At 73.2% G+C, this 57,671-nt stretch carries 42 protein-coding genes, 6 tRNA genes and 1 riboswitch (1 of these 49 running past the window's edge); of the genes, 28 read left to right on the top strand and 20 right to left on the bottom strand.

Annotated elements, in window-relative coordinates:
* Positions 1-883, bottom strand: partial view of a sulfatase-like hydrolase/transferase gene (locus ACIPXM_RS33775; RefSeq protein WP_401663504.1) — the 5' portion only. 563 nt of this gene lie to the left of the window's left edge; only the first 883 of its 1,446 coding nucleotides appear in the window; it begins with the start codon at positions 881-883; the stop codon falls past the left edge of the window.
* A 193-nt stretch (positions 884-1,076) separates the two neighbouring features.
* Positions 1,077-1,178, bottom strand: coding sequence for a putative leader peptide (locus tag ACIPXM_RS33770; RefSeq protein ID WP_401663502.1), 102 nt, complete (start codon positions 1,176-1,178; stop codon positions 1,077-1,079).
* Positions 1,179-1,476: 298 nt separating this feature from the next.
* Between ACIPXM_RS33770 and purF the strand changes: the two genes are divergently transcribed.
* Together purF and purM are read left to right on the top strand one after the other, a co-directional pair.
* Positions 1,477-3,003 carry an amidophosphoribosyltransferase gene (gene purF, locus ACIPXM_RS33765; protein WP_401663500.1) on the top strand — a complete coding sequence of 509 codons (1,527 nt, stop codon included), beginning with the start codon at positions 1,477-1,479 and terminating at the stop codon, positions 3,001-3,003.
* Positions 3,004-3,072: 69 nt separating this feature from the next.
* Positions 3,073-4,143 (top strand): phosphoribosylformylglycinamidine cyclo-ligase, encoded by a 1,071-nt coding sequence (purM, locus tag ACIPXM_RS33760; RefSeq protein ID WP_401663497.1) that lies wholly within the window; start codon positions 3,073-3,075, stop codon positions 4,141-4,143.
* 141 nt (positions 4,144-4,284) lie between these two features.
* On the opposite strand, the gene ACIPXM_RS33755 is transcribed toward purM, so the two are convergent.
* Both ACIPXM_RS33755 and ACIPXM_RS33750 read right to left on the bottom strand, forming a co-directional pair.
* Positions 4,285-4,542, bottom strand: a complete 258-nt coding sequence (locus ACIPXM_RS33755) for a DUF3073 domain-containing protein (RefSeq protein WP_401663495.1) — start codon at positions 4,540-4,542, stop codon at positions 4,285-4,287.
* 277 nt (positions 4,543-4,819) lie between these two features.
* The gene (locus tag ACIPXM_RS33750) at positions 4,820-5,908 is read right to left on the bottom strand and encodes a Leu/Phe/Val dehydrogenase (protein WP_401663493.1); all 1,089 of its coding nucleotides are present in this window, start codon (positions 5,906-5,908) and stop codon (positions 4,820-4,822) included.
* 157 nt (positions 5,909-6,065) lie between these two features.
* Here ACIPXM_RS33750 and ACIPXM_RS33745 point away from each other — a divergent pair, with 157 nt between their 5' ends.
* Both ACIPXM_RS33745 and bldC read left to right on the top strand, forming a co-directional pair.
* Positions 6,066-6,959 (top strand): hypothetical protein, encoded by an 894-nt coding sequence (locus ACIPXM_RS33745; RefSeq protein ID WP_401663491.1) that lies wholly within the window; start codon positions 6,066-6,068, stop codon positions 6,957-6,959.
* Between the two features lie 544 nt (positions 6,960-7,503).
* Entirely contained in the window at positions 7,504-7,710 is a 207-nt protein-coding gene (gene bldC / locus ACIPXM_RS33740) for a developmental transcriptional regulator BldC (protein WP_003949541.1), read from the top strand.
* Between the two features lie 567 nt (positions 7,711-8,277).
* Here bldC and ACIPXM_RS33735 read toward each other — a convergent pair.
* A tRNA-Asp gene (locus ACIPXM_RS33735) sits at positions 8,278-8,351 on the bottom strand.
* A 94-nt stretch (positions 8,352-8,445) separates the two neighbouring features.
* Positions 8,446-12,444, bottom strand: coding sequence for an ATP-dependent RNA helicase HrpA (hrpA, locus tag ACIPXM_RS33730; RefSeq protein WP_401663489.1), 3,999 nt, complete (start codon positions 12,442-12,444; stop codon positions 8,446-8,448).
* A 118-nt stretch (positions 12,445-12,562) separates the two neighbouring features.
* Between hrpA and ACIPXM_RS33725 the strand changes: the two genes are divergently transcribed.
* The 3 genes from ACIPXM_RS33725 to ACIPXM_RS33715 all read left to right on the top strand — a co-directional run bounded on the left by ACIPXM_RS33725 (position 12,563) and on the right by ACIPXM_RS33715 (position 14,797).
* The gene (locus ACIPXM_RS33725) at positions 12,563-12,988 is read left to right on the top strand and encodes a hypothetical protein (protein WP_401663487.1); all 426 of its coding nucleotides are present in this window, start codon (positions 12,563-12,565) and stop codon (positions 12,986-12,988) included.
* A gap of 61 nt (positions 12,989-13,049) precedes the next feature.
* Positions 13,050-13,916, top strand: a complete 867-nt coding sequence (locus ACIPXM_RS33720; protein ID WP_401663485.1) for a DsbA family protein — start codon at positions 13,050-13,052, stop codon at positions 13,914-13,916.
* Positions 13,913-14,797 carry a cytochrome c biogenesis CcdA family protein gene (locus ACIPXM_RS33715; RefSeq protein WP_401663483.1) on the top strand — a complete coding sequence of 295 codons (885 nt, stop codon included), beginning with the start codon at positions 13,913-13,915 and terminating at the stop codon, positions 14,795-14,797. Before ACIPXM_RS33720 ends, ACIPXM_RS33715 begins: the two co-directional genes overlap by 4 nt.
* 121 nt (positions 14,798-14,918) lie before the next feature.
* On the opposite strand, the gene ACIPXM_RS33710 is transcribed toward ACIPXM_RS33715, so the two are convergent.
* The 3 genes from ACIPXM_RS33710 to ACIPXM_RS33700 all read right to left on the bottom strand — a co-directional run bounded on the left by ACIPXM_RS33710 (position 14,919) and on the right by ACIPXM_RS33700 (position 15,200).
* Positions 14,919-14,992, bottom strand: a tRNA-Phe gene (locus tag ACIPXM_RS33710).
* A gap of 22 nt (positions 14,993-15,014) precedes the next feature.
* Positions 15,015-15,088 (bottom strand) — tRNA-Asp (locus ACIPXM_RS33705).
* 39 nt (positions 15,089-15,127) lie between these two features.
* Positions 15,128-15,200, bottom strand: a tRNA-Glu gene (locus tag ACIPXM_RS33700).
* Between the two features lie 105 nt (positions 15,201-15,305).
* Between ACIPXM_RS33700 and ACIPXM_RS33695 the strand changes: the two genes are divergently transcribed.
* The 5 genes from ACIPXM_RS33695 to ACIPXM_RS33675 all read left to right on the top strand — a co-directional run bounded on the left by ACIPXM_RS33695 (position 15,306) and on the right by ACIPXM_RS33675 (position 22,729).
* Entirely contained in the window at positions 15,306-15,656 is a 351-nt protein-coding gene (locus ACIPXM_RS33695; RefSeq protein WP_401663480.1) for a metallopeptidase family protein, read from the top strand.
* Between the two features lie 241 nt (positions 15,657-15,897).
* Positions 15,898-16,449: a hypothetical protein gene (locus ACIPXM_RS33690; RefSeq protein WP_401663478.1), complete on the top strand. Its 552-nt coding sequence runs from the start codon at positions 15,898-15,900 to the stop codon at positions 16,447-16,449.
* A 200-nt stretch (positions 16,450-16,649) separates the two neighbouring features.
* Complete coding sequence (locus ACIPXM_RS33685) at positions 16,650-18,926, top strand: DEAD/DEAH box helicase (RefSeq protein ID WP_401663476.1); 2,277 nt, start codon at positions 16,650-16,652, stop codon at positions 18,924-18,926.
* Between the two features lie 243 nt (positions 18,927-19,169).
* Positions 19,170-22,478, top strand: coding sequence for a FlgD immunoglobulin-like domain containing protein (locus ACIPXM_RS33680; RefSeq protein ID WP_401663473.1), 3,309 nt, complete (start codon positions 19,170-19,172; stop codon positions 22,476-22,478).
* Positions 22,479-22,656: 178 nt separating this feature from the next.
* Positions 22,657-22,729: transfer RNA gene (locus ACIPXM_RS33675), tRNA-Lys, on the top strand.
* Between the two features lie 52 nt (positions 22,730-22,781).
* On the opposite strand, the gene ACIPXM_RS33670 is transcribed toward ACIPXM_RS33675, so the two are convergent.
* The 4 genes from ACIPXM_RS33670 to ACIPXM_RS33655 form a co-directional block, all read right to left on the bottom strand.
* Positions 22,782-23,891: a sensor histidine kinase gene (locus tag ACIPXM_RS33670; RefSeq protein ID WP_401663471.1), complete on the bottom strand. Its 1,110-nt coding sequence runs from the start codon at positions 23,889-23,891 to the stop codon at positions 22,782-22,784.
* The gene (locus ACIPXM_RS33665) at positions 23,888-24,607 is read right to left on the bottom strand and encodes a response regulator transcription factor (RefSeq protein ID WP_401663469.1); all 720 of its coding nucleotides are present in this window, start codon (positions 24,605-24,607) and stop codon (positions 23,888-23,890) included. The genes ACIPXM_RS33670 and ACIPXM_RS33665 overlap by 4 nt, the downstream gene beginning before the upstream one ends.
* 9 nt (positions 24,608-24,616) lie before the next feature.
* Entirely contained in the window at positions 24,617-25,366 is a 750-nt protein-coding gene (locus ACIPXM_RS33660) for a VanZ family protein (protein WP_401663466.1), read from the bottom strand.
* A gap of 126 nt (positions 25,367-25,492) precedes the next feature.
* Positions 25,493-26,392 (bottom strand): sigma-70 family RNA polymerase sigma factor, encoded by a 900-nt coding sequence (locus tag ACIPXM_RS33655; protein ID WP_401663464.1) that lies wholly within the window; start codon positions 26,390-26,392, stop codon positions 25,493-25,495.
* A 268-nt stretch (positions 26,393-26,660) separates the two neighbouring features.
* Here ACIPXM_RS33655 and ACIPXM_RS33650 point away from each other — a divergent pair, with 268 nt between their 5' ends.
* The 9 genes from ACIPXM_RS33650 (at position 26,661) to ACIPXM_RS33610 (ending at position 34,889) form a co-directional block, all read left to right on the top strand.
* Positions 26,661-27,179, top strand: a complete 519-nt coding sequence (locus ACIPXM_RS33650) for a rhodanese-like domain-containing protein (protein ID WP_401663462.1) — start codon at positions 26,661-26,663, stop codon at positions 27,177-27,179.
* Positions 27,180-27,299: 120 nt separating this feature from the next.
* Positions 27,300-27,373 (top strand) — tRNA-Met (locus ACIPXM_RS33645).
* A gap of 128 nt (positions 27,374-27,501) precedes the next feature.
* Positions 27,502-27,861 (top strand): TipAS antibiotic-recognition domain-containing protein, encoded by a 360-nt coding sequence (locus ACIPXM_RS33640; protein ID WP_401663459.1) that lies wholly within the window; start codon positions 27,502-27,504, stop codon positions 27,859-27,861.
* 196 nt (positions 27,862-28,057) lie between these two features.
* Positions 28,058-28,456 carry a hypothetical protein gene (locus ACIPXM_RS33635; RefSeq protein ID WP_401663456.1) on the top strand — a complete coding sequence of 133 codons (399 nt, stop codon included), beginning with the start codon at positions 28,058-28,060 and terminating at the stop codon, positions 28,454-28,456.
* A 64-nt stretch (positions 28,457-28,520) separates the two neighbouring features.
* Positions 28,521-29,690 carry a PLP-dependent cysteine synthase family protein gene (locus tag ACIPXM_RS33630; RefSeq protein ID WP_401663454.1) on the top strand — a complete coding sequence of 390 codons (1,170 nt, stop codon included), beginning with the start codon at positions 28,521-28,523 and terminating at the stop codon, positions 29,688-29,690.
* Positions 29,687-31,045: an MFS transporter gene (locus ACIPXM_RS33625; protein ID WP_401663452.1), complete on the top strand. Its 1,359-nt coding sequence runs from the start codon at positions 29,687-29,689 to the stop codon at positions 31,043-31,045. Before ACIPXM_RS33630 ends, ACIPXM_RS33625 begins: the two co-directional genes overlap by 4 nt.
* Positions 31,046-31,158: 113 nt before the next feature.
* The gene (locus ACIPXM_RS33620; RefSeq protein ID WP_401663450.1) at positions 31,159-32,325 is read left to right on the top strand and encodes a PP2C family protein-serine/threonine phosphatase; all 1,167 of its coding nucleotides are present in this window, start codon (positions 31,159-31,161) and stop codon (positions 32,323-32,325) included.
* Positions 32,326-32,537: 212 nt separating this feature from the next.
* A riboswitch (cyclic di-AMP (ydaO/yuaA leader) is annotated at positions 32,538-32,685 on the top strand.
* An 11-nt stretch (positions 32,686-32,696) separates the two neighbouring features.
* Entirely contained in the window at positions 32,697-33,866 is a 1,170-nt protein-coding gene (locus ACIPXM_RS33615; protein ID WP_401663447.1) for a M23 family metallopeptidase, read from the top strand.
* Positions 33,867-33,941: 75 nt separating this feature from the next.
* Positions 33,942-34,889 (top strand): aldo/keto reductase, encoded by a 948-nt coding sequence (locus tag ACIPXM_RS33610; protein ID WP_401663445.1) that lies wholly within the window; start codon positions 33,942-33,944, stop codon positions 34,887-34,889.
* Between the two features lie 22 nt (positions 34,890-34,911).
* Here ACIPXM_RS33610 and ACIPXM_RS33605 read toward each other — a convergent pair whose 3' ends face one another.
* The 4 genes from ACIPXM_RS33605 to ACIPXM_RS33590 form a co-directional block, all read right to left on the bottom strand.
* Positions 34,912-36,327, bottom strand: coding sequence for a PrsW family intramembrane metalloprotease (locus ACIPXM_RS33605; RefSeq protein ID WP_401663442.1), 1,416 nt, complete (start codon positions 36,325-36,327; stop codon positions 34,912-34,914).
* A gap of 106 nt (positions 36,328-36,433) precedes the next feature.
* The gene (gene trmB / locus ACIPXM_RS33600; protein ID WP_401663439.1) at positions 36,434-37,261 is read right to left on the bottom strand and encodes a tRNA (guanosine(46)-N7)-methyltransferase TrmB; all 828 of its coding nucleotides are present in this window, start codon (positions 37,259-37,261) and stop codon (positions 36,434-36,436) included.
* A gap of 108 nt (positions 37,262-37,369) precedes the next feature.
* On the bottom strand, positions 37,370-38,569 hold the full coding sequence (lhgO, locus tag ACIPXM_RS33595; RefSeq protein ID WP_401663437.1) for an L-2-hydroxyglutarate oxidase: 1,200 nt from the start codon (positions 38,567-38,569) through the stop codon (positions 37,370-37,372).
* A 195-nt stretch (positions 38,570-38,764) separates the two neighbouring features.
* On the bottom strand, positions 38,765-40,279 hold the full coding sequence (locus ACIPXM_RS33590; protein ID WP_401663435.1) for an MFS transporter: 1,515 nt from the start codon (positions 40,277-40,279) through the stop codon (positions 38,765-38,767).
* A 638-nt stretch (positions 40,280-40,917) separates the two neighbouring features.
* Between ACIPXM_RS33590 and ACIPXM_RS33585 the strand changes: the two genes are divergently transcribed.
* The 3 genes from ACIPXM_RS33585 to ACIPXM_RS33575 all read left to right on the top strand — a co-directional run bounded on the left by ACIPXM_RS33585 (position 40,918) and on the right by ACIPXM_RS33575 (position 47,186).
* Positions 40,918-43,074: an asparagine synthase-related protein gene (locus tag ACIPXM_RS33585; protein WP_401663432.1), complete on the top strand. Its 2,157-nt coding sequence runs from the start codon at positions 40,918-40,920 to the stop codon at positions 43,072-43,074.
* Positions 43,075-43,247: 173 nt separating this feature from the next.
* Positions 43,248-43,805: a Uma2 family endonuclease gene (locus tag ACIPXM_RS33580; RefSeq protein ID WP_401663430.1), complete on the top strand. Its 558-nt coding sequence runs from the start codon at positions 43,248-43,250 to the stop codon at positions 43,803-43,805.
* Between the two features lie 78 nt (positions 43,806-43,883).
* A complete protein-coding gene (locus tag ACIPXM_RS33575) occupies positions 43,884-47,186 on the top strand; it encodes an ATP-binding protein (protein ID WP_401663427.1) in 3,303 nt (1,100 codons plus the stop codon).
* On the opposite strand, the gene ACIPXM_RS33570 is transcribed toward ACIPXM_RS33575, so the two are convergent.
* Both ACIPXM_RS33570 and ACIPXM_RS33565 read right to left on the bottom strand, forming a co-directional pair.
* Positions 47,173-49,140, bottom strand: coding sequence for a sigma-70 family RNA polymerase sigma factor (locus ACIPXM_RS33570; protein WP_401663425.1), 1,968 nt, complete (start codon positions 49,138-49,140; stop codon positions 47,173-47,175). The two genes, ACIPXM_RS33575 and ACIPXM_RS33570, sit on opposite strands and share 14 nt — an antisense overlap.
* A 198-nt stretch (positions 49,141-49,338) precedes the next feature.
* On the bottom strand, positions 49,339-50,208 hold the full coding sequence (locus tag ACIPXM_RS33565; RefSeq protein WP_401663423.1) for a TetR/AcrR family transcriptional regulator: 870 nt from the start codon (positions 50,206-50,208) through the stop codon (positions 49,339-49,341).
* 353 nt (positions 50,209-50,561) lie between these two features.
* Between ACIPXM_RS33565 and ACIPXM_RS33560 the strand changes: the two genes are divergently transcribed.
* The 3 genes from ACIPXM_RS33560 to ACIPXM_RS33550 all read left to right on the top strand — a co-directional run bounded on the left by ACIPXM_RS33560 (position 50,562) and on the right by ACIPXM_RS33550 (position 54,929).
* Positions 50,562-51,938 carry an NAD(P)/FAD-dependent oxidoreductase gene (locus ACIPXM_RS33560; protein ID WP_401663420.1) on the top strand — a complete coding sequence of 459 codons (1,377 nt, stop codon included), beginning with the start codon at positions 50,562-50,564 and terminating at the stop codon, positions 51,936-51,938.
* Between the two features lie 106 nt (positions 51,939-52,044).
* Positions 52,045-53,679, top strand: a complete 1,635-nt coding sequence (locus ACIPXM_RS33555; protein WP_401663418.1) for a SpoIIE family protein phosphatase — start codon at positions 52,045-52,047, stop codon at positions 53,677-53,679.
* A gap of 104 nt (positions 53,680-53,783) precedes the next feature.
* Positions 53,784-54,929 carry a hypothetical protein gene (locus ACIPXM_RS33550; RefSeq protein WP_401663415.1) on the top strand — a complete coding sequence of 382 codons (1,146 nt, stop codon included), beginning with the start codon at positions 53,784-53,786 and terminating at the stop codon, positions 54,927-54,929.
* Positions 54,930-55,198: 269 nt separating this feature from the next.
* Here the strand turns inward: ACIPXM_RS33550 and ACIPXM_RS33545 are convergent, their stop codons facing one another.
* Complete coding sequence (locus tag ACIPXM_RS33545; protein ID WP_401663583.1) at positions 55,199-56,470, bottom strand: MFS transporter; 1,272 nt, start codon at positions 56,468-56,470, stop codon at positions 55,199-55,201.
* A 142-nt stretch (positions 56,471-56,612) separates the two neighbouring features.
* On the opposite strand from ACIPXM_RS33545, the gene ACIPXM_RS33540 reads away from it, so the two are divergent.
* Positions 56,613-57,179 carry a MarR family winged helix-turn-helix transcriptional regulator gene (locus ACIPXM_RS33540; RefSeq protein ID WP_401663412.1) on the top strand — a complete coding sequence of 189 codons (567 nt, stop codon included), beginning with the start codon at positions 56,613-56,615 and terminating at the stop codon, positions 57,177-57,179.
* The last annotated feature ends 492 nt before the right edge of the window (positions 57,180-57,671 follow it).

Raw genomic sequence — 57,671 nt, 5'->3', positions numbered from 1 at the left:
CCATCTCCTTGTAGACGGCGAGGGAGCCGCCGTCCTGGTGCCAGAGGGCGGAGCGGTCCCCGGCCTTGATGCGGCGGACGATCTCGGCGCTGGTCTCGGTGTCGCCGTCGGTGATCCAGGGCCAGTGCGGGGTGGTGAAGTTGAGGTTGAGCAGGAACGGCCGGTCGTGGTCGCGGCTGACGTACTCGGCGGCCCGCTCGGTGAGGATCCGGGTGTAGTAGCGCAGGTCCTTGTGTTCGGCGTCGCCCTCGTAGAGGTCGTACTCGCCGCCGAGGCCGAGCTTGGAGTAGTACTCCAGGGCGCCGCCGAAGTTGCCGAAGAACTCGTCCCAGCCGGACCGGGTGGGCGAGTAGTCGGGCAGGTAGCCGCAGTGCCACTTGCCGATGAGGGCGGTGGCGTATCCGGCGCCCTTGAGCAGTGAGGCGAGCGTGGGGTGGCTGGGTTCGAGGCCGACGGACCTGTCCGCGATGGGTTCGGCGAGGCCGCCCTTGGTCCGGCCGGGGTAGCGCCCGGTGTAGAGGCTGAAGCGGGTGGGGGAGCAGGTCGCGGAGCCGGAGTAGGCGTCGGTGAAGCGGACGCCCTGGCGGGCGAGCCGGTCGAGGTGCGGGGTGCGGATGTCGGGGGAGCCGTAGCTGGAGAGGTCGGCCCAGCCGAGGTCGTCGCCGAGGACGAAGAGGATGTTGGGGCGCCGGGAGTGGCGGCCGGGGGCGGCCCGGAACGGCCGCTCGGCCGGGGCGGGCGCGGCGGTCCCCGCTCCGGCGGGCGCGGCCTCGGCGGGGGTGGCTCCGAGGGCGAGCGCGGCGGCCGTTCCGGCGGCGGCGCCGCCGAGGGCGCGCCGGGTGAGCGGCGTGGGCGTGGCGGGGTTCGGGGTGTTCGGGGACATGCGGGACTCCTGGAAGGTCGTACGCGAAGCGCACGGAACGCACGGGAACGCACGGGAACGCACGGATCACGCGAGGCGCGCCCGCGGGCACGGGTGCGCGCGGGCGCACCGGCGGGCGGCGGTTCCGGTGCCGGGCTCCGGTGACGTGGGGTGAAGGATGAAGCGGGCCTGAGGAGGCGGACGGCGCGGTTGCTCAGGCGCAGCGACAGATGGCGCTCGCGACACGGGCCAGGTCCACGTGTCGGCGCTCGGTGAGGGTGACCGAACGGTCACGCACGGGCTGCCTGATCTGCATGGTGAGGAAGCCTGGCGGAGGGTCCTGGCAGGTGTCAACGGCCCATCCGCACCGTGGACTTTCCGTGCCCTCCGTCACATCCCGACCGTCCGGCACGTGGACTCCGGGTGGCCGTGCGGGGACGCCTGCGAGGAAGTGACCGGCCGGTAACCCTTGGGGGCGCTGCTTTGTGGGCTCCGACAAGGATCGAAAGATCAGTTCGTGGGAATCTACGAGAAGATCACCTTGGACTCGAAGGCCCTACCACGACCCGTTCCCCAATTCGGACCAGTGGTCGATCTCGCCTACACTCGGTGCCGTGCCACGTGGTGACGGTCGACTCAATCACGATCTGCTCCCCGGCGAGAAAGGCCCCCAGGACGCTTGTGGCGTCTTCGGTGTCTGGGCTCCGGGTGAAGAGGTCGCAAAGCTCACGTACTTCGGGCTCTACGCCCTCCAGCATCGGGGCCAGGAATCCGCGGGAATCGCGGTCAGCAACGGCTCCCAGATCCTCGTCTTCAAGGACATGGGACTTGTCTCCCAGGTCTTCGACGAGACCTCGCTCGGTTCCCTCCAGGGTCATATCGCGGTCGGTCACGCCCGCTACTCGACCACCGGGGCCTCCGTGTGGGAGAACGCGCAGCCGACGTTCCGGGCGACCGCCCACGGCTCGATCGCGCTCGGCCACAACGGCAACCTGGTGAACACGGCGCAGCTGGCCGAGATGGTCGCCGACCTCCCCAAGAAGGAGGGCCGGGCCACCCAGGTCGCCGCCACCAACGACACCGACCTGGTCACCGCGCTCCTCGCGGGCCAGGTGGCCGAGGACGGCACGCCGCTCACCATCGAGCAGGCGGCCATGAAGGTCCTCCCCGACGTCCGGGGCGCCTTCTCCCTCGTCTTCATGAACGAGCACACGCTCTACGCGGCCCGTGACCCGCAGGGCATCCGCCCGCTGGTGCTCGGCCGTCTGGAGCGCGGCTGGGTGGTCGCGTCCGAGACCGCCGCCCTCGACATCTGCGGCGCGACCTTCGTCCGCGAGGTCGAGCCGGGCGAGCTGATCGCCGTCGACGAGAACGGCATGCGCACCTCGCGATTCGCGGAAGCGAAGCCCAAGGGCTGCGTTTTCGAGTATGTGTACCTGGCGCGTCCCGACACCCAGATCGCCGGCCGGAACGTGTACCTCTCCCGGGTGGAGATGGGCCGCAGGCTGGCCAAGGAGTCGCCGGTCGACGCCGACCTGGTGATAGCGACGCCGGAGTCCGGCACCCCGGCCGCCATCGGTTACGCGGAGGCGTCCGGCATCCCGTTCGGCGCCGGCCTGGTCAAGAACGCCTACGTGGGCCGGACCTTCATCCAGCCCTCGCAGACCATCCGCCAGCTGGGCATCCGGCTGAAGCTGAACCCGCTCAAGGAAGTCATCAAGGGCAAGCGCCTGGTGGTCGTGGACGACTCGATCGTCCGCGGCAACACCCAGCGCGCGCTGGTCCGGATGCTCCGCGAGGCCGGGGCCGCCGAGGTCCACATCCGGATCTCGTCGCCGCCGGTGAAGTGGCCCTGCTTCTTCGGCATCGACTTCGCCACCCGCGCGGAGCTGATCGCCAACGGCATGACGGTCGAGGAGATCGGCGCGTCGCTGGGGGCGGACTCGCTCACGTACATCTCGCTGGACGGGATGATCGAGGCGACCACCATCCAGAAGCCCAACCTGTGCCGCGCCTGCTTCGACGGCGAGTACCCGATGGAGCTTCCGGACCCCGAGCTGCTCGGCAAGCAGCTCCTGGAGACGGAGCTGGCCGCCGGTCCCGCCGCCACCGCGGCGGCCGACGCCCTGCGCCGCCCGTAGCCGCCGGGTCGCGGCCCGCAAAGCCCCGCTGCAGCCGCAGCAACGAGTTCGACACGAAAGTGCTCCAGCATGTCTGCTGATTCTTCCGGTGCCAGCTACGCGAGCGCGGGCGTCGACATCGAGGCGGGCGACCGCGCCGTCGAGCTCATGAAGGAGTGGGTCAAGAAGACCCGGCGCCCCGAGGTCCTCGGCGGCCTCGGCGGCTTCGCCGGGCTCTTCGACGCCTCCGCCCTCAAGCGCTACGAGCGTCCGCTGCTCGCCTCCGCCACCGACGGGGTGGGCACCAAGGTCGACATCGCCCGCCAGCTCGGCGTCTACGACACCATCGGCCACGACCTGGTCGCCATGGTCATGGACGACATCGTGGTGTGCGGCGCCGAACCGCTGTTCATGACCGACTACATCTGCGTCGGCAAGGTGCACCCCGAGCGGGTCGCCGCCATCGTCAAGGGCATCGCCGAGGGCTGCGTCCTGGCCGGCTGCGCCCTGGTCGGCGGCGAGACCGCGGAGCACCCGGGCCTGCTCGGCCCGGACGACTTCGACGTGGCGGGCGCGGGCACCGGTGTCGTCGAGCACGATCTGCTGCTCGGCCCCGATCGCATCCGTACGGGTGACGCGGTCATCGCGATGGCGTCCTCCGGTCTTCACTCCAACGGGTACTCGCTGGTCCGGCACGTGGTGTTCGACCGGGCCGGGATGACCCTGGACCAGCGGGTCGAGGAGTTCGGCCGGACGCTCGGCGAGGAGCTCCTGGAGCCCACCAAGATCTACTCCCTCGACTGCCTGGCGCTCACCAGGACCACCGAGGTGCACGCCTTCAGCCACATCACCGGCGGCGGTCTCGCGGCCAACCTGGCCCGGGTGATCCCGGACGGGATGCACGCCGTGGTCGACCGCTCGACCTGGACCCCCGGCGCCGTGTTCGACCTGGTCGGCACCGCCGGGCAGGTGGAGCGTCTGGAGCTGGAGAAGACCCTCAACATGGGCGTCGGCATGATGGCGGTCGTGCCCGCCGAGTCGGTCGAGGCGGCCCTGACCACGCTCGCCGACCGCGGGGTCGAGGCGTGGGTGGCCGGTGAGATCACCGAGCGCGGCGAGCGGACCACCGGCGCGGAGCTGGTCGGCGACTACGCCAAGTAACGAGGAACGGAACCTACGAAGGGGCGCCTCCCCAGGAGGCGCCCCTTCGTAGGTTCCGCCGAAGTGCCGCGCGCGATCCGTCTCCGGACAGCGCAGAAACCCGGTCCAGGTACCCCGGACCGGGTTTCGTTGTTCAGAAGGTCAAGCGCGACGCTGAGCGGACGCCGGACCGGACTCGTCGTCCTCGTCCTCGTCGTCCGTGTTGTAGAGATCCGCGTACTGCGCGTACGGGTCCTCTTCTTCCTCGTCGTCGTCCTCGAACGGCTCGCCATTCGGCGGCTGGCTCGAAGTCGAAGCGCCCAGCTCATTGGCCAGACGCGTCAGGTCCGTCCCGCCGCTGCTGTACTTCAGCTGGCGGGCGACCTTGGTCTGCTTGGCCTTTGCCCGGCCGCGCCCCATGGCTCGACCCCCTCGGTGACGGGGCTCGTCGGCCCCAGAGTCTTGACACGCGTTCATGATTCGGAACGGACTCTCGATGGAGAGACCGGTCCGTAGGGGTTCAACGGTACCTGTTTCCTCGGGTCTACGGTACGCCGCGCGCATCACATACCCCGGTACAGAACCGAAGAGGTGCCCAGTCCTTGCTGGTCAGTCGCGATTTTAACCTCTTCTTGAGGTCCGACCCGCCGATTGGCGTGAGCGATGTCTCGCGATCGCCGGGCCGGACCTGTCAAGCTCAGCCCTGGCGCGCCTCGGCCATGCGCTGCTCGGCGATCCGGTCGGCCGCGGCGGCCGGCGGAATTCCATCGGACTTCGCACGTGCGAAGATCTCTAGGGTGGTGTCGAAGATCTTCGCGGCCTTGGCCTTGCAGCGGTCGAAGTCGAAGCCGTGCAGCTCGTCGGCGACCTGGATCACGCCACCGGCGTTCACCACGTAGTCGGGCGCGTAGAGGACACCGCGGTCGGCGAGGTCCTTCTCGACGCCCGGGTGGGCCAGCTGGTTGTTGGCCGCGCCGCAGACGATCGCCGCGGTGAGCACCGCGACGGTGTCGTCGTCGAGGGCGCCGCCCAGCGCGCAGGGCGCGTAGATGTCGAGGCCCTCGGTGCGGATCAGGTCGTCGGTGTCGGCGGCGACGGAGACCTGCGGGAACCTTTCGGTGATCCGGCGGACCGATTCCTCGCGGACGTCGGTGACGACGACCTCGGCACCGTCCGACAGCAGGTGCTCGACCAGGTGGTGGCCGACCTTGCCGACGCCCGCGACGCCGACCTTGCGGCCGCGCAGCGTCGGGTCGCCCCACAGGTGCTGCGCGGAGGCGCGCATGCCCTGGAAGACGCCGTAGGCGGTGAGCACGGAGGAGTCGCCGGCGCCGCCGTTCTCGGGGGAGCGGCCGGTGGTCCAGCGGTTGGTGCGGGCGACCACGTCCATGTCGGCGACATAGGTGCCGACGTCGCAGGCCGTGACGTAGCGGCCGCCGAGGGAGGCCACGAAGCGCCCGTAGGCGAGCAGCAGTTCCTCGGTCTTGATCTGCTCCGGGTCGCCGATGATGACGGCCTTGCCGCCGCCGTGGTCGAGACCGGCCAGGGCGTTCTTGTACGACATGCCGCGGGCGAGGTTGAGCGCGTCGGCGACGGCCTCGGCCTCGGTGGCGTACGGGTAGAAGCGGGTGCCGCCGAGGGCGGGGCCCAGGGCGGTGTTGTGGAGGGCGATGACGGCCTTGAGGCCCGTGGCCCGGTCCTGGCACAGCACGATCTGCTCGTGGCCGCCCTGCGTCGAGTGGAACAGGGTGTGCAGTACGTCGGGCACGCCGGTCACATCGGTCACGGTGGTGACTCCCAAGTACGAAACGGCGGAAGGTCCTTCCCCTGCGGGTGGGGGGTGGGACCAGGTCGGGACGAGGGTAAGTCCTACCTGGCCGTAGCAGGGCCGCAGTGCTGCGGATCACCCCCTCGCGGAGTACTGCCGTGGAAGGATTTGCGACATGTCGGACCCCTCTTCGGTGCTCGTCCCCTACGCCGCCTATCTGCGGGTGTACGAGCCGCTCGCGGCGTTCCCCGAGCCGGAGCGGGGCCATTGGGCGCGCTACGCGCGGCGCGGGGAGTTCCCGGACGCCCAGGACGAGCTGCGCCGCTCGCTCGCGGACCTGCTGCCGGTGCCGCCCGTGCCGGTGCCGGTGCGGGAGAGCGGGGACGCGTTCGTGGCGACCGTGGACGGGGTGGTCCTGGTCTGTCCGTGGCGGACCCGGCTGCGCAGCCGGCTGGCGCTGGCGGAGCTGCTGGACGGCTCGCTGCCGGGTCCGGTCCTGGACGCGATGGTGCCGCCGGTGGTGCGGGCGCAGCTGACGGCGGATCACGAGCGGTGGCGGGAGCGGAACCCGGACGCCCGGCCGTGGATCCGGAGTTCGGTGTGGCGGGTGCCGCTGGCCTGGTTCGCGCTGTTCGGGGACGAGGAGCGGGAGTACGCGCCGCCGGGACCGGGGCCGGGGACGGAGCCGGAGCGGGGCGGTGCGGCGGGGCCGGAGCGGGGTGCTCCGGCGGGGCTGCGCTACCGGACGACGATGGCGCAGGCGCGGCGCAGGCTGGCGCGGGCGCTGAAGGCGCTGCGCGGGGCGATCGCGGACGGTCCGATGACGGAGAGCCTGGTCGACGTGGGGCGCTGGCTGGAGGAGTTCCATCCGCGGGCGCTGGTGGAGCTGGACTACGGCGGCCTGGTGCAGGTGGTGGCGGCCGGGGCGCTGGCCGCGGACCGCTCGGCGGCGGACGTGGCGGCGGGGGTGGCGGCGCTGCGGGACGGCGACGGGGTCGCGGCCCAGGAGGCGTACGGGCGGTTCGCGGAGCGCTGGCGGGCGGTGCATGACCTGAGGTTCGCCAGCTGATCACCGGCCGGACACGTCCACCTGATGTAAATGATCTTCATCGCTGGACACCAGTTCGGGACTTTGGTGTCCTCGGAGGGGGACGTCGTACCCCCGCCCCGGGACGTAGGTCCCGATCCGGGCCTTTGGCTCAAGCGTGACGGACAGCACTTAACGCACCCTTGCGCCCATCACCCACCCTCGTGCCAAAATAGGACAAGGAGTCCGGGGAGGGTTCCTTCCGTCCAACTTTGGGCGGAACGCTCGACATTGCACTCTATGGGGGGTCTGAGGACTCCTGATCGCTCTGTGACTGATCGTCACAGTGGCGTGACTGTCCGTTATGGCATGGTCCATCGACTTCCGCCGCTGATGAACACCTGCGAGGGCAATTCCATCGGTTTGGCCGACGTGGCTGGACGGATGGTGTAGTTGTAGTGCCGAGGACAAGCCGTTCGTCCTATAACCGACTCGGCCCGCTTCTGCCATTTCGGGCAAGGCGGGTCAAGGTGCAGAATTTAGAGGAAAGAACCGAGAAGGTTCGGTTCTCCCGAGGAGGCCGCTCATGACCGCTCGCACCCCTGATGCCGAGCCGCTGCTGACCCCCGCCGAGGTTGCCACGATGTTCCGCGTGGACCCGAAGACGGTGACCCGTTGGGCGAAGGCCGGCAAGCTCACGTCCATCCGCACCCTGGGTGGGCACCGCCGCTACCGCGAGGCCGAGGTCCGCGCCCTGCTGGCGGGCATTCCGCAGCAGCGCAGCGAAGCCTGAGGCGCTGGCGCAAGCCGCAACACCCTGTAGTTCCGGGCATTTTCCGGGTCCCCCAACCCGGTCGCCCACCCCATGTTCTGCCGACGCGTGACCTGCCCCAACAGGTTCCCCGTCATCGATCGCGTTGGACTCCGCCGGGTCCAGCGCGATCTTTTTTGTGCTCTCGGGGCCACCCGGCGCCGCTCCACGCCGCCCGTCCCGCGCCGCCGGGAAGCCCTCCCGGTGCTGTCCGGTTCCCGCCGGGACGCCCGCCGGACGCCCCCTGGATGCCCCTCGGAGGCGCCTTGGAGGAGCCTTGGACGGCCTCCGCGCGCTCCTCGCGGACCCGTCCCCACCTGGTGCAATTGCACATATTAAATCGGGGACATGTAGGAAGGGTGTAAACGCAGGCGTTTCCGAAACTGGTTCCGTGACTCCCGTCACACCGTCAAACTCTTGCCAGGGAACAGCCTTCCACCCCCGGGAGATCCACCAACCCGCCAGAGGTCACCCCTTGGTGGGACCTTGGTCCCTTGCCCCCGGGAACGCAAGAAGGCCCGCACCGATCGGTGCGGGCCTTCTTCACTGCGATCCTGACGGGACTTGAACCCGCGACCTCCACCTTGACAGGGTGGCGAGCTAACCAACTGCTCCACAGGACCTTCGCAACCTCTGGTGCGTGGCTGCGAGGAAAACTGTACAGCAGGTCAGCGGTCTGGTCGAACTCACCCTCGGCCGTCCCGGGCGGGGCGCCCGCTACGGCACGGCCGCGTCGATCGCCTTCACGATCCGCTTGTCCGAGACCGGGTACGCGGTGCCCAGGGCGTGCGCGAAATAGCTCACCCGCAGCTCCTCGATCATCCAGCGGATGTCGGTGACCGAGGTCGGCACCGGCCGCCCCTTCGGGAGCTGTTCGAGCAGCCACGCGTACTCGTCGAGCATCTCGTGGACCTTCGCCATCCGGGTGGTGTCCCGCTGCACCCCGGTCGGCATCTGCTGCAGCCGCCGGTCCGCCGCCACCAGGTAGCGCATCAGGTCCGGCAGCCGCTTCAGACCGGTACGGGTCACGAAACCGGCCGGCATCAGCCACGACAGCTGCGCCCGGACGTCCTGGAGGTTCGGCAGCAGCGCCGGGCTGCTCGTCGCCTTCAGCCGCCGCTCGCACGCCTGCCAGGCCGCAAGCACCTGCTGGACCTGGCTCACCGTACGGATGGTCAGCTCCACCAGATCGGCGCGCACCGTGTCGTACAGCTTCCGGAACGACTCCTCGTCCCACACCGGGCCGCCGTGGTCCGCGATCAGCCGGTCGGCCGCCGCGGTCGCGCAGTCCTCGAAGAGCGCCTGGACCGAGCCGTGCGGGTTCGCCGACAGGGCCAGCTTCTGCTGGTTGCTGAGCCGGTCGGAAGCGAACTTCGCCGGGTTCACCGGGATGTTCAGCATGATCAGCTTCCGGGTGCCCCGCCACATCGCCTCGGCCTGCTCGGCCTCCGTGTCGAAGAGCCGGACCGCCACGCTCGCGCCCTCGTCGACGAGCGCCGGGTACGCCTTGACCGGCTGGCCCGCCCGCCGGGTCTCGAAGACCCGGGTGAGCGTCCCGATCGTCCAGTCCGTGAGTCCCGTGCGCTCCAGGGAGGGCCCGGAGCCGTCCGGGCCCGCCGTGGCCGCCGCGGCGGCCTGGGAGAGCGCCTTGCGGGCCTTCGGGCGCAGCGACAGCTTCAGCGCCTCCAGGTCCTTGTCCTCGGCGAGCTTGCGGCGCCGCTCGTCGACGATCCGGAAGGTGACCTTCAGATGCTCGGGGACCTTCGCCCAGTCGAAGTCGTCCGCCGTGAGCGGCACCCCGACCATCCGCTGCAGCTCCCGCGCCAGCGCCGTCGTCAGCGGCTCCTGCACCGGCACCACCGCGTCCAGGAAGCGGCCCGCGAAGTTCGGCGCCGGCACGTAGTGGCGGCGGATCGGCTTCGGCAGCGAGCGGATCAGCTCGGTGACGACCTCTTCGCGCAGACCCGGGATCTGCCACTCGAAGCCCTCGTCCGTCACCTGGTTCAGCACCTGGAGCGGGACGTGGACGGTGACACCGTCGGCGTCCGCGCCCGGCTCGAACTGGTACGTCACCCGGAACTTCAGCTGCCCCTGCCGCCACGAGTCGGGGTAGTCGTCCTTGGTGACGGCCCCCGCCTTCTCGTTGATCAGCATCTCGCGCTCGAAGTCCAGGAACTCCGGCGCCTCGTGCCGCTTGTGCTTCCACCACGAGTCGAAGTGGGCGCCGGACACGACGTGTTCGGGCACCCGCTTGTCGTAGAAGTCGAACAGCGTCTCGTCGTCGACCAGGATGTCCCGGCGGCGCGCCCGGTGCTCCAGCTCCTCGACCTCGGTCAGCAGCTTGCGGTTGTCGGCGAAGAACTTGTGGTGGGTCCGCCAGTCGCCCTCCACGAGGGCGTTGCGGATGAACAGCTCGCGGGAGACCTCGGGGTCGATCCGGCCGTAGTTCACCTTGCGGTCGGCGACGATCGGCACGCCGTACAGCGTCACCTTCTCCACCGCCATCACGGCCGCCTGGTCCTTCTCCCAGTGCGGCTCGCTGTAGGTGCGCTTCACCAGGTGCGCGGCCAGCGGCTCGACCCACTCCGGCTCGATCCGGGCGTTCACCCGCGCCCACAGCCGGGAGGTCTCCACCAGCTCGGCGGACATCACCATCCGCGGCGGCTTCTTGAACAGCGCCGAACCCGGGAAGATCGCGAACTTGGCGTTCCGCGCGCCCAGGTACTCGTTGCGGGAGCCCTCGCGCTTGCCGTCCCGGCCGTCCCGGCCGTCGCGCCCGCCGGTGCCTTCCTTGCCGCTCTCCTTCACGTCCTTCAGACCGATGTGGCTGAGGAGGCCGGAGAGCAGCGAGACGTGCACGGAGTGCTCGGGGGCGTCCTGCTCGTTGAGATGGATGCCCATCTGCTTGGCGACCGTGCGCAGCTGCGCGTAGATGTCCTGCCACTCACGGATCCGCAGGAAGTTCAGGTACTCCTGCTTGCACATCCGGCGGAACGAGCTGGAGCCGCGCTCCTTCTGCTGCTCACGGACGTAGCGCCAGAGGTTGAGGAAGGCGAGGAAGTCGCTCGTCTCGTCCTTGAAGCGGGCGTGCTGCTGGTCGGCCTGGGCCTGCTTCTCGGCCGGCCGCTCGCGCGGGTCCTGGATGGACAGCGCCGCCGCGATCACCATGACCTCGCGGGCGCAGCCGTTCTTGTCGGCCTCCAGGACCATCCGGGCGAGCCGCGGGTCGACGGGCAGCTGCGAGAGCTTCCGGCCGAGCTGCGTCAGCCGCTTCTTCGGGTCCTTCTCGGCCGGGTCGAGCGCGCCGAGCTCCTGGAGCAGCTGCACGCCGTCGCGGATGTTGCGGTGGTCCGGCGGGTCGATGAAGGGGAACTTCTCGATCTCGCCGAGCCCGGCCGCGGTCATCTGGAGGATGACGGAGGCGAGGTTGGTACGGAGGATCTCGGCGTCCGTGAACTCCGGACGGGTCAGGAAGTCGTCCTCCGAGTACAGCCGGATGCAGATGCCGTCCGAGGTACGGCCGCAGCGGCCCTTGCGCTGGTTGGCGCTGGCCTGGCTGATCGCCTCGATGGGCAGCCGCTGCACCTTGGTGCGGTGCGAGTAGCGGGAGATCCGGGCGGTGCCCGGGTCGATCACGTACTTGATGCCGGGGACGGTCAGCGAGGTCTCGGCGACGTTCGTCGCGAGCACCACCCGGCGGCCGGAGTGGGCCTGGAAGACGCGGTGCTGCTCGGCGTGCGAGAGCCGCGCGTACAGCGGCAGGATCTCCGTATTGAAGAGGTTCTTCTTGGTGAGCGCGTCGGCGGTGTCGCGGATCTCCCGCTCGCCGGAGAGGAAGACCAGGACGTCGCCGGGCCCCTCCTTCTGGAGTTCGTCGACGGCGTCGCAGATCGCGGTGATCTGGTCCCGGTCGGCGTCCTCGGAGTCCTCCTCCAGGAGCGGCCGGTAGCGGACCTCGACCGGGTACGTACGGCCGGAGACCTCGACGATCGGCGCGTCGCCGAAGTGGCGCGAGAACCGCTCGGGGTCGATGGTCGCCGAGGTGATCACGACCTTGAGGTCGGGGCGCTTCGGCAGCAGCTGGGCCAGATAGCCGAGCAGGAAGTCGATGTTGAGGGACCGCTCGTGGGCCTCGTCGATGATGATCGTGTCGTACGCGCGCAGCTCGCGGTCCGTCTGGATCTCGGCCAGCAGGATGCCGTCCGTCATCAGCTTCACGAAGGTCGCGTCCGGGTTCACCTGGTCGGTGAAGCGGACCTTCCAGCCGACCGCCTCGCCGAGCGGCGTCCGCAGCTCCTCGGCCACCCGCTCGGCGACCGTGCGGGCCGCGATCCGGCGGGGCTGGGTGTGCCCGATCATGCCCCGGACGCCCCGGCCGAGCTCCAGGCAGATCTTCGGGATCTGGGTGGTCTTCCCGGACCCGGTCTCACCGGCGACGATCACGACCTGGTGGTCGCGTATCGCCTCCAGGATCGTGTCCTTCTTCTGCGAGACCGGCAGCTGGTCCGGGTACGTGACCTCGGGCACGCGGGCGGCCCGCGCGTCGCAGCGCTCCTTGGCCTTCGCGGCCTCGGCGGCGATCTCGTCCAGGACGGCCTCGCGGGCCTCGGGCTTACGGATGCGGCGGGCGCCTTCGAGACGACGGCCGAGCCGGTGCGAGTCCCGCAGCGAGACCTCGGCCAGGACGGACTGGAGGGCGGCGAAGGAAGTAGACATACGGGCTCCAGGATCGCACCTGCGGCCGAGAAGCGGCGAACCGATTTACGGGGTGAGCGCGCCGGGCCTGCGTAGTATTTCGGGCACGTCGTCCCGCACCGTCCCGAAAGGTTTCGGCATGTCCCGCCCCTCCGCCGCACCGGTGGCCCTGCTGGCGCTGGTCGCCCTGGTCCTCGGCGTGCTGGTGTGCGGGACGGTGAGCGGCGGCGGGAGCACGGGTACGGGAGCGGGTGCGGGTGCCGCGGGGTCGTCGCTGAACCCGAGGGCGCAGCTCGGCGCCCTCGGCCATCCGGGTCCGGTCGTCGTCGTCGGCGCCGGGACGCCCGGCTGCGACCAGGGCCATGGCGCCGAGCAGGGCGCCGCGGCCCCCGCCGTACCGCCGCGCACGCACGGTCTCGCGGACCTGCTGTCGTCGCTGGCCGCCGACCGGGCGGGCTGCCCGGGTCTGGGCGGGGACCAGGACCGGCCGGACGCACGGGCGGGCCGGGCGCCGCCCGAGCTCGTACCGCCGTCACCGGTGGAGCTGTCGATCCTGCGGGTCTAGAGGGGCGCGCGCGTTCTCGCCGTCCGTCCCTTTCCGCTGCCCGCTCAGGAGCGTCCTCAGCATGTCCAAGTCCCAGCCGAAGTCCTCGCCGACGTCCCCGTCGAAGGTTCAGCCGAAGCCCCCCGCCAAGAAGAAGCCGTCCGGGAAGAAGCCGTCCGGGTCCCGGTCCAAGCCCGTTCTGATCGTCGCCGGGGTGGCCCTGGTGGCGACCCTGCTCGGCGTCGTCTCGTACACCGCCACCAAGCCGGCCGGCGCCGGCTCGGGGTCCGGAGGCTCCGGTGCCGCCGCCGAGGTCTCCGCAGACCCGCAGGCCGGGGTCTACCCCGAGCTGGAGGCGTACGCCCGCCGCGACGCGGCCGACAAGCTCGCGCTCGGCCGGGCCGACGCGCCCGTGGTTCTCATCGAGTACGCCGACTTCAAGTGCGGCTACTGCGGGAAGTTCGCCCGGGACACCGAGCCCGAGCTGGTGAAGAAGTACGTCGACGACGGCACCCTGCGCATCGAGTGGCGCAACTTCCCGATCTTCGGCGCGGAGTCCGAGGCCGCCGCCCGCGCCTCCTGGGCGGCCGGGCAGCAGGGCCGGTTCTGGGAGTTCCACAAGGCCGCGTACGCCGAGGGCGCCAAGGAGAAGGGCTTCGCCAAGGACCGTCTGACCGCCCTCGCCCGCCAGGCCGGCGTCCCCGACCTCGACCGGTTCGCCCGGGACACCGACGGTACGGCGGCCCACGCGGCGGTCAAGAAGGACCAGGAGCAGGGCTACGGGCTCGGCGCCACCTCCACCCCGTCGTTCCTGGTGAACGGCCGCCCGATCGCGGGTGCCCAGCCGATGGAGACGTTCACGTCGGCGATCGAGGCGGCGGCGAGCACCGCGAAGGACAAGGCGGCGAATGACAAGGCGGCGAAGGAGAAGCCGGGGAGCGACCGGTGAACGCCCACATCGGCTACTTCGCGGCCTTCCTCGGCGGTCTCCTCGCCCTCCTCAGCCCGTGCAGCGCCCTGCTGCTGCCGGCCTTCTTCGCGTACTCGATCGACAACCGCGCCAAGCTGGTGGCCCGTACCGGCATCTTCTACGCGGGCCTGGCCACCACCCTGGTCCCGCTCGGCGCGGCCGGGTCCTTCGCCGGGCGGCTCTTCTACGGCCACCGGGACCTGCTCGTCGCGATCGGCGGCTGGACGATCGTGGTCCTCGGCGTGCTCCAGCTCCTCGGCCTCGGCTTCGCCTCCCGCCGGATCGCCGAGGTCAGCGGCCGGATCCGGCCCACCAGCGCGCTCTCCGTCTACGCCCTCGGCCTGGTCTACGGCCTGGCCGGGTTCTGCGCGGGCCCGATCCTCGGCAGCGTCCTGACGGTGGCCGCGCTGAGCGGCTCCCCGGTCTACGGCGGACTGCTGCTCGCGGTGTACGCGCTCGGGATGGCGGTCCCGCTGTTCGTCCTGGCGCTGCTCTGGGAGCGGTTCGACCTGGGGCGGCGGCGCTGGCTGCGGGGCCGCCCGATCCGGCTCGGCCGCTTCGAGCTGCACTCGACCTCGCTGCTCTCGGGCCTCTTCTTCATCGTGCTCGGCACGATGTTCCTGGTCTTCGACGGCACCACGGCGCTGCCGGGGCTGCTCTCGGTCGACGACTCCTTCGCCGTGGAGGAGCGGGTCTCCGCGCTCGGCGAGACCGTCCCGGACTGGGCGCTGCTCGTCGCGGTCGTCGCGGTGGTGGCGGTGGCCCTGGCGTGGCGGGGCTGGCGCGGCCGGGCGGCGGCGGAGACGGAGGCCGACGCCGAGGCTGAGCCCGAGGCCGAGGCCGAGGCCGAGCGGGTCTGAGACCCGTGCGGTCGTCCCGGGGGCCTTCGGGTCCCCGGGGCCGTACCGCGCGGGATCGGGGCCGGGGCCCGGATCGGGGAACGACGAAGGCCCCGTTCTCGCGAACGGGGCCTTCGGGTTGTGGCTGGGGCCGGGGTCGAACCGGCGACCTATCGCTTTTCAGGCGATCGCTCGTACCAACTGAGCTACCCAGCCACGAAACCGTTTCCGGTTTCAGCGATCCTGACGGGACTTGAACCCGCGACCTCCACCTTGACAGGGTGGCGAGCTAACCAACTGCTCCACAGGACCATACGGTGTGCGAGAACAAGTCTCGCACAGGGTAAAGCGTGCCCCCAACGGGATTCGAACCCGTGCTACCGCCTTGAAAGGGCGGCGTCCTGGGCCACTAGACGATGAGGGCTAACGGCCCCACCTGGGCGCTTCGCAGCGCGTCGGGGACGTGAGAAGCATATGGGATGGCGGGCGGTATCGCCAAAACGGTTTCCGACGGGGGGAGAATGGGCCTGTGCTGGAGATGACGCGCGAGGAGTTCGAGGAGCTCGTCGCCGAAGCCCTGGACCGCATCCCGCCGGAGCTGACCCGGCTGATGGACAACGTCGCCGTGTTCGTCGAGGACGAACCGGCGCCCGACGATCCCGAGCTGCTCGGGCTCTACGAGGGGACGCCGCTGACGGACCGGGGCGAGTGGTACGCCGGGGTGCTGCCGGACCGCATCACCGTCTACCGGGGCCCCACGCTGCGGATGTGCGAGTCGCGCGAGGACGTGGTCGCGGAGACCGAGATCACCGTGGTGCACGAGATCGCCCACCACTTCGGCATCGACGACGAACGGCTGCACGCGCTCGGCTACGGCTGACGGGCCGTCGGCCCCGCGCCGCCGCCCCCGTTGCGGGCGGTCGGGGCCGGTCCGCCGGGAAGGGCCGGTGCGGGCGTGTCCCTTGTGGTGCCAAGGGAGTTGGGGAGGGTGACGCGTTCGATCCGCGGCCGTTCCCTGCCTGTCCCGTCCTGGAGGTGCCTCCGTGCGCCATTTGCCCACCCCTGTGAGATGGGCCGCCACCGCACTGGCGGTCGCCGCCTGCGCGGGTCTGAGCGGCTGTATGAGTGTGAGCGACGACGGGGCGAAGCCGGCGCCCAGCTCCTCCGCGGGCAAGCGCGGCGCGGCGGGCGGGACGGCGGCCGACGGCGGGCAGGGCGGCGGACAGGGCACCGGAGGATTCGACCGTACGGGCCGCAGCGGGCCCGACCCGGACGGTGCGGGCCCGTCCGCGCCGGTCACCGGCGGGTCGCCGACCGCGTCCGCGAAGCCGTCCGGCGCGGCCGGGACGGCGGGCCCCGGCGGCCCGAAGCCGCAGCCCTCGCCCGGTGGCGGTCCGGGCGGCGGTGCCGGTGACGCCGGCGGTACGGGTGGTGACGGTGGTGCGGGCGGTGACACCGGGACGCCCGGCGGTCAGCCGTCGCCCACGGTCGACCCGACGCCCCCGGCGACGGAGGAGCCCGTACCGACGACCGAGCCGACGCCGGAACCCACGGTGTCCGAGACCCCGACGACGACGCCGGGAGCGGACACCCACATGGGCGCGATGCGGGCCGCGGACGGGCCGGGCAGGGCCGCCGAGCCGGACGCATCACCGCAGGCCGGACCGGTGTGACGCGGTCCGGTTTGCGTTCGGTGGGGGAGAGTGCGTATGGTGGTAGATCGTTTGATCCCATTTGCCCGGCGCCAAGACCGAAGAGCGCCGTGACTGGCGCGTACTCTCCCTTGCCGTGGCTGACCGCATTGAGGCGGTCTTCAGGCGAAACACGGAGTTGACGGGCGCGTGCCGAGACTCCGGAAGGTTTCGCATTTCGCATGTCCATTTTCAGTTCTGATCACTCTGTCCTGCCCGCGAACGACGAGAACGTCGAGCTCGCCGAGGCTGTCGACACCCTCGACACCGACATCGACACCGACGCCGTCGAGGCGCTTGAGGCCGACATCGACGCCGACGCCGACACCCTCGACGACGAGGCCGACGCCGAGTCCGACGACGAGGGCGACGCGGACGCCGACGCCGACGAGACCCCCGAGCTCACCTTCGGTGACCTGGGGCTGCCCGAGGGCATCGTCCGCAAGCTCGCGCAGAACGGCGTGACCACGCCCTTCCCGATCCAGGCCGCGACCATCCCGGACGCCCTGGCCGGCAAGGACATCCTCGGCCGTGGCCGTACCGGCTCCGGCAAGACCCTCTCCTTCGGCCTGCCGCTGCTCGCCACCCTGGCCGGCGGCGACACCGAGCGGAAGAAGCCCCGCGGCATCATCCTCACCCCGACCCGTGAGCTCGCGATGCAGGTCGCGGACGCCCTCCAGCCGTACGGCGACGTGCTCGGCCTGCGCATGAAGGTCGTCTGCGGCGGTACGTCCATGGGCAACCAGATCTACGCCCTGGAGCGCGGTGTCGACATCCTCGTCGCCACCCCGGGCCGACTGCGCGACATCATCAACCGCGGCGCCTGCTCCCTGGAGCAGGTCCAGATCGCCGTCCTCGACGAGGCCGACCAGATGGCCGACCTGGGCTTCCTGCCCGAGGTCACCGAGCTGCTCGACCAGGTCCCGACCGGTGGCCAGCGGCTGCTCTTCTCCGCCACGCTGGAGAACGAGATCGACTCCCTGGTGAAGCGCTACCTGGTCGACCCGATCACCCACGAGGTCGACCCGTCCGCCGGTGCCGTCACCACCATGACCCACCACGTCCTGGTCGTGAAGCCCAAGGACAAGGCGCCGGTCACCGCGGCGATCGCCGCCCGCAAGGGCCGCACCATCATCTTCGTCCGCACCCAGCTGGGCGCCGACCGCGTCGCCGAGCAGCTGCGCGAGTCGGGCGTGAAGGCCGACGCGCTGCACGGCGGCATGACCCAGGGCGCGCGTACCCGCACCCTGGCCGACTTCAAGGACGGTTACGTCAACGTCCTGGTCGCCACCGACGTCGCCGCCCGCGGCATCCACGTCGACGGCATCGACCTGGTCCTCAACGTGGACCCGGCCGGTGACCACAAGGACTACCTGCACCGCTCGGGCCGTACCGCCCGCGCCGGCCGCTCCGGTGTCGTGGTCTCGCTGGCGCTGCCGCACCAGCGCCGCCAGATCTTCCGTCTGATGGAGGACGCGGGCGTCGACGCCTCGCGCCACATCGTCGGCGGCGCCGGCGCGTTCGACCCGGAGGTCGCCGAGATCACCGGCGCCCGTTCGCTGACCGAGGTCCAGGCCGACTCCGCGAACAACTCGGCCAAGCAGGCCGAGCGCGAGGTCGCCGACCTGACCAAGCAGCTGGAGCGCCTGCAGCGCCGCGCCGTCGAGCTCCGGGAGGAGGCCGACCGCCTGGTGGCCCGCGCCGCCCGCGAGCGCGGTGAGGACCCGGAGGCCGCGGTCGCCGAGGTGACCGAGGCCGCCGAGGCCGAGCTGGCCGCCGCCGCTGTCGTGGCCGAGGCCGAGCGGGTCCGCGAGGAGCGCCAGGAGCGCCGCGACTTCGACCGTCGCGACGACCGCGGTGGCGACCGTGGTGACCGTGGCGGCTTCCGTCGCGACAACGACCGTCCGTCGTTCAACCGCGACCGTCGTGACAACGACCGTCCGTCGGGTGGTTTCCGTCGTGACAACGACCGTGGTTTCGAGCGCCGTGACGACCGCGGTGGCGACCGTGGCGGCTTCCGTCGCGACGACCGCCCGTCCGGCGGTGGCTTCCGTCGTGACAACGACCGTCCGTCGGGTGGTTTCCGCCGTGACAACGACCGTGGTTTCGAGCGTCGTGACGACCGCGGCGGTGACCGTGGTGGCGACCGTGGCGGCTTCCGCCGCGACAACGACCGTCCGTCCGGTGGTTTCCGTCGTGACAACGACCGTGGTTTCGAGCGCCGTGACGACCGTGGCGGCGACCGTGGCGGCTTCCGCCGCGACGACCGTCCGTCCGGCGGCCACCGTGGCAGCGACCGCCCGTTCAACCGCGACCGGCGCGACGACCGCCCCGCCGGCGGCGCCTTCCGCCGCGACGACCACCGCCCGTCCTCGGGTGGCGGCTTCCGTCGCGACGACCGCCCGTCCGGTGGTGGCTTCCGCCGCGACGACAAGCCGCGCTGGAAGCGCAACGGCTGAGGCTAGTTGACCGACGATCAGGGCCCTGGGCAGCACTTCGGTGCGGCCCGGGGCCCTGACGTCTACCCGAACAAATGTCTCTTGATCTGGTCAGGACTTGGTTACGATCTCCCCAAGAGGGGAGCGCGGGGGGACCCCGACGGCGTGTCGTCACCGCCGTCGACCGTGACTGCCGCCCCTTCTACCTGACCACCTGGAGGGGCACCCTTGAACCGTCGTGCACGCGTACGCAGTGCTGTCGCCGTGACCACCACCCTCGGCATCGCCGCCTCGCTCTGCGCCACCGGCGCCGTCGCGGCCGTCGCCGCACCCGCCGCACCCGCCGCGGCCTCGGCCGACGAAGCGGTGATCCCGGACCCCGGCCGCAGCACACCGCGCGCCGACCGCCTCGTGCAGGCCGGGTCCACCGGCTACGTCCACCGTGAGGAGGGCGCGTCCGGCCCGCAGTGGACGGACCTCGCCACCGGTGACAGCCGCCCGGTCACCACGCCGGAGCCGCTCACCGGGCACTCCGGCGCCGCCGCCGTCGCGACGAAGACCGACGCGGGCACCCGGATCACGCTGACCGACCTCGACACCGCCGCGGAGCGGTCGGTGACCCTTCCGCAGGACCGGGTCTGGCAGCGCGCGTACACCAAGGACACCCTGCTCACCGCCCGGTACACGGGCGAGGTGCCGGAATACTTCCTGCTCACGGTCGCCGCCGACGGCACCACGGCCGAGCGCCCGGTGACGGTGCCGGAGGGCCTCGCCGGGGTGACCCGGGTGCTCAAGCAGGACGCGCGGGGCGCGGTGCTCGCCGTCGGTACCGCGAGCACCGGTCTCCTGCCGTACTTCCTGGACTACGCGAGCGGCACGCTCACGCCGCTGCCCGAGCGGTTCGCCACCTCCTCGGGTCTTTTCCTCGGCAAGGACCACATCCTGCTGGCGGACCCGACCGGCGCGAAGCAGTACACCCTCGCCCGCGCCGACGTCACGAAGGAGCCGGTCGTCACCGAGGTGGCGCACTCGGTGACACCGCGGCGGTGGGCGGTCGTCGGCGACTGGCTGGTGGTGCGCGAGCCCGCCGAGCCGTACGCGGCGGGCGGGACCCTGGAGGCCGTGCAGATCGGCGGCGGCGCCTCGAAGCACCTGCTGCCGTACGCGGCGAGCGACCTGATCGCCGCCCCCGACGGCAGCCTGCTCGTGGTCGGTGGCACCGGCGCCAAGGACTGGGCGCTGCACCGGATCTCGCCCGCGGCGGACGGCACGGTCGGACCGACCCGGGTCCGCGCGCTGGCGCCCGCGCCTTCGACGTACAGCGGTCTGGTGCTCGGCGGCGGCCGGGTCGGCTACGTCAGCGACACGATCGGCCAGGGACTGGTCGGCCAGTACGCGCACGACGTCACCGGCCCGACGGCGGGCCCGGCCGTGCTGCGCGCCCGGCACCCCGCCGGCTATGCGCCCGACCAGCTGCGCGCGCTCGGTGACGGCGACACCGTGGCGGCCACCTCGTACGGTCTGGAGAGCCCCATCGCCCCGGGCAGCTCCCGCACCGCGTACCTGGGCGAGAAGCCGTCCGTGGTCGACGCGGCCGGTCGCTATGTGCTGACGTCGGACGGCGGCTCGCTCAAGGTCGTCGACCTGGACAGCCACAACGGCTCGCCCGTGGTGCTCACCAGGCCCGCGGCGGCCGGTGCGCTGTGGTCCGGCAGGCTGTGGCGGGCCACCGGGGCGCCGGGCAAGGTGGAGGGGTACGACCTGGCGGCCAAGAAGGCGCTGCCCGCGGTCGAGCTCAACTCCGGCTGTGCCCCCGCCGAACTGCAGGCGGTGGGCCGCTGGCTGTACTGGAACTGCGGCCCGGGCGCCAAGGCGGGCGTGTTCGACCTGACGGCGCGGACCACGGTGCCGGTGCCGTCCGGCGAGGCGCTGCTCGGCGACGGTTTCGTGGTCCGGCAGGAGGGCGAGAAGCTGCGGCTGACGGACCTGACGGCGGGCGGGAAGACCGCGGACCTCGCGGATGTCCCGGCGGCGGCCGGCTCCGATTCGGGGCGGCACCGGACGTGGACGGTGGACCGGTTCGGCGGCGGGGTCGCGTACGTCGACGCCCGGCACGACATCCGGGTCAAGCGGGTCCCGGTGGCCGCCCAGCCGCTGGCCCTGACCGACTCGACCGTCGACCTCCTGTCCGGCGGCAACGTCCGGGCGACCTGGCGGACCTCGCGCGCGGTCGGCCCGTGGACCGTCCAGCTCACCGACGCGGCGGGCCGGACCGTCCGCACCTTCCGCGGTGACGCGGGCAAGGGCGCGTCGGTGGCGGTGGCCTGGGACGGGCGCGACGACCGGGGCCGGGGCCTGGAGGACGGCTCGTACCGCTTCGTGATGACCGCGAGCCCGGCGGACGGCGCCGGTGCCCCGGTGCGTGCCACCGGCTCCCTGCCGCTCTCCGGCAGCGCGCTGACCAGCGCGCCCGGCACCTTCAAACCGCTCACCCCGGCCCGTCTGATGGACACCCGCACCGGTCAGGGCGGCGTGCCGAAGGCCAAGGTCGGCGCGGGGCGGACGGTGTCCCTGAAGGTGACGGGGCAGGGCGGGGTCCCGGCGACCGGGGTGACCGCGGTGGTGATGAACGTGACCGCCGTGAAGCCGACGGCGGCCGGTTTCGTCTCCGTGTACCCCTCGGGCACGGGGCGCACGGCGGCCTCGAACCTGAACTTCACGGCGGGGCTCACGGTGCCGAACCTGGTCGTCGTGCCCGTGGTCGACGGCAAGGTCACCTTCTACAACAACAGCGGCGCGGTCGATCTGCTCGCGGACGTCGCCGGGTACTACACGGAGGGCACCGACGGGGCGCGGTTCCGCCCGGTCACCCCGACCCGGCTGATGGACACCCGTAACGGCAAGGGCGTCGCCAAGGCGAAGGTGGGTCCCGGCGGCACGGTCACGCTGCCGGTCACGGAGCCGGGCGCCAGGGCGGTGGTCCTCAACGTGACGGCGACCAACGCGACGGCCGACAGCTTCGTCTCGGTGTACCCGGCGGGCACGGCGCGGCCCGCCGCGTCGAACCTCAACTTCACCCGGGGCCGTACCGTGCCCAACCTGGTGGTCGTGCCGGTGAAGGACGGCAAGGTCACCTTCTACAACCGCGCGGGCACGGTCGATCTGATCGCCGACGCGGCCGGCTACTACGTCGACGGCCCGGCCGTCGGCGGCACCCGTTTCACCGCGAGCCAGCCGCAGCGGGTCCTGGACACCCGTTACGGCGTCGGCGCGACGGCGGGGAAGGTCGGCGCGGGCCGGACGATCGCCCTCCAGGTCACCGGTGAGCGGATCCCGGCGGACATCAAGGCGGTCGTCCTCAACGTGACGGCCACCGCCCCGACGGCCCCGAGCTTCGTCTCGGTCCACCCGGACGGCGTCACCCGCACCATCTCCACCAACCTCAACTTCACCACCGGCGAGACCGTTCCGAACCTGGTCGTCGTCCCGGTGGTCAACGGCAAGGTCGCCTTCTACAACCACGCGGGCTCGGTCCACCTCGTCGCGGACCTCGCGGGCTACTACACCGACTGACCGTCAGCCCCCGCCGGGCCCTCGCCCACCCGGCTCCGCCCCCGCCGGATCCGGGCCCCGCCCGGTCCGTCCCGCTCACCCGCTGGATCGGCCCGGCGCACCTCGCGGTGCGCCGGGCCTGATACCCGATCGGTTTCGAAGGGCTCTCCGGCTATGCTGCACGGGAGTGCGCGTGCACGGGCCGTTAGCTCAATTGGCAGAGCAGTGGACTTTTAATCCATTGGTTGTGGGTTCGAGTCCCACACGGCCTACTCACCAGAACGCCCCGACCGGTTCCGACCGGTCGGGGCGTTCTGCCGTTCGTCAGGGCAGCTGTGGCAGCCCGGACAGCCGCGGCAGGCGGACCGTCGCCACCAGGCCGCCCGTCGGGCGGGCGGTCATGGTGAGGGTGCCGGTGTGGGCCTGGGTGAGGGAGGCGGCGATCGCCAGGCCGAGGCCGACGCCCGCGTGGTCGGGGGTGGTGCGGGTGCGTTCGGAGGCGCGTTGGAAGGGTTCGGTGAGGGTCGGGAGGAGGGCGGCCGGGACCTGGGGGCCGGTGTTCTCGACGCGGAGGACGGCGGTGTCGCCCCGCTCCTCGGTGTGCACGGTGACCGTGCCGCCCTGTCCGGCCGGGAGGTTGTGGACGACGGCGTTCTGGACGAGGTTCGTGGCCAGCCGCAGGAGGAGTTCGGCGGAGCCGGTGGTACGGGCCGGGGTGCCGGTGACGTCGAGGGTGAGGCCGCGTTCCTCGGCGAGCGGCAGCAGGTCCTCGGCGGCCTCCTCGGCGACCAGGGACAGATCGACGGGGCCCCGGGCGAAGCCGCCCCGCTCGCTGCGGCTGAGCAGCAGCAGGGCCTCCGTCAGGCCGATCGCCCGGGAGTTGACCACCTGGAGCCGGGCGAGCAGCGCGTCGCGGTCCTGGGTGGGGTCCTTGCGGGCCACGTCCAGCAGCGTCTGGGAGATGGCAAGCGGTGTCCGCAGCTCGTGCGAGGCGTTCGCGGCGAACCGCCGCTGTTCGGCGACGTGCGCCTCCAGCCGCCCGAGCATCGTGTCGAACGCGTCCGCCAGCTCCCGGAACTCGTCCTGGCGGCCCGCCAGCCCGATCCGGTGCGACAGCGAGCCCGTCGCCGCCGTCCGCGCCGCCGCCGTGATCCGGTCGAGCGGCGCCAGCATCCGCCCGGCCAGCCACCAGCCGCCGACCAGGCCGAACAGCAGCAGGAACCCCATCGCGAGCGCGGCCGCAGGCGCGAAGGTGCGCACCAGGAGGTAGCGGTTGGGGGAGATGCCGAGCAGGCCCTTGTCCTTGTCGGGGACGTACCGCAGCAGGAACCACCAGACGACCGCCAGCAGCAGCGCGCCCGCGACGGCGAGGAAACCGGCGTAGCTGAGGGTGAGTTTCATCCGGGCGCTCAGGCCCGGGCGCCGCTTCGTCATCGCTCGCCCTCTCCGGCCCGGCCGTCCGCAGCGGACCCGCGTGCGGGGCCGGGTCCCGTCGTGTCGATGCGGTAGCCCACGCCCGGCACGGTCGCGATCACCCACGGCTCGCCCAGCCGCTTGCGCAGCGCGGACACCGTGATCCGTACCGCGTTCGTGAACGGGTCCGCGTTCTCGTCCCACGCCCTGGCCAGCAGTTCCTCCGCGCCGACCACCCCGCCCCCGGCCGCCACCAGCACTTCCAGGACCGCGAACTGTTTCCGGGTCAGGGCCACCTGGCGGCCGTCCCTGAAGACCTCCCGCCGGAACGGGTCGAGCCGGAGCCCGGCGATCTCGTGCACGGGCGGGCGCGCGTACGCCCGCCTGCGGTCGAGCGCCCGCAGCCGGAGCACCAGCTCCCGCAGCTCGAACGGCTTGGTCAGGTAGTCGTCGGCGCCCAGCGCGAAACCGGACGCCTTGTCGTCGATCCGGTCGGCCGCCGTCAGCATCAGGATCGGGATGCCGCTGCCGGAGGCGACGATCCGGCGCGCCACCTCGTCGCCGGAGGGCCCGGGGATGTCCCGGTCGAGGACCGCCAGGTCGTACGCGTGGACGCTCAGCAGTTCCAGGGCGGTGTCGCCGTCCCCCGCGATGTCCGCGGCGATCGCCTCAAGGCGCAGACCGTCCCGGACGGCCTCCGCCAGATACGGCTCGTCCTCCACGATCAGTACGCGCATGACGGCAGCCTAAACACCGGTCCGCCCGCCCGCCGGGCTCGTCCCCGTACCGCTGTACGTACCGCTCCCCGTACGCCACCAGCGGCGCGAGGCGAGTCCGGCGAGCACCGCGCCGGCGGCGTTCACCAGGACGTCGTCCACCGAGGACACCCGGTCGAGCCGGAACACCGACTGGGCCACCTCCACCAGGACCGAGCAGCCCGCCCCGAGCGCCAGGATCCGCGGCACCGACGCGAGCGCCGCCCACCGCACCGGCGCGAAGAACCCGAGCGTCGCGAAGATCAGCAGGTTCCCCGCGATGCCGAGCGGCCCCATCGCGACCAGATCGCGCAGCGGCACGAGACTCACCCGCAGCGGTGCCGTGCCCACGGGACCGCCCGGCATCAGGGTCAGCCACACCAGCGGCACCGTGCCGTGCACCATCCCCACCTCGGCCAGCGACCGCCGCCACGCCCCCGGATCGGCGACCCCGCGCGAACGGGCGCGGGCCCGCCGCCACCGGGTCAGCGCCCAGACCGCCAGTACGGCGAGGGGCAGCGTCAGCAGGGTCATCAGGGCGACGCCGTTGAAGGTGTCGTAACACCCGTGCCACCGCCCGGCGAAGCACCTCGGCGCGGACATGCTGAGCGGCCGCCGCAGGACGTACAGCACGGCGGCGAGGGCGAGGCCCGCCAGGGCGAGGGGGACGAGGCGGCGGGCCCGTACGCGTGCCCTCGCCGGTGACAGGGCGACTTCGTGGGTCGCGGCTTCGTGGGTCATGCCTGGCATGAAAGCCGGTGCGGTGTTGCGCGGGCGTATGCGTTTTTCGACACCGACACCGACACCGACACCGACACCGACACCGACGTCGATACAGACACGCCCGCAGACCCGTCGACCGACCCCTCAGTGGACGCCGAGCGCCGCGAGACGCTTCGGGTCCGCCACGATGTCGATCTCCACGATCCGGTCCTCGACGATCGTGAACACCATGAGGCCCACCGGGACCCCGTCCGTGAGCGACACGAGCCCCGCCGCGCCGTTCGCCGTGACCGGCCGGGCCGCGTGCCGGAACTTCGCGAAGGTCAGGGCCTGCGCCGTGACCGCCTCCGCGCCCCTGACCAGCTTCGACGCGGCCGCCGTGAGTACGCCGCCGTCGACCCGAAGCAGCACGTCCGGGTCGAGCACGGTCAGCAGCCCCGCGAAGTCGCCCGCCTGCGACGCGGCCAGGAAGGCGTCGACGACCTCCCGCTGCCGGGTCACGTCCGGCGCGGGCGCCGGGGTCGCGCCCTGCACCCGGCGGCGGGCCCGGCTGGCGAGCTGCCGGGTGGCGGCGGGCGTGCGGTCCACGATCGGGGCGATCTCGTCGAACGACACCGCGAACATGTCGTGCAGCACGAACGCCAGCCGCTCGGCCGGGGCCAGCGTCTCCAGGACGACGAGCAGCGCGAGCCCGACGGAGTCCGCGAGCAGCGCCTCCCGCTCCGGGTCGGCGGCGCCCTCCTCCCGTACGACCGGATCGGGCACGTAGTACTCGAGCGGGTCCTCGCGGCGCGAGGCGCGCGAGCGCAGCAGATCGAGACAGACCCGGCCGACGACGGTGGTCAGCCAGCCGCTGAGATTGCGGACCTCGCTGATGTCGGAGCGGCTGAGCTTGAACCACGCCTCCTGGACGGCGTCCTCCGCCTCGCTGAGCGAGCCCAGCATCCGGTACGCCACGGCCCGCAGATGCCCCCGGTCGGCCTCGAACCGCTCCGCGAGCCGGTCCTCGTCCAGGCCCCGGGCCTGCTCCGCTTCCTCGTTCATCTCTCCGCTTCCCCTTCGCGCTCGTCCGGCGCTCGTCCGGCGGTCGTCCGGCGCTCGTGCCGCGCTCGTCCCGCGCCCTCGCCCCGTGTTCGTGTCACGCTCGTCGCCCTCACCCTCCCTGACGGACGGCGGTCCCGGGATGTGACCACGTCCGGTCGGTGAGATCCCCGCCCGGTGGCGGCCAAGGCCAGGGATTCCCCGGTCATGGCCCCCGAGTGCCGTGGAACGCCTCTTCAGGATGAAGATCGACTTCCTTAGATTGATGACCATGACGACGACAACGCCCCAGGTCAACAGCTCCGCCGCCGCGAACGCCGGGAAGGCCGTGAACGCCGTGCTCCGCACGCCGCCCGCCGCCCCCGCCGAGGCCGCCGCCTACTTCCGCGCCAGCCTGGTCTTTCACGCCGACGTCTCCGACGTGGCCGGTGCCCTCGCCGCCGACGGCGACCCCGGCTTCGTGGTGATCGACTCCCGCTCGACCGCCTCCTGGGACCAGGGCCACGTCCCCGGCGCCGTGCACCTGCCGACCGCGCTGATCGCCGAGCAGGCCGAGCAGCTCCTCGACAAGAGCGTCCCGGTCGTCACGTACTGCTGGGGCCCCGGCTGCAACGGCGCCACCCGCGCCGCGCTCGCCCTCGCCGAGCTGGGCTTCCAGGTGAAGGAGATGCTGGGCGGCTTCGAGTACTGGGTGCGCGAGGGCTTCGCGTACGAGACCTGGGAGGGTCCGGCGCAGCAGACCGCCGACGCGCTGACCGCTCCGGTCGACGCCGAGGACTGCGGCTGCTGAGTGCCGCCGGAAATGCCCGGCGGGGGCCGGTGCGGGGGCCGGTGCGAGGGCCCTCCGAGCCCGCTGCCTTCAATGGATTTCCGTACAGGGGTGTTCATGCCGTAAGGTGGTGTTCACCGACGCGGGGTGGAGCAGCTCGGTAGCTCGCTGGGCTCATAACCCAGAGGTCGCAGGTTCAAATCCTGTCCCCGCTACTCAGTAGCACGAAGGCCCGGATCGTCTCGACGATCCGGGCCTTCGTCGTATCCGCCCGTCCCCGCTCTGCCGCGCCCGCCCGCCCGGCCTTGACCTTTACGCAACGTCAAGTTCTAGCGTGGTGGTCATGGAGTGGTCGATCCAGGAGATCGCCAGAAAGGCCGGCGAGAAGGGCGACCGCTGGTGGCGTTCGCTGAGCGCGGCGGAGCAGCAGGAGTTCAAGGACCGGCAGGTCGCCATCGCCCGTGACTACGGGCAGGCGGCGCGGGCCGGGCTGGCCGCCGACAGCGACGAGGTGCAGGCGATCACCCGCAGGCACTACGAGTGGCTGTCGATCACGACGAAGCCGACCAAGGAGTACCTGGTCGGACTCGGCCAGATGTACGTCGACGACCCGCGCTTCACGAAGAACTACGACCGGCACGGCGAGGGCACGGCCGTCCTCGTCCGGGACGCGATGGCGGTGTTCGCCGAGCGCAACCTGTGAGGGCCGCGGCGGGTGGCCGGATCCCGGCCCGTCCCTTTGCGGAGCGGTGACTCCTCCCCGTAATCTCACGCGCACCATCAGTGATCATGCGGTGGTCGTGCGGTGAGCGTGCGGTGATCATGTGGCGGGCGTGGCGAGGAGTGCGGCAGAAGTGGCAGGAGCGGTAGGAGTGGCAGGAGCAGGAGGAGGACGGCGGGTGCCCGCCGTCCTCCTCCTGTGCTTCGCGCTCGTCGCTCTGATCGCGGGCGTCTGCCACGGCGGGCACGGCCACGGCCACGAGCTGCCCCGCTTCACCGGTGCCGCGGCGCCCGCCCCGGTGGTCGTCACGGGCCCGGGGACGGAGTACGCCCCCGACGTGCCGTCGCACGGCTGCGGCCACCCGGACGACGGCTGGTCCTTCGACGCGCACCTGCCCGCCCAGGCACCGGGCGCCTCGCCGTCCGTGCCGGACGCGGGCGGCGGCGGTGGCGTGGTGGTGCTGCCGTACGACGAGGTGTTCCCGACGGCCGCCCGTACCCCGTGCGTACGGGAACGGGCCGGGCCGGACCGGACGCCGGGCGCGCTGCTCATCGCCCTCGGGGTGGACCGGAACTGAGCCGGGGTCGGACCTCACCCACCGACCTCAGGCTCCGTTCACCTCACCCCTAGGGACGATCACCATGACGCATCCCGCCACCCTGCTCTCCGTCGCGGGTCAGACCGTCGGCAACACTCCGGTGCTCTGGCTCGACGACGACCACACCACAAGCCCTCCGCGCCCCGGTGCTCGGCCCGGCTCCGGCTACTGGGCCAAGCTCGAAGGCTTCAACTTCGGCGGCATCAAGGACCGTGCCGCGCTCCACATGGTCGAGGAGGCCCGCCGCCGCGGCGCGCTGCGGCCCGGCGCGCCGATCGTCGAGTCGACCTCCGGCACCCTCGGCCTCGGGCTCGCGCTCGCCGGGATCCTGCACGGCCACCCGGTGCACGTCGTCACCGACCCCGGTCTCGAACCGATCGTGGAGCGGATGCTCACCGCCCACGGCGCCCGGGTCCACGTCGTGCCCGAGCCGAGCCCGGACGGCGGCTGGCAGCGGGCCCGGATGGACCGGGTCACCGAACTCCTCGGGGAACTCCCGGGGGCCTGGTGGCCCGACCAGTACGGGAACCCCGACAACCCGGCCGCCTACACCGGGCTCGCCGCCGAACTGTCCGGGCAGCTCGACCGGATCGACGTGCTGGTCTGCGCGGTCGGCACCGGCGGCCACTCGGCCGGTATCGCCCGCGCGCTGCGCGCGACCAGCAGCCCGGCCCTGGAACTCGTCGGGGTCGACTCGATCCGCTCCACCGTCTTCGGACTCCCGGCCGGGGACCGGCTGATGCGCGGGCTCGGCTCCTCCATCCACCCCGGCAACGTCGATCACGGCGCCTTCGACGAGATCCACTGGGTGGGTCCGGCGGAAGCGGTACGGGCGGCCCGCCGACTCGCCGCCCGGCAGTTCGCGACGGGCGGCTGGAGCGTCGGCGCGGTCGCGCTCGTGGCGGGCTGGCTGGCCCGCACCCGGCCGCGCGGCACCCGGATCGCGGCCGTCTTCCCGGACGGGCCGCAGCGGTACTTCGACACCGTCTTCAACGACGAGTTCTGTGCCCGGCACGGGCTGTTGGACGGTCCGGTACGGGCCGAGCCCGCGCCGTACGAGGAGGGCGCGCCGGTCGACGGCTGGACGCGGCGGGCGCTGGAGCGGGCGGGCCACCCGCAGGCCGTGCCCGGGGCCGGGTCCGGTGCCCGGTCCGATTCCGTGGCCGTGGCGGGCTCCGTGGCCGGGTCCTTCGCCCGGGAGGAGGCCCGATGAGCGGGGCGGGGGCGGGGGCGGGGGCGACGGCTGAGGCGGTGGAGGCCCGCGCCGAGGGCGGGATCTGGCGCCAGACCCGTACCTTCGAACCGGCCGTCCGGCTGCTCTTCCTCAACCAGCTCACCATCAACCTCGGCTTCTACATGCTGATGCCGTACCTGGCGGCCCATCTCGCCGACGGGCTCGGCATGGCGGCCTGGTCGGTCGGTCTGGTCCTCGGCGCCCGCAACCTCTCCCAGCAGGGGATGTTCCTGGTCGGCGGCGCGCTCGCGGACCGGCTCGGGTTCAAGCCGCTGATCGTCGCCGGGTGCGCGCTGCGGACGGTCGGCTTCGGCGCGCTCGCCTTCGCGCAGTCGCTGCCCGCGCTGCTCGCCGCCTCGCTGGCGACCGGTCTCGCGGGCGCGCTGTTCAATCCGGCGGTGCGGGCCTGTCTGGCGGCCGAGGCCGGGGAGGCGCGCAGGGTGCGGGCGTTCGCCCTGTTCAACGTGTACTACCAGGCGGGCATCCTGCTCGGGCCGCTGGTGGGCGTGGCGCTGACCGGGGTGTCGTTCCGGCTGACGTGCGTGGTGGCGGCGCTGCTGTTCGCGGTGCTCACGGGCGTACAGCTGCGGCATCTGCCGACCACCGGAAAGGGCGGCGGTACGGCGGCGGGGCGGGTGGAGCGACCGGCGGAGGGACCGGCGGAGGCGCGGGCGGCGGGGCGGGCGGAAGGGCGCGGGCAGTTCCGTACGGTCCTCGCGAACCGTGTCTTCTGGCTGTTCTCGCTCGCGATGACCGGTTCGTACGTGCTGTCGTTCCAGGTCTATCTGGCGCTGCCGCTCGCCGCCGGGGGCACGGCCGCGACCACCGCGCTGTTCGTCGTGTCGGCGCTCGTGGCGCTCGCCGGGCAGCTGCGGATCACCGCCTGGTGCCGGGCCCGGCTGTCCCGGGAGCGGTGTCTGGTGCTCGGGCTCGGCCTGATGGGGGCCGCGTTCCTGGTCCCTGCGGTGCTGGGGCGGGCGCTTGTGGGGCTGCTGCTGTGCGCGGCGGTGCTCGCGGTGGCGAACGCGGTGCTCTACCCGTACGAGATGGACACGGTCGTCGCGCTGTCCGGGGGCCGCTGGGTGGCCACCCACTACGGGCTCTACAACACGGTCTGCGGGATCGGGATCACCCTGGGGAACCTGGGGACGGGCGTGCTGCTCGGGGTGACGGGCTGGTCGGCGGTGCCGTGGCTGGCGCTGTGCGCGGTGGGGGTGGGGTGCGCGGCCGGGATGGCGGCCCTGGCCAGGGGCGGCCGGCTGGCCGAGGCTTCGGCGGTGGCCGGCGTCGTACGCCAGTCGGCCGAGGAGGAGTCGCCGACCGGCTCGGCCTGACGGCACCCTGGGGTGATCGCGGTGGCGCGATCACGGCGGCGCGGTCCGGTCCGGAGCACGGCGGCGGCCGGGCACCCCCAGGGGTGCGGAGACCAGGGAGCGGGCGAGCACAGGTGGCGCGAGCGGTGGTGCGGGGCGGGTACGGCGGCGGTGTGCCGCCGTACCCGGGGGCCCGGCGCTTCCTGCGGGCGCTGCCGCCGCTGATCATCGTGGGCGGGGTCGTCTTCGACGTGTCGACCCCGGCCACGTACACGGCGTCGCCGATGTTCGTGGCGGCGCCGCTGATCGCCGCCCCCTTCTTTCCCACCCGCACCACCCTCATCACGGGTATCGCCGCGGTTCTGGCCAGCGTGGGGCTGCACTTCTACAACGGGACCTCGGACCAGATCCCCTCGCTGACCGAGACGCTGACGGTGACGACGGTCGCGGTGCTCGCCCTGCTGGTGAACCGGGTGGTGCTGCGCAGCGGCGAACGGCTCGCGTCGGCGCGGGTGATCGCCGAGACCGCGCAGAAGGCGGTGCTGCCCGCGCCGGCCGAACGGATCGGCGGGCTCCAGATCGCCGCGCGGTACGAGGCGGCGCAGGCGGACGCGTTCATCGGCGGTGATCTGTTCGCCGTGCAGGACACCCCCTACGGGGTGCGTCTGGTGGTCGGTGACGTGCGGGGCAAGGGGCTCGAGGCGGTGGAGGCGGTGGCCGTGGTCATCGGGGCGTTCCGGGAGGCGGCCGAGCAGGAGCCGACCCTGGAGCGGGTGGCGGCCCGCCTTGAGCGGGCGCTGGCCCGGGAGGGCACCCGGCGGGCCGGGCTCGACGCCTTCGAGGGGTTCACGACGGCGGTGCTCGCCGAGATCCCGGGCGGCGACCGGGTGGTGCGGGTGGTGAACCGGGGGCATCCGGAGCCGATGCTGCTGCACGCGGACGGCGCGCTGCGGGTGCTGCGGCCGAGCGAGGCGGCGCTGCCGCTGGGGATGGGGGAGCTGGCGGCCTGGCCGGACCGGGCGGACGTGACGCCGTACCCGCAGGGCGCGACCCTCCTCTTCTACACGGACGGTCTGTCGGAGGCGCGGGACGCCGAGGGGGTGTTCTACGACCCGGCGGAGCGGCTCGGGGGCCGGATCTTCCCGGGGCCCGAGGAGCTGCTCGACGCGTTGGTGGCGGACGTGCGGCGGCACACGGACGGCGGGACGACGGACGACATGGCGCTGCTCGCGGTGGGGCGTCCGGCGGCGGGTCAGCCGGAGCGGCGGCGGACCATGCCGGTGGTGCCAGGGGGCCCGTGACGGGTCGTAGTCGAAGGGTGTCGCTCCGATAACAATTGACGTAACGTCAGATTCGGGCTTTGGTGCTGACCTTGCCCTGAGTGGGGGTCAACTCGGACCAATCCCTCCCAATTCAGCGAATGATCAAGGGGAACGGCTTGGAATCGGAGCGCCGAGTCTATTAACGTTCGATAACGCAGCGCGGTCGTCCCAGCCGTCGCAAGAGACGGCACCGTGCGCGTGCGCCGAATTCCGAAAGGGAACCGGGGAACCACCACTTGGGGTGAATCGGGCCCCGCCGCACCCGTGCGGCACTGCCCGTAGGAGACCTTCCTGCTCCGAACCCGTCAGCTAACCCGGTAGGCGAGAAGGAAGGAAAGGAGAACGCCTCCGTGGCGTCCAACACCCCCGCTCCGCATACCCCCTTCGCCCCCTTCGGAACTTCTGGACCGACGGGCGGCCCGGACGGAGCAGGGGAGCCCTGGGACACCTCCGCGCCCGCCGCGGAGGACGGCTGGAACCCGACCGAGGACTCCCTGCGCGGCGACGCCCGCTCGGGCGGCCGCCACCGGATCGTCAAGCAGCGCTCCAACTTCGCCCGCTCCTCCACCGTGCTCGGCGTCGGCGTCATCGCCGCCGTGGGCGCGGGCGGTCTGGCCACCGCCCAGGAGAAGCCCCCGGTCTCGATAGCGCTGCCGGACCTCGACCTGCCCGCCCCGGGCGATCTGCCCGGCGTCGGCGCCCTGCTCGGAGCGGACGACTCCGACGCCGCGCGCGACGAGGCCGTCGGCGGCAACCGCGCCACCCAGCCGCTCACCGCGCTCACCTACACCACCACCGAGGTCGTGGACTCCGCCCACGGCGCCGGTACGGGGGCGGGCGCGGGCCACGCCGCCGGTACGGCCACCAGGACCGAGACCAGGACCGCGGCCGACGCGGGCGAGGCGCTGCGCGCCCGGATCCTCCAGCAGGCCGAGCAGCAGCAGGCCGCGGCCGACGCCGCCGAGAAGGCCGAGACGGAGAAGCGCGCCGCCGAGAAGGCGGCCGCGGAGGCCGAGGCCAAGGCGGACGCGGCGGCGAAGGCGGCGGCCGAGGCGAAGAAGAAGGCCGAGGCGGAGGCCCGGGCGAAGGCGGAGGCCGAGCGGCTCGCCAAGCTCGCCGCCAGCTACGCCCTGCCGACCTCCTCGTACACGATCACCTCGACCTACGGCGAGGCCGGTTCGATGTGGTCCTCCGGCCACCACACCGGTCTGGACTTCGCCGCCCCCACCGGCACCCCGGTCAAGGCGGTGCACGGCGCGACCGTGAAGTCGGCGGGCTGGTCCGGGGCCTACGGCTACCGGATCGTCCTGGAACTCTCCGACGGCACCGAGGTCTGGTACTGCCACCTGTCCTCGATGACGGTCGCCGCGGGCCAGTCGGTCGGCACCGGCGACACCATCGGCCGGGTCGGCGCCACCGGCAACGTCACCGGCCCGCACCTGCACCTGGAGGTGCACACCCCGTCCGGCGACGGCATCGACCCGGCGGACTGGCTGCGCTCCAAGGGCCTGTCGGTCTGACCCCCTCCGGGGTCTGACCCAGGCAGGGCCTGGTGGGACGGAATAGGCCCGGCGGGGCGGGGGTTGCAACTCCGCATGACCTCTCTTCGCCGTCTGGGCGCTTCCGACCTGCACGTCTTCCCGCTCGCTCTCGGGGGCAACGTCTTCGGCTGGAGCGCCGACGAGGCGCAGTCCTTCGCCGTCCTCGACGCCTATGTCGCCGGGGGCGGCAACTTCATCGACACCGCCGACGTCTACTCGGCCTGGGCCGAGGGCAACGAGGGCGGTGAGTCCGAGACCGTCATCGGCCGCTGGCTGGCCTCGCGCGGCAACCGCTCGGACGTCCTGATCGCCACCAAGGTCGGCGGGCACCCGAAGTACAAGGGACTCGGCGCGACGAACATCAAGGCCGCCGTCGAGGAGTCGCTGCGCCGCCTCGGCACCGACCACCTCGATCTGTACTACTCGCACTTCGACGACGAGTCCGTGCCGGTGGAGGAGATCGTCACCTCCCTCGACCAGCTGGTGAAGGACGGCAAGGTGCGGGCCGTCGCCGCCTCCAACATCTCCCCCGAGCGGCTGCGGGCCTCCCTCGACTTCGCCGAGGCCGAGGGCCTGACCGGCTACGTGGCCCTCCAGCCGCACTACAACCTGATTTCCCGTGCCACCTACGAGGGCCCGCTCCTCGACACGGTCGCGGCGGGCGGGCTCGCGGCCGTGCCGTACTTCGGTCTCGCGAGCGGCTTCCTCACCGGCAAGTACCGCCCCGGCAGGACGGTGGACAGCGTCCGCGCCCCGCGGATGACGGAGCTGCTGGAGTCCGAGCGGGGCCTGCGGGTGCTGGCCGCGCTGGACTCGGTCGCCGAGGCGCACGGCGCCGAGCCCGCGACGGTCGCGCTCGCCTGGCTCGCCGCCCGGCCGACGGTCGCCGCCCCGATCGCCTCCGCCCGCACGGTCGAGCAGCTGCCCGCACTGCTCGCGGTCGCCGACCTGACCCTGACGGACACGGAGCTGGCCACCCTGACGGCGGCGTCGGAGGAGTGAGCCCCCGCTTCCGCCCAGGACACTAGCTCCGGTACGGGTTGTAGCCGCCGTAGTCCAGGTACTGCGGCGGCACCCACACCTGGCCGGTGGCCCGGGCCGCGTAGGTGAGCGCGGGCGACGCGACCTGGCGGCGCTCCCACAGGTGGTGCAGCAGCTCCTGCTCGCGGGCCGTGAAGTCCCCGGGTATCTGGCCGCGGCGGGCCCGGTGCCGGAGGAACGCCAGGGTCGTGGCGAACGCCTCGTACTCCCCGACGGCCCGCGAACCGGGCTTGCCGAAGCCGCGGGCGGCGAAGCCACGGGCCGTCGCGCGGGCCCGCATCGAGGCGAGCGCCATCGGCTCGTCGGGCGCGAGCCAGCCCGCCGCCGCGTACGCCGGGAGCTCGCCCGCGATGGTGCGCAGCTCCTTCTGGCGGCTCCAGATCGCCAGCCAGGTCAGCATGGCGAAGACCGGGACCATGAACATCACGTAGACGAGGACGAAGGCCAGCGGGTGGAAGCTCGCCGAGCCGTTCCAGGTCGCGTGCAGGCCCATCGCGAGCAGCAGTCCGGTGATCGGCAGCAGCCACATCCGGGTGCGGCGGAACTTCGCCCCGGTCGCGAGCAGCGCGGCGAAGCCGAGGCCGAGGCCGGTGAGCGAGGTGAACAGCGGGTGGGCGAACGGGGACATGATGATCCGGGCGAAGAAGGTCGCCACGGTCGTCGAGACGCCGCCGGAGCCGAGGTCCTGGTCCTCGCCGAAGGCGTTGCCCAGGTAGAGGATGTTCTCGGTGAAGGCGAAGCCGGTGGCCGTGAAGCCCGCGTAGACCAGGCCGTCGACCGGGCCGGTGAAGTCCCGGCGCCGGAACAGGAAGAGCAGCAGCAGCGCGGCGCCCTTGGCGGTCTCCTCGACGACCGGGGCGACGGCGGTCGCGCCCAGGGACTCGGCGGAGCCGGGGTCGGCGGAGATGCTGGATATCCAGTCGATGGCGAAGGAATTGGCGAGGATCGCCACCAGCGTGGAGGCGAAGGCGCCCCAGGCGAGCGCGAACAGCAGGTTCTTCCAGGGGGCCGGCTCGACCCGGTCGAGCCAGCGGAAGGCGGCGATGAGCAGCGGCACGGGCAGGGTCGCGATCCCGAGGCCGACGAGGAAGCCCTCGGTGCCGGTCTCCTCCCGGACCATCGCGAGGATCGCGAGCGCGCAGATCGCGAGCACGGTGATCAGGGCGATGGCGCGGACCAGTTTGCTGCGCCAGAAGTCCTTGCGGGGCTTGTAGCGCCACTTGGCGCGGTCCGGCACGGCGGCGAAGTCCGGCCGGTCGCTCTCCAGGGCGGGCACGGGGCTGGGCGCGGGGATGAACGCACCGGCCGACGCTTCGGCCCGCGCCGCGGCGGGCGGGGAAGCGGGGACGGATGCGGGGGCCGGCTCGCTGGTGGGTCCGGCCATCGGTTTCGACGACACGCAACGACCCTAACGAGCGGCACCGACAGCGGCGAGGGGGTTCTCCCAGCCTGTGGATAACCCGGACCATCCACACATCCGGCGGCCGCCCCGGCCCACCCTCGGCTCAGACCCGGTGGAACAGCAGGTCGTGGACGACGTGGCCCTTGTCCAGGCCCTGGCCCTCGAAGCGGGTCACCGGCCGGAAGCCGGGGCGCGGCGCGTAGCCGCCGTCGGCCTGGCTGTTCTCGAAGTCGGGGTGCGCGGTGAGCACCTCCAGCATCTGCTCCGCGTACTCCTCCCAGTCGGTGGCGCAGTGCAGCAGCGCGCCCTTCTTCAGCCGGGGGGCGAGCAGGGTGAGGAACTCGGGCTGGATCAGCCGGCGCTTGTTGTGGCGCTTCTTCGGCCAGGGGTCGGGGAAGTAGACCCGGCAGCCCGCGAGCGACTCGGGCGCGATCATCTCGCGGAGCAGGATGATGGCGTCGCCGTTGGCCACCCGGACGTTGGTGAGGCCGTTGCGGTCGGCGAGTCCGAGCAGGTTGCCCTGGCCGGGGGTGTGCACGTCGGTGGCGAGGATGCCGGTGCCGGGGTCGGCGGCGGCCATCTGGGCGGTGGCCTCGCCCATGCCGAAGCCGATCTCCAGGACGACGGGCAGCCCGTCGAACATCTCGGCCAGGTCGAGCACCCGGCTGCCGTCGATGTCGAGGCCCCAGTCGGGCCAGCGCTTCAGCATGGCCTCGGCCTGGCCGGTGGTGACGCGGGAGCGGCGCGGCTGGAAGCTGCGGATCCGGCGTTCGTGGTGCGACCCGGCCGGGTCCGGCAGGGGGCCTTCGCCCGGTGCGAACCGCTGGCTGCCCCGCCGTACGACGGGCCGGCCGACCTCGTCCACGGCCGGGCCCTGCGGGGCGGGGGCGGCGTGCGGGGTGCTCGGGGTGTTCTCAGGCTGCTCAGACACAATGCCCCCGATTCTACGGCGCCGGTCGCCCGCCGCACGGCGCCGCGGAGGCCCACCGGCGCTCGGCCCGAGGGGGGTCGGGCGGCTTGGCCGGAGCGGGCGGCTCGGTCAGAGCAGGGCGAGGGCGCGGCCCGCGACCTCGCGGCCGATCGGGAGCGAGGCGGTGGCGGCCGGTGAGGGCGCGTTGAGCACATGGACCGTGCGCTGCCCCTCGCGGATCAGGAAGTCGTCGACGAGGGTGCCGTCCTTGAGCACGGCCTGGGCCCGCACGCCCGGGGTCGCCCGGCGCAGGTCGCGCTCCTCGACGATCGGCAGCATCCGGCGGACGGCCTCGGTGAAGGCCCGCTTGGACAGCGAGCGGTGCAGCTCGCCCGCCCCGTAGCGCCAGTGGGCGCGGGCGATGGCCCAGCTGCCGGGCCAGGCGAGGGTCTCGGCGAGGTCGCCGGGGCGGACCACGGACCAGCCGTAGCCCTCGCGGGCGAGCGCCGGGACCGCGTTGGGTCCGACGTGGACGCCGCCGTCGATGCCCCGGGTGAGGTGGACGCCGAGGAAGGGGAAGGCCGGGTCGGGCACCGGGTAGACCAGGCCGCGGACGAGGGAGGGGTCGGCCAGCTCGTAGTACTCGCCGCGGAAGGGGACGATCCGCATCTCCGGGTCGTCGCCCGCGAGGCGGGCGATCCGGTCGCAGTGCAGGCCCGCGCAGTTCACCAGGACCCGGCCGCGCACCACCTGTCCGGCGGCCGTGCGCACCGCCACGCCCCAGGGGCGCCGGTCGACGGCGGTGACGGCGGAGCCGTACCGGATGCGGGCGCCGGAGGCGTCGGCGAGCTTGGCGGCGACCTGCCCGTAGTCGACGATGCCGGTGCTGCCGACGTGGATGGCGGCGAGGCCGCGGACCCGCGGCTCGTACTCGCTGATCTGGGCGGGGCCCAGTTCGCGGACCGGGATCCCGTTCTCCCTGCCGCGCTGCACGAGGGCGTGCAGCCGGGGCAGCTCGTCGCGGTCGGTGGCGACGATGAGCTTGCCGGTGACCTCGTGGTCGATCCCGTACTCCGCGCAGAACTTGACCATCTCGGCGGCGCCCTCGACGGCGAAGCGGGCCTTGAGGGAGCCGGGGCGGTAGTAGATCCCGCTGTGGATGACCCCGCTGTTGCGGCCGGTCTGGTGGCGCGCCGGGGCGTCCTCCTTCTCCAGGACCGTGACCCGGGTGCCCGGGGCGGCGCGCGTGATCGCGTACGCGGTCGACAGACCGACGATCCCACCGCCGATCACGAGCACATCACAGTCGAAACGGTCCGACACGGACACCAGCGCCACCTCCCACCCCTGATAGTGCACTGGCCCACTGACATCCCCGCTAAACCGCCCGCACCCTGGGACGCTCGTCACTCCTTGATCCGCCGCGCGGGCCGTGAACCGCGAGGCCGTGAACCGCGAGGCCACGGACCGCGAGGCCACGCGGCGCGAGGCGGTGAACCGCGAGGTCCGCCGCCGGGCGGCGGGTCATGCCGGGGTCACGAGCAGCGGCCTCGCCCGCTCGCGCAGCTCCATCACCCGGGGTTCGTCCCCGTACGGCTCCAGGCGGTGCAGCAGGTCCCGGACGTACTCGGTGGTGCGGGCGGAGGAGATCCGCCCGGCGACCTCCACCGCGCGCGTGCCCGCCGCGCAGGCCGCGTCCAGGTTGCCCGACTCCAGCTCGGCGACGGCCGACACCACCAGCCGCAGGCCGTGCGAGCGCACGAACTCCTCGGTGGGCCGGGACAGCGCCTGCTCGGTGAAGCGGCGCACCTGCCGGGGCAGCTTGAGGTCGCGGTAGCACTCGGCGGCGTCGGCGCAGAACCGGTCGTACGAGTAGAAGCCCAGCCAGGACGGGTCGGGGTCGCCCTCCCGGGAGCGCTCCAGCCAGCCTTCGGCGGCCTTGAGCGCGGCGGCGGCGGCGGTCCCGTCGCCCGCCTTGGCGTGCGCCCTGGCCTCGACGAGCCGGAAGAAGGACATGGTGCGGGCGGTGGCCAGGCCGCGGTTGCGTTCCAGGGCGGCCTGGGCGAGGTCGACGCCCTCGTCGGCGAAGCCCCGGTAGGTGGCCTGCAGGGACATGGAGGCGAGGACGTAGCCGCCGAGCGGCACGTCGGCGGCGGCGCGGGCGAGCCGCAGCGCCTGGATGTAGTAGCGCTGGGCGGCTTCCTGCTGGCCGGTGTCGAAGGCCATCCAGCCGGCCAGCCTGGTCAGTTCGGCGGTGGCGCCGAACAGGGCGCGGCCGACCTCGTCGGAGTAGGAGCCGAGCAGCAGCGGTGCGGCGTCGACCCGTAAGCACTCGGGGACCATCGAGGAGCGCCAGTCGCCGCCGCCGTACTTGGAGTCCCAGCGGCGGGCGTCCTCGGCGGCCTCGCGGAGTTTGGCGACGTCGCTGTGGCCCACGCGCGCGTGGTCGCCGTTCTCGCCGGGGGCGCCGCCGCCCGTACCGGCGGATCCGGCGGGGGCGGTGCCCGCCCCGGGTCCGGTGCCGTCCGGTCCCGCCGGTGCCGCCAGGTCCACGGCGCCGGGCGCGAGCCGTGCCACCGAAGGGTCGGCGGGGGTGATCAGCCAGCGGGAGGCCGGGGTCGCGTAGGCGCTCACCGAGAAGGAGCCGGCCAGCGACTGCCAGATGCCGCCGCCGCCGCGCCGACCGGCGAGATCCAGCCGGTAGAGCTCGGTGGCGGAGCGGACCGCCTCGCCGACGTCGCGCGGGAAGGCGAGCCCCACCTCGGGCGCCGGGTCGGCGTCGGCGAGCCCGATCTCGTGCAGCGGCACCGGGCGGCCCAGCTTCTGGCCGATGGCGGCGGCGATCAGGTGCGGTGCGGCGCCCTGCGGCACCATTCCCTTGGCGACCCAGCGGGCCACCGAGGTCTTGTCGTAACGAAGCGTCAGACCCCGCTGCGCACCGAGATCGTTGACGCGCCGGGCCAGCCCGGCATTGCTGATTCCCGCGAGGGCGAGAACCGTGCCGAGCTTTTCGTTCGGCCCGCGTTGCTCCCTGGACATGACGCCACCCCTCGACACGACACCCAGACGCCGCCACGACGCCGGGCATAGGCGCGCGGCATTCGTAAGCACAGCGTAGTTCGCCGGATCCCGACCGTTAAGGGGCGGTGTTCCGTATGGCGAGATTGTTGTGGGATGGAATGAGTGGCGCCCCCTGTCCGGTCCGGCGTGCTCCCGCCGCGCGGCCGTGCGCCCGGCCGTGCGCTCTCGTCGGGTTCTGGGGCGAGCGCTTCCATGAGTGCTGCGTGGGTCGGCCCGCTTGGCCGAGGACCGATGTCCTGGACCGGGTGGGCTGGGGGACACCGTCGCCCCAATCCCCGCGGGCGGCGGACGGCTCCGGGAGGCGACCGCCTCCCGGACTGCCGTGAACCTTCGTGAACTCACCCATGATCAACGGGAGTTGATCGTGGTTCCGGAACGGTCCTGGATGGGTCGGCAGGGGATCCTGGGGACACCCGGCGCGGGTCCTGGAGGGAAACCTCCGCCACGCCGACCGGTGCAGAATGGCCGAAACCCGACGGTCGTCAACTGGCCCATGCCAGGGGTGCATTCACCCTTGTGGCGTTGGCCCCCACGACACCTCCCGTGCGCCGTTGTCATGGCAGCATGTCCTCCACTCGACCTTTGTGGAGGCGGCGATGCGGTGGCTGGTGGGCTGGAGCAGTGTCGCCGCGCGCTTCGGCGGCCCGGGCCCGGCGCCGTACGGGACCCCCGGCGCGCCGCCCGCGGCCGGTGCGGTCGGTGACCCCGCCGAGGGGCGCACGGTGCATCCGGTGGGCGCACAACTGCTCTGGGGCGACCCCGATCCGCTGTGGGCGGTCGGCGACTGGCGCCCCGACGAGGTGCGGCTGCTCGACGTCGACGCGCAGACCCGGCTCGCCGTGCTCGGCTGCTGCGCCGCGAGCGACGAGGAACTGCGGCGCGGGCTGCTGACCGCGCGCGGGGGCGCGCTGCGGCATCTGACCGCCTGGCCCGGCAGCTACACCGCCGTCGTCAAGGCCGGCCGCCGGATCACCGTCACCGGTGATCTCGCGGGCGCCCGGCCGGTGTTCCACACCCCGTGGGCGGGCGGCACGGCCTACGGCACCGCGGCCCTGCCGCTCGCCGACCTCACCGAGGCCCAGCTCGACATCGGACACCTGGCCGCGCTGCTCGCCTGCCCCGAGACGCCCGAGGCGCTGCGCGACTCCACCCCGTACGAGGGGGTGCGCCGGGTGCCGCCCGGGCACGCGCTGATCCTGCGCGAGGGCTCCCGGGAGATCAGCGGCTACGAGACGGTGTCGTCGCTCGCCGTCGCCGCGCCCGAGGCCGACCCCCGGCAGGCCGTGGAGGCCGTCAGGGACGCCCTCATCGGCGCCGTACGCGCCCGGCTCACCGCGCCCCGGCACGCGCCCGAGAGCCCGCCGCCCGACCCGGGTCCGGTGCCGGGCATGGGCCCCGCCGACCGGCGGGCGGCCCGCGGCGGCGCGCCCGCGCCCGGCATCGGCGCCGACCTGTCCGGCGGCAGCGCCTCCGGCACCCTCGCGCTGCTCGCGGCCGGGCTGCCCGGCGTGCCCGGCACCATCCTGGGCCACGGCACCGGGGCGGGGGAGCGGCTGCTCGCCGTCACCTTCAACGACCTCACCGGGCTCGACGAGCCCACCGGGCGCGGCGGCCAGGACGAACTCACCCGGGCCCGCGAGATCGCCGCCAACCCCCGGCTGCACCACGTCGTCGTCGCGGCCGGCGAGGAGGCGCTGCCGTACGCGGAGCTCGAAGGTCCGCTCACCGACGAGCCGGGCCCCGCCCTGGTCTCCGCCGAACGCCACCGAAGGCGGCTCGCCGGCGGCAGCGCCGACCACTTCACCGGCTTCGGCGCCCGGCAGGTCCTGGACGCCCACCCGGCGCGCCTGGCCGACCTCCTGATGGACCGGCGGCGCCGGTCCCTGGTGCGGCCGGTGACCGCGCTGGCCAAGGCGAGCGGCCCGTCGGCGGGCGCGCTCCTGGTGCCGCTCCAGGTGTACCGGGCGGCACGCAGGCTGGCCCGTACGCCCTACCGCGCGGGCCTGGAGAGCGCCGCCACGCGCGTGCTTGAGGCCAACCGGGCGCCCGACGGCGGCTACGGCCCCTTGGAGGCGTCGCTCTCCGCGCTCGCCTGGTCCCGGCCGGGGCCCGCGGCGCGCTGGCTGACCGGCGAGGCGCTCGCCGAAGTATCGGTTCGGCTGACCCGGGCGGCGACCCTCCCGGCCGCCGTCCAGCGGCCCGGCGAGGCACGCGCGCGTGCCGCCCTCGCCCGGGCGGCCGCCGACCACCGGATCCTGGAACAGGCCGCCGAGATCCGCAGCCAGCGGCTGCACGCCCCGTTCCTCGACAACCAGGTGGTACGGGCCTGCCGCGACCTCCCCGAATCGCTGCGGGTCCAGCCCGACGCACGCGCGGGCGTGCTGCGCACGGTGCTCGCGGGCGCGGGCATCCACGACCTGCCGCCCGGCTGGGGCACCCCGCACCCGGCCGTCCCGGCCGCCGCCACCCGCGCGGGCCTGCGCACCGCGCTGCCCCAGCTGATGGCCCTCTTCGACGCCCCGCTGCTGGCCGACGCGGGCCTGATCGAGGCCCGGGTGGTCCGCCGCGCCCTGCGCGCCGCCGCCGACGGCGAACAGCTCCCGCTGGACGGCCTCGCCGACCTGATCTCCACCGAACTCTGGCTCCGCCGCCTCCTCGCCCGCCGCGGCTCCTGCTGGACCGGCACCGCCGCCCCCCGCCACCGCGCGGTCCCCGGCCCCCTGATCCCGTCGGCCCGCTCCCTGCCGGCCTGAGCGGACTGTCTGAGCGGACGGCCCGAGCGGACGGGCCCCCGGGGCGCGGCACCGGCGATCGAGGCCCGCGCGCGGAAACGTCACAGCACGCCCGTTCGAGTGAAGGGGGCGCCGTTCCCGGCGGGCGCGGGAACCTACGCTGGGAGCGTCGCACCGAGCGTAGGAGGTCCGTCATGGCCATGGCGCAGCCGCCCGACCACGAGGGCGCGTCCGCGGCGCAGACCTTCGAGCTCTTGAGTGCGGCGGCCCCCAAGGGCTGGCGCCTGGAGCTGACCGAAGGGGAGATCGCGGTGGTCCCACCGGCGAACGGTGAACACGAGGAGATCGTCTCGGAACTGAGCGGCCAGGTCCGGGACCACGACCGCGCGCTCGGCCGGTACACCGGGGTCGGTCTGGCCCTCCCCGACGGTTCGAAGGTGATCCCGGACCTCGTGATCGCCCCCAAGGGGAGCTACGCCGACGATCAGGAATGGCACGGCGCGGCCGACGTCCTGCTCGTCGCGGAGGTCACGTCGAAGTCGACGGCGGACCGCGACCGCCTCCAGAAGGTCCGCGGCTATGCCCGGGCGGGCATCCCGGTGTACCTGCTCATCGACCGGGAGTCGGGCGAGGCCGTCGTCTGCTCCGCTCCGGAGGGGGGCCAGTACCTGCACCGGGCCGCCCACCGGCTGGGCACGGTCGCCCCGCTGCCGCGCCCGCTCGGCTTCGACCTGGACACCGCCGAGTTCTGACCGGGCCCGCGCGCCCCGCGCGCCCCTCTCCGGGGAAACCCCGAGGCGTACGGCCCGGGCAGCCGCGAGAATGGGGCGGTGCGGTTTCTGATTCTCGGGTCCACCGATGTCCTCGACGCCCACGGCGCGCCCCTTCCCCTCGGTGGCGCCCGGCTGCGGGCGCTGCTCGCCGCGCTCGCCTCGCGGGGCGGGCGGACGGTGTCCGTCGGGGAGCTGGTGGACGACGTGTACGGGGACGAGCCGCCGCTGGAGGCCGCCGCCGCGGTGCAGGCGCTCGTCGGGCGGCTGCGCCGGGTGCTCGGGAAGGACGCCGTCGAGTCCGGGCCCGGGGGATACCGGCTGGTGGCGCGCCCCGAGGACATCGACCTGTTCGTGTTCGAGCGGCAGGTGCGGGAGGCCGGTACCCGGCTCGCCGCCGGGGACCCGGAGGCCGCCGCCGCGCTGCTGCGGGCCGCGCTCGGCCTGTTCCGCGGGCCCGCGCTCGCCGATCTGCCCGAGCACGCGGGCGTGCGGACCGAGGCCCGCAGGCTCGCCGCGCTCCGCCAGCGCGTCGAGGCCGACCTGCGGCGCGGCGCCACCGACGGGCTCGTGCCCGAACTGACCGAGCTGACCGGGGCGTACGCGTACGACGAGACCTTCCACGCCCAGCTGATCCGCGCCCTGCGGGCCGAGGGCCGCCCGGCCGACGCGCTCGCCGCGTACGAGAGCGCCCGCCGCACCCTCGCCGACGGCCTCGGCACCGACCCCGGCCGTGAGCTGACCGCGCTGCACGCCGAACTGCTCGCGGGCGACCCGCCCCCGCCCCGGCCCGCCGCCGCCCCCACGCCCGCCCCCGGATCCACCGTGCCGCCCGCCGAGGAGCCCGGCAACATCCGCCCCCGGCTCACCTCCTTCGTCGGCCGCGAACCCGACCTCGCCGCGCTGCGCGCCGACCTCGCGGACTCCCGGCTCGTCACCCTCACCGGGCCCGGCGGCTCCGGGAAGACCCGGCTCGCCGAGGAGGCCGCCCGGCAGGCCGTCGGCGCCGCCGCCTGGATCGCCGAACTCGCCCCGCTCGACGACCCCGACGCCGTCCCCGGCGCCGTGCTCTCCGCGCTCCGGCTGCGCGAGACCAACCTGATCACCCGGGAGGGCGTCCCGCTCCAGGACGACCCCACCGCCCACCTCGTCGAGCACCTGGCCCGCCGCCCGCTGCTCCTCGTCCTCGACAACTGCGAGCACGTCATCGGCGCCGCCGCCGCCCTCGCCGACGTCCTCCTCACCCACTGCCCCGACCTGCGGATCCTCGCCACCAGCCGGGAGCCGCTCGGCGTCCCCGGCGAAGCCGTCCGCCCGGTCGAACCGCTGCCGCCCGCCCCCGCCCACCGGCTCTTCACCGAGCGCGCCCGCACCGTCCGCCCCGCCTTCCGGGCCGACGCCGACGCCGAGAGCGCCGCCGCCGTCGACGAGATCTGCCGCCGCCTCGACGGCCTCCCGCTCGCCATCGAACTGGCCGCCGCCCGGCTGCGGCTGCTCACCCCGCGCCAGATCGCCGACCGCCTCGACGACCGCTTCCTGCTGCTCACCTCCGGCTCCCGCACGGTGCTGCCCCGCCAGCAGACCCTCCGCGCGGTCGTCGACTGGTCCTGGGACCTCCTCGACGAGGCCGAACGGGCCCTGCTCCGGCAGACCTCCGTCTTCGCCGGCGGCTGGGACCTCGCCGCCGCCGAAGCCCTCGCCGACCCCGCTGGCCTCGCTCACCCCGCCGAGGGCGTCGACACCCTCGACACCCTCGGCAGCCTCGTCGAGAAATCGCTCGTCGTCGCCACCCCCACCGAGGACGGCGAGATGCGCTACCGGCTCCTGGAGACCATCCACGAGTACGCGACCGAGCGCGCCGCCGAGACCCCACGGCTGCGCGCCGCCGCCGAGGCCGCGCACACCGCCCACTTCACCGCCCTCGCCGAGACCGCCGAGCCGCTGCTCCGCTCCGGCGACCAGCTCCCCTGGATCGACCGCCTGGAGCGCGACCTCGACAACATCCGCGCCGCCCTGCACCGGGCCACCGCCCCCGCCACCGCCCCCGGCCACCCCGACGAGACCGGCGCACAGCGCCTCGTCCTCGCCATGGGCTGGTTCTGGTGGCTGCGCAACTACCGGCCCGAGGGCCTGGCATGGGTCGAGCGCGCGCTGCGCCTCGGCACCGACCCCGAGGACGAGAGCGACCCCCGCTACTGGCCCCGGATGCAGCTGCGGATGCTGCAGTACTTCCTCGCCGTGGAGAGCCAGGGCTTCCAGGGCTTCGCCGACGACCCGGAGGCCGCCGCCCTGGTCCGCCGGGTCCGCGACGCGTTCGCCGCCCACCGCGGCCCGCAGACCGCCCGGTTCCCCGGCCTGCTCTGGCCGTTCACCACCTATCTCACCGAGGCACCGGCCGACATCCTCGTCCTGCTCGACAGCGTCGTCGACAACGCCCGCCGCCACGGCGGCGAATGGGAGATCGGCGTCGCCCTGATGTTCCGCACCCACATGGTCGTCGACATGCCCGGCGGCGTGGCCGGGGTCGACGAGGCCCTCGACGAGCTGCGCGCCCTGGCCCGCCGGGTCGGCGACCGCTGGATGCGCGCCCAGACGAGCAGCGCCGCCGCCGAGGCCCACATGATGCGCGGGCGCCACGCGGAGGCCCGCGAGGCGTACCAGGAGGCCCTGGACCTGGCCCGCGAGGTCGGCGCGCACGCCGAGTCCCCGTTCCTGCTCGCCCGGCTCGCCGAACTCGACTTCCGGCTCGGCGAGATGGACGCGGCGGTCAAGGGCCTCGACGAGGCGGACGCGGCCGCCGCGCGCTACCACGTCCTGGAGCCCCTCACCTATGTCTGCTTCCTGCGGGCCTGGATCGCCCTCTACCAGGGGGACGTCGCCGAGGCCCGCCGCCAGGTCGAGCAGGGCCGTACGGAGACCACCGGCTCCAGCCCGCTGCCGCACTTCCTCGCCGTGGCCCGCGGCCTGACCGCCCGCGTCGAGGCCCACGAGGGCGCGGGCGCGACGGCCGTGGCGCACGCGATCGAGGCGCTGCGCCTCGGCGTGGAGGTCGGGTGCGCGGAGTTCATCACGGCAGCGCTCACCGAGGGAATCGCCATCGCGCTGTCCCTCGCGGGCGAACTCCCGCTGTCCGTGACCGCGCTGGCCGCCGCCGACCGGCTGCGCACCGACGTCCCGAGGGCCGTCTTCGAGCAGGACGAGGCCGACCGGATCACCACCAAGGCCGCCGAGGTCCTCGGCCCGGCCGCCCGGGCCGCCGCCGACGCGGCGGGCCGGGACCTCACCCCGGAGGGCCTGCTCGCCCTCCTCGCGCCGCACGCGGCCGCGCCGGAGGAGATACCGGCGCCGCCTACGAGCAGCTGATCCGGGACTCCGCCCAGTCGGCGACCGCCGCCCGCCCGTACGGGGTGTGCTCCTCCACCACCAGGCGCAGCGTCGTGCGCCCGGCGAGGCTCACATGGACCGGGACGGGGGTGTCGCCGCGGCGCAGCACCGGGGAGGTCCACAGGCGTTCGTCGTCGCCGTAGACGGAGAAGCGGACGCCGCCGGGCCCGATCGGGACGGTGATGTCGTCGACGCCGACGACCGCGTCGTAGCTGACGCAGCTCCGGTTGAGGTCGATGTACAGCGAGGAGGGGGCGTGCACGCTGACGCCGTGGGCGTAGCGGGTGCCGTCCATGGCCAGCCGGGAGCGCTGCCACATCCAGCTGCTGCGGGCGAGGTCGACCTCCGGCTTGGTGCCGTCGCCGAAGATGCCGTACTCGAGCCGGTTGACCTGGTAGACGGCGGGCGGCGCGGGCGTGGGGGTCGGGCTCGGGGTCGCCTTCGGCGGGGTGGGCTTCGGGCTGGGCGGCGGGGTCGGCCGCGGCGTGGGCTTGGGCTTCGGGCTCGGTGGCGGCGTGGTCCGTGCCGGGGTCGGCTTCGGTGTGGGCTTGGCGCTGGGCGCCGGGGGCGGCGGCGGTACCGGCGGCGGGGTCGGCTTCGGCGTGGGCTTGGGGGCCGGTACGGGCGGGGGCGGCGGGGTCTCGACGGGCGCGACGACCGTCGGCGCGGCGGTGGGCTTGGCCACCGGTTCCGGCTCGGCGCCGGTCAGCGCCCACACCAGACCCGCGGTGGCGGCGACGGCGGCGACGGCGGCGAGGCCCGCCTTCGCCGGGATGCCGAGGCCCTCGGCGGCGGCGGCCGATCCGGCGGACGCACCGGCGGTGGTGCCGGTCGCGCCCGCCCCGGTGGCGGCAGCCGCGGCTCCGGCGGCGCCCGCGCCGGCGACCCCGCCCGCGACCACTCCGGCGGCCTTGAGCGAGTACCCGGCGGCGAACCAGCCGATGACGGCGATCGGCAGCAGCGCCGGGATCCCGGCGTTGACATGGGCGAGTTCACCGGCGGCGAGCCGGCACTTGGCGCACTCGTCGAGGTGCTTGCGCAGGCCCCGCTCGGCCCGCATCCGCAGGCCGCCGCGGGCGAACGCGCCGAGCCGGTCGGCGTAGCGGGCGCAGTCGCCGCCCGCCGTCAGCGACTGGCTGACGTGCGCCTGCAGATATGCCTGCTTGAGGCCCTCGCGGGCCCGGCTGGCGAGCACGGCGGTCGCGTTGGCGGTCAGCCCGAACAGCGGGGCGACCTCGCTCGGCGACTCCTCCTCGACGGTGGTGTGCCACAGCACGGCCTGCCAGCGTTCCGGCAGCGACCGGAACGCCTGCATGGCGAGGGACTGTTCGGCCTCGTGCATGGCGAGCACGTCGGCGCCGAGGTCGAGGCCCGCGCCGAAGGTCGCGGCCTGCTCGGACTCGGTCGTACGGGCCGCCTCCTCGGCGAACAGTGCGAAGTCCTCGACCAGCTGTTCGCGCTTCTGGGTCTTGGTCCAGGTCGCGGCGACCCGGCGGACCGAGGTCAGCAGATAGGCGCGCACGGCCTGTTCGGGCCCGGCGCCGCCGCGTACCGCCTGCAGGGTGCGGGCGAACACCTCGGCGGTCAGGTCGTCGGCGGTGTCGGCGTCCCGGCAGCAGGTGCGGGCGTAGCGGCGGACAGCGGCCGAGTGGCGGCGGAACAGCTCCTCGTAGGCGCTGTCGTCGCCCTCCCGCATCCGCTGCACCAGCTCGCCGTCGGACGGCGGCAGGTCGAGCGGGGGTGGCAGGACGGAGTCGAAGTCGGCGCCGCCCTCGCGCTGCTGGGGGACGCTGGCCTCCGCCGTGCCGGGACCGTGGGCCCCGGGGGCGGTGGCACCGGCCGGGCCGCCCTGGTTCGGCACCTGCCGGGCGGGTGGACCGGTCCCGGTGGTACCGGCGGCGGCCGACGTCTCGTCCCGACTGTCACCGCTCATCGCGGAAGCCCCCGTTTGCACGCTCGGACCCGAACTCGGTCAAGCCTGCCACAGAGCGCGGGCGTGCCGAACCCCCGCGTCCACTTACCACTCGTCCGGGGCGACTTCCCGTGTCGGGGCGTGACCGCTCATCCGTTCGTGTCATCCCCGGAGGTCCACTCGGACCTCCGGGGAGGGCGCGCCCTCAGGGGCGACGGGTCAGCGCGAGCGCAGCCCCTCCAGGAGGATGTCCAGGAGCCGGGCCGAGGCCGCCGCCTGCTGCGCCGCGTCGGGCAGCGCGGGCGCGGCGGTGGCTATCACGAGGAGCACGTCGGACACGGTCACGTCGGGGCGCAGCTCGCCCGCCTCCCGGGCCCGGTCCACGAGCCGGCCGACGACCTCCAGGAGCTCCGCGGCCCCCGCGTCGTCCTGCTCGGCGGCGGGCACCGCGCGCGGCGCCACGATCCGCGGGTCGCCCGCGTCGCCGTAGCCGAGCTGGCCGGTGAGCTGGCCGCCCAGCGGTCCGCCGAGCAACGAGCCGTTGACCGAAGCCCCGTTGGAGGTGCCGTTGGAGGTGCCGTTGTGGGCGGGCGCGGCCCCGTTGGACGCGGTCCCGTTCGGCGCGACCACCCGCTGCTGCGGGACCCGGGCCGCGTCGTCGGCGGCCACCGCGCCCGAGGGCAGCAGCACCTCGTCGACACCGACCCGGAGCACCTGCGGCGGCAGCAGCCGACCGGCGCCCGAGGCAACCGACGTGCGCAGGAACCGGGACAGCGCCGACCACGGCTCGTCCTCCTGCCCGAGCGCCGTCCTGGCCTGCTCGGTCAGCCGCGCGGTCTCCTCCTCGGCTATCCGCCGGACCAGCACGTCCTTGCTGGGGAATCGGCGGTAGACGGTGCCGACACCGACCCGGGCGCGGCGCGCCACGTCCTCCATCGGCGCCCCGTAACCGAGTTCGCCGAAGACCTCGCGCGCGGCCCTGAGCACATGCTCGAGATTGCGCTGCGCGTCCACGCGCAGCGGCGCGGAACGGCCGTTCGGCACCGACTGCGCCGTACGGACCTGGCCGTACGAATCCTGAATCTGCATAAGCGTTCCCCCGCTCATGATGTCTCCCCCCGGAGACTCCCCGCCCTGACACGGGGGTCCGATCCTGCCGCGCCTCTGGTCCACGCACGACCGTCCGACACCCCGACGAAGTACGAACATAGTTGAGTCCGGGTCAATTCAGAAGGGGCAGTTCCGTACGGTGCGCCCCCCGATCGGAGCAAGGACCCGGACCCTCCCGATTCAGGCCCGGAACACCACCCACCACTCCCGTCCTGACCTGCGCGGTTCACGGCCAGGACAACTCGTCCGCCACCCCGCGCCTCCGTACCTCTCCGGTCACACAATTTGCCGGGCCTGTGGACAAACCCCGGACGGCGGTGCGTCATGGGACAGTGACCGAACCTGTGCGCATTCTCGTCGTCGGCGGCGGCTACGTCGGTATGTACACCGCGCTGCGCCTCCAGCGGCGGCTCAAGGCGGAGCTGCGGAGCCGTACGGCCGAGATCACGGTGGTCACCCCCGAGCCGTACATGACCTACCAGCCCTTCCTGCCCGAGGCGGCGGCCGGTTCGATCTCGCCGCGGCACGTCGTCGTCCCGCTGCGCCGGGTCCTGGACCGCTGCCGGATCGTCATCGGCGAGGTCCGCGCCCTCGACCACGCCAAGCGCACCGCGGACGTCGCCACCCCGGCCACCGAGGAGGAGGGCCTGGGTGGTCTGCGGCTCGACTACGACGAGCTGGTGATCGCGCCCGGCTCGGTCTCCCGGACCCTCCCGGTCCCCGGACTCGCCGATCACGGCATCGGTTTCAAGACCGTCGAGGAGGCCATCGGGCTGCGCAACCACGTCATCGAACAGATGGACATCGCGTCCTCCACCCGCGACCCCGCGATCCGCGACGCCGCCCTCACCTTCGTGTTCGTCGGCGGCGGGTACGCGGGCGTGGAGGCCCTCGCCGAACTCGAGGACATGGCCCGCTACACCGCGCGGTACTACCACAACATCAAGCCCGAGGACCTGCGCTGGGTGCTCGTCGAGGCGTCCGACCGGATCCTCCCGGAGGTCGGCGCGGAGATGGGCCGGTACGCGGTCCGCGAGCTGCGCGGCCGGAACATCGACGTCCGGCTCGGCACCCGGCTCGACTCCTGCGAGCACCGGGTCGCCGTGCTCAGCGACGGCACCCGGCTGCCCACCCGCACCGTCGTGTGGACCGCGGGCGTCAAACCCGCGCCGCTGGTCGCCGCCACCGACCTGCCCCGTACCGAACGCGGCCGGATCCGCTGCACCGCGCAGCTCGCCGTCGCCGGGGTCGAACACGCGTGGGCCGCGGGCGACGCCGCCGCCGTCCCCGACCTCACCGCCGCCGAGCCCGGCACCGACTGCGCGCCCAACGCCCAGCACGCCGTCCGCCAGACGAAGGTCCTCGCCGAGAACATCGCCGCCTCGCTGCGCGGGCAGCCGCTCAAGGACTACACGCACGCGTACGTCGGCTCCGTCGCCTCGCTCGGGCTCCACAAGGGCGTCGCCCACGTCTACGGCCGCAAACTCAAGGGCTACCCGGCCTGGTTCATGCACCGCGCCTACCACCTCAGCCGGGTCCCCACGTTCAACCGCAAGGCCCGCGTCCTGGCCGAATGGACCCTGTCCGGCCTCTTCAAACGCGAGATCGTCTCCCTCGGCTCGCTCGAACATCCGCGCGCCGAATTCGAACTCGCCGCCGCACCTCCACCCGCGCCGAAGGACAAGCCACCGGACGAGCCCGCGGGCTGACATCACTGTCAGTGCACTCGTCCACACTGGACGTGTGACCATAGGTGGGCTCACACCTGCACAGAGTGACTCTGCACGGCAACGACACCACGAGGCATACAGATCCGTGAACTTCACCCGTTGGAGCGCCCGGCTCCCCGGTACGCAGCGCCGCGCGGCGTCCCGCGGGACCGAGGGCTCCGTGCCCGCGGCCCGCGGTGAGTACGGGCCCCAGCCGGACCACCTCGCCGACCCCGTCCCCGGCGTCCCCGCCCTCGAGGACTTCACCGTGCGGGAGATCGTCGGCCGCCTCCCCGGCCTGATCGCCCTCGTGTACGGCCCCGAGCACCGCATCGCCTACGTCAACGAGGCGTACGCCACCGCGTTCGGCCCCCGCACCCCGGGACTCACCGTCGCCGACACCTGCCCCGAGGCCGAGGAACTCGGCCTGCTGCCCCTCCTCGACCAGGTGCTCCGCAGCGGCAAGCCGCGCACCGTGAAATCCCGCCGCACCCAGGACGGCGGCTCCTACACCGTCACCTGCCTCCCGGTGGAGAGCCCCCACCTCGCCGACGGCGGCGTCCTCGTCCACGCCGCCGACGTCACCGACCACGCCGAGGCCGCCGAACGGCTGCGCGCCAGCGAGCGCCGCCACCGCGAGACCGCCGTCACCCTCCAGCGCTCCCTGCTCCCGCAGGAACTGGAGCAGCCCGACGACCTCCGCATCGCCGCCACCTACCAGCCCGGCGGCACCGACGCCGCCGTCGGCGGCGACTGGTACGACGTGATCACCCTCGGCGCCGGCCGCACCGCCCTCGTCATCGGCGACGTCATGGGCCGCGGCGTCCGCGCCGCCGCCGTCATGGGCCAGCTCCGCACCGCAGTCCGCGCCTACGCCCGCCTCGACCTGCCCCCGCACGAGGTGCTCCAGCTGCTCGACGGCCTCGCCGCCGAGATCGACGCCAGCCAGATCGCCACCTGCGTGTACGCGGTCCACGACCCCAACGAAGGCCGCCTGGTCTACGCCTCCGCCGGCCACCTCCCGATCCTCGTCCGCGACGAGGACGGCACCGTCCGCCGCGCCGAGGACCCCACCGGACCGCCGCTCGGCACCGGCGGCTGGCTGCACACCTCCGGCACCATCGCGCTGCCGCCCGGCTCCACCGCCGTCCTCTACACCGACGGCCTCGTCGAGCGCCGCCGCGAGGACATCGACGAAGGCGTCCTCGCCCTGGAGCGCGCCCTGTCCGGCGCCACCGGCACCCCGCAGGTCGTCTGCGACCGGCTGCTGCGCGCCCTCGGCGTCACCGCCGAGCACGACGACGACGTCGCCGTCCTCGTCCTCCAGCACCCGGCCCGCAAGGGCCCCGACGCCGAGCTGTTCCACAACGCCGCCCTGGAACTCCTCGGCGGCGTCGAGGCCGCCCCGCGCGCGCGTGCCTTCGCCTCCGGCGTCCTCGCCAGCTGGCGCTTCCCGGTCGAGCTGCGCGACCTCGGGGTCCTCGCCACCAGCGAACTGGTGGCGAACTCCCTCCAGCACGGCACCCCGCCCATGCGGCTCCGGCTGCGCCGCACCGACCGCCGCCTGATCATCGAGGTCACCGACGGCGACGACCACCTGCCGCGCCGCCGCCGCGCGGAGACCGAGGACGAGGCGGGCCGAGGCATCTCGATCATCGCGACGATCGCCTCGTCCTGGGGCAGCCGCCGCACCCCCGGCGGCGGAAAAGCGGTGTGGTGCGAGTTCGCCCTGCCCGATTAGTCCTCCGGCCGGGACTCCGGCCAGTCCTCCGGCCGGGACTCCCGTCCCAGCCGGCCCGGAATATTCATTGCCGCGGGTGACCTGCGCGTATGAGGATTCCGGCCGTGTCCATATTCCTCATCTTCGCCATCGGCATGTTCCTCTTCACGCTCGTCAAGAAACTCCGCGAGCGCTCGGGCGACAGCCGGAGCGGCGGCGCGGGCGTGCTGTCCACCACCGACCGCTGGGTCCGCGACTCCTTCGTACCGTCCGCGTACGGACTCGTCCCCTTCGAGGCCCTCGACACCGGCCGGGCCGGACCGCCGCCGTCGCCCCAGCGCGTCGGCGAGATGCAGGCCGTCGCCGACGCGGCCTGGGCCGGGGACTGGCGCCGGGCCGCCGCGTACGTCGCCGCCGCGGGCGAGGACTGGGACGAGCGCTGGTCCCGCACCGAACTCCTCCAGCAGATCGCGAACCAGGACGACAGCTGGCTGACCGCCTGGCGGGCCGCCGAGCCCGCCAACGGCGACGCGGGCACCCTGTACGCCGCCCTGCTCGTGCACCGGGCCTGGGAGATCCGCGGCAGCGAGTACGCCCACAAGGTGCCCGCCGAGCGGATGCGCCAGTTCAAGGAGATGCTCCCGGCGGGCATGGCCGCCGCGTCCAAGGCCGCCGAGGCCGACCCGGCCAACCCCGGCCCCTGGGTCGTCATGATCACCACCGCGCGCGCCCTGTCGTACACCCACGGACAGTTCGAGAACCTCTGGGCCGGCCTCACCGCCCGCGCCCCGCACCACTACGACGGCCACTGGCAGGCCCTGCAGTACTGGTGCGGGAAGTGGCACGGCTCGGACCGGGCCATGCTGGAGTTCGCCGAGCGGGCCGTGAACGCCGCACCCGTCGGGAGCCCGCTCGCCGGCATGTACCTGCACGCGCTCACCGAACTGGACAGCCGCGGCGGCACCGGCGCCGCCAAGGCCCGCAAGTCCGTCCCCGTCCTCACCGAGGTGGCCCGCTCCCTCGCCCGCGTCGACGACGCCCACACCGCGCTGCCCCGGCTGCGCCACCTCCTCGCGCACTACCTCCTGGAGGCGGGCCTGAAGGACCTGGCCCTCGAACAGTTCCGGCGGATCGGCCCCTGGTGCGGCGCCCACCCCTGGGACGACGCCGACGACCCGGCCGTCGCCTTCAACCGGGCCAGGGGCCGCGCGGCCAAGGACGCCGTCCCGCTGGAGCGGGGCAAGGGCGACGCCACGGCGATGCGGCTCTGACGGAAGACGGACAACGGATACGGCGGTGGGGGGGGGGGGGGCGGGGCGGGGGGCCCCCCCCCCCCCGGGGGCGGGGGGGGGGGGGGGGCCGCGGGGGGCGCGCCCCGCCGCGCCCCCCCCCCCCCCCCCCCCCCCGCCCCCGCCCGGGGGCGGCCCGCGCCGGGCCCCCCGGGGGGGGGGGGGTTGCCCCCCCCCCCCCCCCCCCCCCCGGGGGGCCCCCCCGCCCCCCCCCCCCCCCCCCCACCGCCGTATCCGTGGAGGAAGCAGGGTCAGGCCGCCGCGTGCTCCCGCTCGGGCTCCCGACGCGCGACCACCTTCGACGCGGCGAGCGACGGCTGGTTCTGCACCGGCGTGAGCCGCTTGCCCAGCCGCACCGCGAGCACCGTGATGCCCAGCGAGAACAGCACGAAGGTCACGATGTACGGCCCGTGCAGCGCGGCACCCATCGGCCCGCCGACCGCCGGGCCGACCGCCAGGGCCAGCTGCTTCACCAGGGCGAACGCCGAGTTGTACGTACCGACCATCGACTCCGGCGCCAGATCCGCCACCAGCGGCGCGACCGTCGGCGACAGCATCGCCTCACCGAGACCGAACAGCGCGTACGTCGAGATGAACGCGGCCGTCGCCATCGCCTGGCTGCCGTGGCCCAGGCCCGCGTACCCGGCGAACAGCCACGCCACGGTCCAGATCAGACCGACGGAGGCGATCACCCGGGTGCGCTTGCGGCGCTCCACGAACTTCAGCACCAGGAACTGGGCGGCCACGATGACCGCGGTGTTCGCGGCCAGGGCGATGCCCAGGGTCGACGGGTCGATCCCGGCGGCCTCGGTGCCATAGGCGGCGAGCCCCGACTCGAACTGCCCGTAGCAGGCGAAGAACAGCACGAAGCCGAGGACGCACAGCTGCACCATCGCCTTGTGCCCGAGCAGCGCCTTCACACCGCCGCCGGCCTTGCCGCCGGGGCGCTTGTCCGCCAGGACGGCCGACTCCGGCATCCGCACGGTCATCACGATCCCGGCGAGGACCAGGAACATGACCGCCTCGATGGAGAACAGCAGCAGGAAGCTGTTCGGCCGGGACGCGTCGACCAGCTGGCCGCCGATCAGACCACCCACACCGAGACCCAGGTTCTGCAGGAAGAACTGCGTCGCGAACGAGCGGGTCCGGGTCACCGGGGTCGAGCACCACACGATCATCGTCGCGAGCGCGGGCTGCGTCACCGCCGTACCGGCACCGAGCAGCGCCGCCGAGCCGACGGCCGTGGGCACCGAGGCCGCGAAGCCCATGCCCAGCGCGCCGACCGACGCGAGGAGCGAGGCCACGATCAGGACGGGCACCGGGCCCCGGCGGTCGATGGCACGACCGCTGAAGGGCAGGACCACGAGCGCGGCCATGGCGAAGACGGCCAGGACGACGCCCGCGGTGGCCGCGCCCAGATCCCGCACCTGAGCGACGTACACATAGAGGTACGGCACGGTGAAGCCGAGTCCGAACGCGCTCAGCGCGCTGCCTGCCTGAATCCTGCGCATCGCTGCGCCCATCGCCTTGGTCACACTCACCTACCTCGGTCGCGGGTTCAGCCCTGTAGGTCTGAGCCCTGAAGACTTCAACACTAAAATTAGATCCTTAACAATACACATAGAAGGACTTCAACGCCAACGCCTGCCGTGGGATACTCGCCGCATGTCCGACACCCCCGAGCCGTCCGGCCCCCAGGCCCCCCAGGAGCCGACCCTCGACGAGCAGATCGCCGCCTACCAGCGCGAATTCCGCGACCTCGACCCCCAGGTCGAGAAGGTGGTCTCCGCCCTGGGCCGGCTGAACCGCCGGATGAACGTGGCGTACGGCCGTCAGGTCGCCGACCTCGGCATCAGCAACGCCGAGTGGGAGGTCCTGAAGACCCTGGTCCTCTCCGGCGCCCCCTACCGCCTGGGCCCCGGCGAGCTCGCCAAGCGCCTCGGCCTCACCCCGGCCGCCATGACCCACCGCATCGACCGCATGGCGGGCGAGGGCCTGGTCACCCGCGACCGGGACGAGAACAACCGGGTGCGCGTGATCGTCGAGCTGACGGACGAGGGCCGACAGAAGTGGCTGGAGGCCATGCGGATGGCCACCGACTTCGAGGAGGAGCTCCTCCAGGACCTCAGCACGGAGGAGCGGGGCGCCCTCGGCGAGATGCTGATCCGGCTGCTGCGCCGGGTGGAGCTGACCCAACCGGACGCCGGCGGCCGCCTGACGGACCTCGACTGAGGCCCTGACCTGGGCGCCGACCGGGCCCGGAACCGGGGGCCGGGCGAGGTTTGACACGGCCCCTGGGGACGCGTAGTGTTCTCCGAGTTGTCACGGAGCCGGAACGGTTCTTCGACAGCCATCCCGCCGCGAAAGCGGCAACCTCAACTCCGCACGATCTCCCTGACGGGACGAATTTCGGCATGCCGAAATTCATTTCGAAAGACTCGATTATGAGTCGCCAGGGAAATCCGCTAGAGTTCAGGACGTCGGAAGGGCCCAACAGCCCGGAAGACAAACCCCGCTGACTGGGAATCAGACGCCGAAAGGATCTGATAGAGTCGGAACCGCCGGAAGGGCCCGGAGCGAAAGCCGAAAAGCTGGAGCGAACGGACCGGAAAGCACCGAGGAAATCGGGTCGGAAAGATCTGATAGAGTCGGAAACGCAAGAACGAAGGAAGCGCCCGGAGGAAAGCCCGCGAGGGTGAGTACAAAGGAAGCGTCCGCACCTTG

Source organism: Streptomyces sp. NPDC090025, assembly GCF_044748125.1.
GTDB lineage: Bacteria > Actinomycetota > Actinomycetes > Streptomycetales > Streptomycetaceae > Streptomyces.
Note: the sequence above shows the minus strand (reverse complement) of the source record. Positions and strands in the feature narration are given on the sequence as shown.

Coding starts and splice junctions, on each gene's coding strand:
- ACIPXM_RS33770 (WP_401663502.1), bottom strand. CDS start 1,178: ATGCAGATCAGGCAGCCCGTGCGTGACCGTTCGGTCACCCTCACCGAG.
- purM (WP_401663497.1), top strand. CDS start 3,073: ATGTCTGCTGATTCTTCCGGTGCCAGCTACGCGAGCGCGGGCGTCGAC.
- ACIPXM_RS33755 (WP_401663495.1), bottom strand. CDS start 4,542: ATGGGGCGCGGCCGGGCAAAGGCCAAGCAGACCAAGGTCGCCCGCCAG.
- ACIPXM_RS33745 (WP_401663491.1), top strand. CDS start 6,066: ATGTCGGACCCCTCTTCGGTGCTCGTCCCCTACGCCGCCTATCTGCGG.
- bldC (WP_003949541.1), top strand. CDS start 7,504: ATGACCGCTCGCACCCCTGATGCCGAGCCGCTGCTGACCCCCGCCGAG.
- hrpA (WP_401663489.1), bottom strand. CDS start 12,444: ATGTCTACTTCCTTCGCCGCCCTCCAGTCCGTCCTGGCCGAGGTCTCG.
- ACIPXM_RS33725 (WP_401663487.1), top strand. CDS start 12,563: ATGTCCCGCCCCTCCGCCGCACCGGTGGCCCTGCTGGCGCTGGTCGCC.
- ACIPXM_RS33720 (WP_401663485.1), top strand. CDS start 13,050: ATGTCCAAGTCCCAGCCGAAGTCCTCGCCGACGTCCCCGTCGAAGGTT.
- ACIPXM_RS33690 (WP_401663478.1), top strand. CDS start 15,898: ATGAGTGTGAGCGACGACGGGGCGAAGCCGGCGCCCAGCTCCTCCGCG.
- ACIPXM_RS33685 (WP_401663476.1), top strand. CDS start 16,650: ATGTCCATTTTCAGTTCTGATCACTCTGTCCTGCCCGCGAACGACGAG.
- ACIPXM_RS33670 (WP_401663471.1), bottom strand. CDS start 23,891: ATGACGAAGCGGCGCCCGGGCCTGAGCGCCCGGATGAAACTCACCCTC.
- ACIPXM_RS33665 (WP_401663469.1), bottom strand. CDS start 24,607: ATGCGCGTACTGATCGTGGAGGACGAGCCGTATCTGGCGGAGGCCGTC.
- ACIPXM_RS33660 (WP_401663466.1), bottom strand. CDS start 25,366: ATGACCCACGAAGCCGCGACCCACGAAGTCGCCCTGTCACCGGCGAGG.
- ACIPXM_RS33655 (WP_401663464.1), bottom strand. CDS start 26,392: ATGAACGAGGAAGCGGAGCAGGCCCGGGGCCTGGACGAGGACCGGCTC.
- ACIPXM_RS33650 (WP_401663462.1), top strand. CDS start 26,661: ATGACGACGACAACGCCCCAGGTCAACAGCTCCGCCGCCGCGAACGCC.
- ACIPXM_RS33640 (WP_401663459.1), top strand. CDS start 27,502: ATGGAGTGGTCGATCCAGGAGATCGCCAGAAAGGCCGGCGAGAAGGGC.
- ACIPXM_RS33630 (WP_401663454.1), top strand. CDS start 28,521: ATGACGCATCCCGCCACCCTGCTCTCCGTCGCGGGTCAGACCGTCGGC.
- ACIPXM_RS33625 (WP_401663452.1), top strand. CDS start 29,687: ATGAGCGGGGCGGGGGCGGGGGCGGGGGCGACGGCTGAGGCGGTGGAG.
- ACIPXM_RS33610 (WP_401663445.1), top strand. CDS start 33,942: ATGACCTCTCTTCGCCGTCTGGGCGCTTCCGACCTGCACGTCTTCCCG.
- ACIPXM_RS33590 (WP_401663435.1), bottom strand. CDS start 40,279: ATGTCCAGGGAGCAACGCGGGCCGAACGAAAAGCTCGGCACGGTTCTC.
- ACIPXM_RS33585 (WP_401663432.1), top strand. CDS start 40,918: ATGCGGTGGCTGGTGGGCTGGAGCAGTGTCGCCGCGCGCTTCGGCGGC.
- ACIPXM_RS33580 (WP_401663430.1), top strand. CDS start 43,248: ATGGCCATGGCGCAGCCGCCCGACCACGAGGGCGCGTCCGCGGCGCAG.
- ACIPXM_RS33570 (WP_401663425.1), bottom strand. CDS start 49,140: ATGAGCGGTGACAGTCGGGACGAGACGTCGGCCGCCGCCGGTACCACC.
- ACIPXM_RS33565 (WP_401663423.1), bottom strand. CDS start 50,208: ATGCAGATTCAGGATTCGTACGGCCAGGTCCGTACGGCGCAGTCGGTG.
- ACIPXM_RS33545 (WP_401663583.1), bottom strand. CDS start 56,470: ATGGGCGCAGCGATGCGCAGGATTCAGGCAGGCAGCGCGCTGAGCGCG.
- ACIPXM_RS33540 (WP_401663412.1), top strand. CDS start 56,613: ATGTCCGACACCCCCGAGCCGTCCGGCCCCCAGGCCCCCCAGGAGCCG.